Source organism: Streptomyces sp. NPDC004542 (assembly GCF_040610035.1).
Taxonomy (GTDB): domain Bacteria; phylum Actinomycetota; class Actinomycetes; order Streptomycetales; family Streptomycetaceae; genus Streptomyces.
This window is the reverse complement of record NZ_JBEXLP010000012.1, coordinates 1-57441: the sequence shown is the minus strand read 5'-3', so window position 1 is coordinate 57441 and position 57441 is coordinate 1. Positions and strand designations below refer to the sequence as shown.

Below are 57441 nucleotides of genomic sequence, written 5' to 3'. Positions count from 1 at the left end.
GGCTCGACAAGACCGGCGACCCGCGCGTGGGCATGGCCGGCGCCTCGTACGGCGGGGCGGTCTCCCTGCTCGCCGCCGGATACGACCACCGGGTCGACGCCATCGCCCCGTCGATCACCTACTGGAACCTCGCGGACGCCCTGTTCCCCGACGGCGTCTACAAGAAGCTGTGGGCCGGGGTCTTCTTCAACGAAGGCGGCGGCTGCGCCAGGTTCGAACCCGCGCTGTGCCGGATGTACGACCGGGTCGCCGAGTCGGGCAAGCCGGACGCCGCGGCGCGCGGACTCCTCGAGGAGCGCTCACCGTCCGCCGTGGCCGACCGCATCAAGGTGCCGACGCTGCTGACCCAGGGCCAGACCGACTCGCTGTTCACCCTCGCCCAGTCCGACGCGGCCCAGAAGGCGATCCGCGCCAACGGCGCCCCGGTGGACGTCGACTGGATCGCCGGCGGGCACGACGGCGGCGACCTGGAGACCAGCCGCGTCCAGGCCCGCGTGACGGCCTGGTTCGACCGCTACCTCAAGGGCGACAAGGGCGTCGGCACCGGCCCGGCCTTCCGGATCACCCGCACCGGGGGCATCGACTCCACCGACGGCGCCGCCCAGCTGCGGGGCGCGACCGCCGGTACCTACCCCGGGCTGGCGAGCGGCCGGCGGAAGGTCGCGCTCGACGGCGGCAAGCAGCGGTTCGAGAACCCGGCCGGAGCCAGCCCGCCCGGCGTCTCCGCCCTGCCCGGCCTGGGCGGCTCCGGCGGCCTCGCCCAGCTGTCCTCCCTCGGCCTCGGGGTGTCCCTCGACTTCCCCGGCCAGTACGCCGCCTTCACCTCCGCCCCGCTCCGCGGCGACCTGCAGATCACCGGATCGCCCACCGTGACCGTCCACGTCACCTCGACGAGCGACGACGCCGTGCTCTTCGGCAAGGTGTACGACGTCTCGCCCGACGGCACCCGGCAGGTGCTGCCCTCCCAGCTGGTCGCACCGTTCCGGGTCGAGGGCGCCAGGTCCGGCAAGGACGTCACCCTCACGCTCCCCGCGGTCGACCACCGGGTGCGCAAGGGCCACCGGCTGCGCCTGGTCCTCGCCTCCACCGACCTCGGCTACGCCTCCCCGACGGCCCCCGCCACGTACACCGTCTCCCTGAAGGGCGACCTGAGCGTGCCGACGGCCCCCGGCGTGACCACGGCCGCGGCGCCGCTGCCGGCCTGGGTGTGGTGGCTGCCCGTGGCGGGCGCGGCGGGCGCCCTGGCGCTGCTGGTCACCGGCCGCCGCCGCACGGCGACCCCCGGCCCGGACCCGGAGCTCGCCGAGGTCCCGCTGCGGATAACGGACCTGAGCAAGCGGTACGCGAAGTCCGCGGACCGGTACGCCGTGCGGGAGCTGTCCTTCCGGGTGGAGAAGGGCCAGGTCCTCGGCCTGCTCGGGCCGAACGGCGCGGGCAAGACGACGACCCTGCGCATGCTGATGGGCCTGATCCGGCCGGACGGCGGCGAGATCCGCGTCTTCGGGCACGCGATCCGCCCCGGCGCGCCGGTGCTGTCGAGGGTCGGCGCGTTCGTGGAGGGCGCGGGTTTCCTGCCGCACCTGTCCGGGCGGGAGAACCTCGAGCTGTACTGGCGGGCCACCGGCCGCCCGGCCGAGGACGCCCACCTGGAGGAGGCCCTCGAGATCGCGGGCCTGGGCGACGCGCTCGCCCGCGCGGTGCGCACCTACTCCCAGGGCATGCGCCAGCGCCTGGCCATCGCCCAGGCCATGCTCGGCCTGCCCGACCTGCTCATCCTCGACGAACCCACCAACGGCCTCGACCCGCCCCAGATCCGCGAGATGCGCGAGGTGATGATCCGGTACGCGGCGGCCGGCCGCACGGTGATCGTCTCCAGCCATCTGCTGGCCGAGGTTGAGCAGTCCTGCACGCACCTCGTGGTGATGGACCGGGGCCGGCTCGTCCAGGCCGGGCCGGTGGCGGAGATCGTCGGTTCCGGCGACACACTGCTGGTCGGCACCGCCGCGCCCGTGGACGAGCCGGTCGTGGAGAAGGTGGCCGCGCTGCCCCAGGTCGCCTCCGCCGTCGCCGCCGAGGGCGGGATCCTGGTCCGCCTCGACACCGGCGGGAGCGCCTCGCGCCTGGTCGCCGAACTGGTCCGGCTCGACGTCCCCGTGGAGTCCGTCGGCCCGCACCGCCGCCTGGAAGACGCCTTCCTCACCCTGATCGGAGGCACGGCATGAGCACGCTCGCCGAGCAGCAGGAGCCCGTCGCGCACACCGAGCCCGCCGAGCCCGCCTCCGGCTACCGGGCCGGCCGCACCCTGCCCCTGAGGGTGGAGCTGGTCCGCCAGCTCAAGCGGCGCCGCACGTTGGTCATGGGCGGCATCCTCGCCGCGCTGCCGTTCGTCCTGGTCGTCGCCTTCGCCGTCGGCGGTGACCCGGGAGGCCGCAACAACCAGGTCACGCTGATGGACACGGCCACCGCGTCCGGGGCCAACTTCGCCGCGGTGAACCTGTTCGTGTCGGCGGGTTTCCTGCTGGTGATCCCGGTCGCCCTGTTCTGCGGGGACACCGTGGCCTCGGAGGCGAGCTGGTCCTCACTGCGCTATCTCCTGGCCGCGCCCGTGCCCCGGGCCCGGCTGCTGTGGTCCAAGCTCGTCGTGGGGCTCGGGCTCAGCCTGGCCGCGATGCTGCTGCTGCCGCTCGTGGCGCTGGCCGTGGGCACGGCCGCCTACGGCTGGGGCCCGCTGCAGATCCCCACCGGCGGCGCGCTCGGCCCGGGCACGGCGGCCCAGCGGCTGCTGGTGGTCGTCGCGTACGTCTTCGTGTCCCAACTGGTCACCGCGGGGCTCGCGTTCTGGCTGTCGACGAGGACGGACGCCCCGCTGGGCGCGGTCGGCGGCGCGGTGGGCCTCACCATCGTGGGCAACGTCCTCGACGCCGTCACCGCCCTCGGGCACTGGCGCGACTTCCTGCCCGCGCACTGGCAGTTCGCCTGGGCCGACGCCGTCCAGCCGGATCCCGAGTGGTCCGGCATGATCCAGGGCACGGCGGTCTCGGTCACGTACGCCCTGCTGCTGTTCGCCCTGGCCTTCCGGGGATTCGCCCGCAAGGACGTGGTGTCCTAGCCGGGCCACCGTGGTCGTCGAACCACGACCGGAGGGTCACCCGCGGGACGTCGTCCCGCGGGTCTGCGCCACGCTGCGGACCGGTGACCGGGCCGGCGGATCCCGCATGCCCTGACCATGGGTCATCCCGCCCTGGAGCACGAAAGAGGCACATAGCTCGTTTAATTCCGCTCGGTCGGGTGTGTCCGGAATGAGGGGCTAAGGGGGGTGCGTGTTATCTTCTGTGACGAGTCGGACACGGTCCGTAAGGAAGGCCGTGTGCGTGAAGAAATCGGAGACACGATGCACAAGCTCAAGAAGGCCGCCGCGGTTGCGGTGATGGTCGGCGGTATCGGCCTCGCCGGCGGCGGAGTGGCCAGCGCCGGCGCCGGCCACGGTGTCGACCCGCTCCCGGTCGACATCGCCGTCAACAACCTGCAGCCCGTGCACTGCGACCAGTCGTTCAACGGTGGCGGGGCCTTCGCTCCCGCCGTGGGTGCGGTCACCGGTGACAACAGCGAGAACATCGGCAACTTCTGCCCGGTGATCGGCACCGTCGGTCGCTGATCCGAGCGCGTCGGGAGAGGTGGGTCAGGCACCTGAGGTGCGGCACCCGCCTTTCGCCCCTCCCCGTCGCCCGCCCGGACGAGGTGGGTCGGCAGATCAGCGAGTGGGAACAGGAAGTGCCTTCGACGGGCGGGAGCAAGGACATCCACGGTCCTTGCTCCCCCTGCCCGTCGGAGGCACTCCGCTTTTTCCGGGGCCGGGCCACCCGGATCCGTTGGGCCGAATGGAGGTGCCCGGTCATTCCGGCCATCACGTGTGGTTGTCGTAAAAGGAGCATTACTCACTAAGCATCACTCAATTGGTTGTGTCGGAAATGAAGCGTTAAGAGCGACACGTGTTATCGTCAGTGACGAGTTGGACACGGTCCGTAAGGAGGGTCGTGTGCGTGAAGAAATCGGAGACACGATGCACAAGCTCAAGAAGGCCGCGGCGGTTGCGGTGATGGTCGGCGGCCTCGGCCTCGTCGGTGGCGGAGTGGCCAGCGCCGGTACCGGCCACCACGGTGTCGACCCGGACCCGGGCGGCCTCTTCATCAACAACCTGCAGGCCGTGGAGTGCCACCAGTCGTTCGAGGGCGGCCTCGCCTTCGCCCCCATCACGGGTGCGGTCACCGGTGACAACAGCGAGAACATCGGCAACTTCTGCCCGGTGATCGGGTCCGTCGGTCGCTGACCCGAGCGCGTCGGGAGCGGCGGGTCACGCACCTGAGGTGCGGCGCCTGCTCTTCGCCTCTCGTCTGCCGGACGCCCCGACGAGGTGAGTCGGAAGGCCGGTGAGTGGGAACAGGGAATGCCTTCGGCGGGCGGGAGCAAGGACATCCACGGTCCTTGCTCCCGCTGCTTGTCGGAGGCATTCCGCTTTCCGGGTCCCGGCCGGACCGCCGGGCCGAGGTGGCCAGCCTTTCGGGTCGCCTGATGTGGTTGTCGTAAAAGGAACATAAATTTCTCGGGTGTCACTCAATTGGTTGTGTCGGAAATGAAGCGTTAAGGAGAGCGCATGTTATTGTCTGTGACGAGTCGGACACGGTCCGTAAGGAGGGTCGTGTGCGTGAAGAAATCGGAGACACGATGCACAAGCTCAAGAAGGCCGCGGCCGTTGCGGTGATGGTCGGCGGTATCGGCCTCGTCGGCGGTGGTGTGGCCAGCGCCAACGTGGGCCACGGTGCCGACCCGTTCCCGGTCGACGTCGCCGTCAACAACCTGCAGGCCGTGGACTGCGACCAGAGCTTCCAGGGGGGCGCCGCCTTCGCTCCCGCCGTCGTCGGCGACACCGGCGGCGGCAACAACGGCGAGAACATCGGCAACTTCTGCCCGGTCATCGGGTCCGTCCGCCGCTGATCCCGAGGCGCCAGTACAGCGGTGCCTCGGGCAGCGGCACGAGACCCCGCTCCCTCGGCCCTCGCCGCACCGGGCGCCCGTGCCGAACGGTCGGCCCGGGGCCGCGGGAAAGAGGTCGACACCAGCGGAACAGGGGACGTCGAGGCGTTGAGAGGCTCGGCGGCCCCTTTCTGTTCCGGCATGGCCCGACCATGCGTCGCGGCCACCAGTCAGAATTTCGGAGATACACATGCGCAGGTTCAAGAAGGTCATGCTGATGACCAGTGTCGTCAGCGGAATTGGCCTGACGGCTGCCGGGGCCGCCCAGGCTGAGGACTGCGGCGGCAAGCCGCCCCACCCCCCGGCGGGCAACGTGCAGTCCGTGGACTGCGACCAGGAGTTCCGGGCCGGCTTGATCACGGTCAACGTGCCTGTCACCGTCCTGGGTGACAGCGTCACCAACATCGGCAACTTCTGCCCGGTGATCGCACCGGGTCGCTGACCGGCCGGGCTCCCGTGCCCCGTCCGCGAGGCCCGGGAACAACTCAATAACATCATCAGCGGCCATCTCCCGATGGTCGCTGATTTTTTCTGCCGTCATGCCGATCTCCCGGATATCGTCCGATCAGTGCACTTCACATCAGCTTTTATCAAGGGGCCGCATGGGTGAAATGCCGCGGCTGGTCCCCTGAAAGAGTGTCGCCTGCTTGATGCGAGAATTCCCATTGATGCACCATCTATTCACCTTCTGCTGAAGAGATGTGAGTTCGGATCGCGCCTCGGAGGAGATGTGCGTGGATACAATCGTCCTACCGCGTTGTCCGGAAACGGGAAAAGCTTCGTTTCGCACTGAATCCGAGGCCAGGAACTGGCTCGTCAAGCAGCCACTGCTGGAGAAGATCCCGGACCGTATCTACCGGTGCTTCGAGTGTCGGTACTGGCACTTCACCGGGTCCCATCACTGGACCAGTCAGCAGATCAAGCGGCAGCGGAACCACGGCAGGCGCGAGGCCCCTTCCCGGCGCAACGGCAGGAAGGGGGGGAGGAACTGACGAGCCGCGACACCACGCGAGCCGGGCCGGCCTTTCCTACTTTTTTCGACCAGGAAGACGACGACATTGCGACAGAACCTGAGCAAGGGCATGGTCATGGCCGCCGCGGCGACCGGCATCCTGTCCCTGTGTGGTATCCCCGCTTTCGCGGACGCACATTCCGACGCCACCCAGGAGGGAGCAGTCGGTGCTCTGTTGGGCGTGGTCGACGCCTCGCCCGACGGCGGCGCCGCTCACCCCCGGACGGACACCCGTCCTTCCAGCGGCGCGACCGCTCAGCGCCGGGCCACAGCGCATGCCGACGCCGACGGATACGGCGACGACAGCGTGGGCACCGGTACGGGTGGCGGCAAGTCCGGCACCGGTGGCAAGCCGAGTACGGGTGGCGGCAAGTCCGGCACCGGTGGCGGCAAGTCCACCAGTGGCGACTCCAGCACGAGCGGCAGCCGGGACGCCGGCCACGGCCTCCCGGTCGGTGACGCCCCTGACGGCTACGGCGGCATCGGCGGCGGCATCCCCGGCGTGGGTGACCGCGGCGGCATCCCCGGCGTGGGTGACGGCAGCGGCATCCCCGGCGTGGGTGACGGCGGCGGCATCCCCGGCGTGGGTGACGGCGGCGGCCTCGGCATTCCCGGCTTCGACGACCCCGACGGCTACGGCTACGGACCCGGCAGCGGCACGGAGGTCGTCGGCGGCGGTGACCAGAGCGGCTACGGCGACGACTCACCCACGCCGCCCGCGACCCCTCCGGCCACCACCCCGCCGGTGAAGTCGCAGCCTCCGTCGGCGCCCCCGGTCACCCCGGCCACGCCGCCGGCGGCCCACGTCCCCTCCCTCGCGCACACCGGTGTCGGGGAGTCGACGTTCACCGCCGCGGGGGTCGCCGCGCTGCTGATGTCGGGCGGTGCCCTCCTGTACCACCGAGGCCGGGTCGTGTCCCGCCGAGGCCGGGCGGCGTCCCGCCCGTAGCGGTCCGGCCCGGGTGCCGGACCGCGTCCGGCACCCGGACCCACCGCGGTCCGTCAGCCGTGTGCCCGCAGCGCCTCCGCGCGCGCCCGGCTCGTCGCCGTGGGGATCGTGCCGACCGGCGGTGTGACCCGCAGCCGGTGGCACACCCCTCGGACGAGCGTCGTCGCAGTGAAGGTCGCCCCCTGCACGAACCGCATGGCGGGGCCGAACGCGGAGGCGGTCAACAGGCCCGCCAGGAACAGCCCGTGGTGCGAGGATTCGAACTGCCGCCCGACCGCGGGGGAGCCGTCGGCCGCCATCAGCAGGCTTCCGCGCAGCTCGCCCGAGAGCAGGTCGAGCCGGTCCAGGGTCGCCCGGAACCCCGTGGCCGCGATCACGTGTTCGGTCTCCAGTGAGTGCCGCTCCCCGTGCCGGCTCACCGTCTCCAGCTGTACACCGTTCGGCACCACCCGCGCCGCCGTGACCTCGCGGCCGAGCACCACCTCCACCGCCCGCTCCACCCGGTCCCGTACCCACCAGGCACCCGCCGGTCCCAGCGCGGTGGCCGAGACGCGCGCCCGGGTCTGCTCGGGGAGCCGGTGGAAGAGATTCGGACGCTCGGCGTAGAACCAGTTGCGCCAGCCGCAGCCGAGGCCGCTGTGCGGCGCGCGGGCCGACTGCCACCACGGGCGCTGCAACGCCGGTGGCACGCCGTTCCAGCACAGCCGGTCGGCCCGGGCCATCACCCTTACCCGTGTGCCCTGTTCGGCGAGGAGCGCCGCGGTCTCCAGGGCCGCCTGGCCGCCGCCGATCACCGTCACGTCCTTGTCCCGGAAACGTCCCAGGTCGCCGTGGTGACTGCTGTGCGAGATATAGGCGGGGTGCAGGCCGCGCAGCGGGGACGGCACCTCCACGAACGGCATGACACCGACCGCCAGCGCCACCGTTCTGGCGTGCAGCACCTCCCCGTCCTCCGTGACCGCCTCGAAGCCGGCCGGATGGGCCGTCACCCGGCTCACCATGCGCTCGTCCACCGGGGGGACGGCATGGTGCGCGAACCACAGGCCGTAGGCGGCGAACTCCTCCACGGGGATCGGCTCCGCGTGACGCGCGGCCAGTCCCCGGGTGGCGCAGTAGGCGTCCAGACGCCACCGTCCCTGGGGATCGGCGAGGTTGGAGGCCCACGGCTCCGACTTCAGGAACATGCCGCGGGGCATGTGGTCCCGCCAGGAGGCCATGGGCCGCCCGAGGACACGCAGATTCAGCCCCGCGGCCGCGGCATGGGACGCGATGGACAGGCCGTACGGGCCGGCACCCACCACCAGCAGGTCGTACATCAGCAGCTACTCGCTTTCTCGTCGTCGATCAGGGGCGGCGTGGCCGCTTGGCGGACCACGCGCGTCGGTAGGGGGGCCGCCGTGGCCGGACTCAGCCGCTCGCGCAGCCGGTGGGACACATGGCGGCACCACAGGGCCCACATCGCCCGGCCGGGAGCCGGGTCGTCCGAGGCGTGCCAGGCCAGTTCGCGGCCGTGGGGCGCCGGTCGCAGCGCGGCGAACGGCGCGTAGTTCTCCACCACGAACACCCGTCCGGGCCGCGGCGCGCCCTCCGGCACCGGGCGGTCCGTCAGGTCGAGGTGCAGGGCGCGCACGACGTCCGTTCCTGCGGCATCGGTGAACAACCGGAACTGGGCGCCGGGACGCGGGTTGAAGTCGAGCAGGTGATAGCGGCCCGTCGTGCCGCAGCGGCGGAAGTCGAGGTCGAGGACGCCGCGGTAGCCCAGCTCACCGACGAGCCGCTCGGCCAGCGCCCGGACCTGCGGGTTGTCCGTCCAGTGGCCGACCGCGGTCAGGCCCGCCCCGCGCGGCCAGGACAGCAGCTTGCGGCCGGCCCCGCCCGCCCGCACGGTGCACGAGCGGTCGGCGTAGCCGTGGAAGAACCAGTCGCGCTCCGGGCCCGGCGGCAGATACGCCTGGAGGAGCAGCGGGCTGCCGGCCTCCTCGGTGCGCAGGTGCAGCTCCGCCGCCTGCCGCGCCGAGTCGACCAGCACCGTGCTGCGCAGCCCGCTGCCGGCCGGCAGCAGCCAGGGCCGGCTCCACTTCGCCACCACCGGCAGCCCCAGCCGGCGGACGGCGTCGGCGGCCCGGGCCGGACTGTCCGGGACCACCGTCACCGGGTGCGGGATGCCGATGGACGCGCACACCGAGGCCAGCTCGGCCTTGTCGGCGACGCGTTCGGGCAGGGCGCCGGGTCCGGCGGGCAGCAGATAGCAGGAGGCGAGTTCCGCACGCCTGGTGCTCACGGCGATCGCGCTCGCGTCGTCCATCGGGACCAGGAGAGCGGGACGCCCGATCCGGCCGGCCACCCGGTGCAGCGCGGCGGTGATCTCGTCCGGTGAGGCCCCGGGCGGTGGCGGCGGGTGCAACTGCCGCACGAAACGTGATCTCCGTACGGGACTTCCGTCCGAGTCGGCGACGACATGCACCTCCACTCCCGCCCTGCCCAGCGAGCGCACGGCTCCGAGCGTTCCGTGGTGGAAGGGGTTCCGGTCGATCCGCAGTACGACGGCGGGGACGCGGGTGTCGAGCAGTGACACTGATGTCCTTTCCTCGGGGGGCGGCTCACCCGGATGGGCGACCGGTGTACTCAAAAGGTGGAGGAGTGGTGGCGCACCGTCATTTCATGTGACTGACTTCGTGTGACAGAGCGTCAGTACATGCTCGGAGCGGACGAAAGCGGAGAAGGGAGCAGGCATGGCCCGACAGCAGTCCCGTGCCCGTGCCGGACGGCCGGCGGTCATCGCGGCGCTGATCGCCGTCTCGGCCGCGCTGACGGCCGGACCCGGCTTCGCGGTGGGAACGGCGCGCGGGGCCGGCGCGACCTCGCCGGGCCCGTCCGCGGTGCCGGCACCGGCGCAGGCGGCCGCGGTCGCTCCCGGCCCGTCCGGCCCGCCCCGCTCGCTGCCCTCGACGCCCGCCGCGTCCGCGCCGACGGCTGCGGCACCCCGGGCGGAAAGGCCGGCCTTCGGTGCCTTCCTCGGCTCCGGAGCCGCCGGCGTGGCCCGGGTGGAGCGTTTCAGCCGCTGGCTGGGCGGCGCCGACGTGCGCGTCGGCCACACCTATCTGCCCGGTGACGCCTGGCGCAACATCGAGGGCGCCCCCGACGTCCTCGACCCGTGGGCGCGCTGGCGCCGGGAGCGGGACAACCGGATGCTCGTCCTCAACGTGCCCCTGCAGGAGCGCAACGAGGAGCCCGTCTCCGACGCCCAGGTCAGGCTGCTGCTGCGGCAGGGCGCGTCGGGCCAGTTCGACCAGCACTTCCGTGCCCTCGCAGCCCGGCTGGTCGCCCTGGGCGTGCCGGACACGATCCTGGTGCTCGGCTGGGAGATGAACGGCACGACGTACGCGCACCGCTGCGGGCCGGATCCGCAGGCCTGGAAGCAGTACTGGAACCGGATCGTCACCACGATGCGTTCGGTGCCGGGCCAGAGATTCCGGTTCGACTTCACCCCGAGCCGTGGCCTGGACGCCGTCCCGTGGACGTGGTGCTACCCGGGAGACGACACCGTCGACATCATCGGCATGGACGCCTACGACCAGCCGAAGGGTCTTTCGTTCGCCGAGCAGGTGACAGAGCCCTACGGACTCCAGGCGCACGTGGACTTCGCGAAATCCCACAACAAGCCCATCTCCTATCCCGAATGGGGGCTGTTCCGAAACGGTGACGACGCCGACTTCATGCGCGGCATGCTCACCTGGTTCGACACGCACAAGCCGCTGTACAACACGGTGACCGACTACTGTCCGCACGGTGTCTGGGAGTGCGCGGCCAACCCCGTGTCGGCTCGCATCTACCGGTACGCCTACTTCGGCCGCACCGCTGTGACGGCTTCGTCCGCCGCACCGATCCGGCCCACCACGACCGGGGTGCTGTTGCCCACCGCCGGCTGCCCGCCGCTGGACCTCGACTACTGGATCGAGTACTGGCTCGGCGGGGGGCCGTGCCTCGCACGGCGGACGCCCGCGTGACGGTCCCGGTCGGGTACGCCGCCGTCACGGCTGTCCGTGCGCGTCGGCGGCGACGGCCGGACCGGGCACCGGAGCGGAGCGGACGGTCCCGTCGTCCCCGGACCGTGCCCGCCTGGGCCGTACGAGCAGCGCCAGGCCACCGAGCAGACCGCCCGCGCTCGCGCCGACCAGGGTGGTCACCCGCGGCGACGCGGACGACGGCTCGATCGGCCGCACCGCCTTGGAGAACTGGACCAGTTCGACGTGGGTGCTGCGTTTGGTGGCGTTCGCGCGATCGGTCAGTGCCCGGGCGACCGCGTTCGCCATGCGGGCGGCGGCGAGGGGGCGCCGCGAGGTGGCCGAGACGGCGACCATCGGCGCGTCCGGGGAGGTCGCCGTGCGCACACTGCGCTCCAGCGTCCGCACCGGCACGCCCGCCGGCTTCTGCGCACCCCCGAGCACCGCGAGCTGCTTGGCGGCCCGGCCGTACGCCTGTGCGAAGCCGAGCGCGGAGGCCGGGTCGGACCGCGAGGTCGGCACGGCGACCACGTAGCTGGTGGCCGTGTACACCGGGTCCTTCAGCACACCGAAGGCACCGCCGGCCAGCCCGCCGCCGAGCGTGCCGGCCGCGACCAGCGCCCAGGGCAGCAGGGCCGCGGTACGGGACGCCGGCAGCAGGGTCGTGACACGGGTCCGGAAGCCGGACGTCCGGGACGGCGGGGTGGGGTTGTCGGTCATGACGAACTGGCTCCCTGGTAGGGGACGGAGAACGAAGAACGGGACATCGCCGCCGCGTACACGTCCATGAGCCGGGCGGCACTGCGGGAGATGCTGTAGCGCTGGACGGCGTCCGGGGCCGTTCGCGGACGCGGACCGGCCGCCCGGACCTCGGTGATGGCCCGGGCGTACGCCTCGGGGCCGCCGCGCACCCGCCGGGCACCGGCGGCCGCCTGCGGGGGCAGGTCCTCCACCGCCGGGCAGGAGGCGTAGAGCACGGGCAGGCCGGCCGCCAGCGCCTCCACCACGGCCAGCCCGAAGGACTCCTCGGGGGACGGTGAGACGAGCAGGTCCATCGCGGCGGTCAGCGCGGGCAGGTCGGGGCCGGGCGAGCCGTCGGGAACATTGGGGCGTTCGCCGGTGAACAGGACGCGTTCGGCCACGCCGGCCTCGTGGGCCGTGCGGCGCAGGACGCTCGACTCCGGGCCGGCGCCGACCAGCAGCAGCCAGTGGTCGTCGGGCAGCCGGGCGATCGCCCGGACGAGGACGTCGAAGCGCTTGCCCGCGGTGAGCCGGCCGATCCCGCCGACGACGTAGGCCTCCTCGGGCAGGCCGAGGCGCCGGCGGGTGTGCCCGCGCCGCGCCGGGTCGAAGCGGAACCGGGCCAGGTCCACGCCGTTGGGCACGACCTCGATCCGCGGGGCGGGCACGCCCCAGCGTCGCAGGCGGTCCGCGACCGTGCCGGAGACGGCGACCGTGGCGTGGCCGAGGCGCTCGCTGGCCAGGTACAGCGCGCGGACGCCCGCGGTCAGCGGCCTGCCCTCGATCTGGGAGTCGCCGAGGGAGTGCTCGGTGGCGACCACGGCCCTGACCCCCGCGAGCCGGGCGGCGAGCCGGCCGTAGACACAGGCGCGGTACAGGTGGGTGTGGACGAGGTCGTAGCGGCCCGCCCGGATCAGGCGTACCAGGCGGGGGAGCGCGGACAGGTCGCGGTTGCCGTCCATGCCGAGGTGGTGGACGTGGACGCCGTCGCGGACCAGCCCCTCGGCGACGGCACCGGGGTTGGTCAGGGCGACCACGTCGCAGTCCACCGGGAGGTGGCGCAGCAGCAGGCGCAGCTGCTCCTCGGCGCCGCCGACACCGAGACCGGTGATGATGTGCAGGACCCTCATGTCACACACCCGCCACGGGACGCCGGCGCAGCCGGTGCAGCCGGTACTTCAGGTGGAGCCGCCAGGCCGTGTCGTTCTGGCCGATGTGCAGCCGGGGAAGGGCGTGCGGGCCGGTCAGGGGGCCCGGGTCGATGGCGCAGGCGTAGGTGTATCCGGCTTCCCGCACGGCGTCGACGGCGCGCCGGTCGACCGTGCCGTAGGGGTAGCAGAAGCCGTCGACCGGAGTGCCGGTCAGCTCCGTCAGCAGGGCCCGGCTGTCGACGGCCTCGGCCCTGAGGACGTCGGCGTCGACCTGGGTGAGGTCCCGGTGCATCAGCCCGTGCGAGCCGATCTCGACGCCCTCGGCGGCCGCGCGCCGGACACCGTCGGCGGTCAGCAGCGGCTTGCGCGGGCCGAGCGGGTCCCAGGAGTTGACGCCGCCCAGGCGTCCGGCCAGGACGAAGAGGGTGGCGCCGCAGTTCCGGCGGCGCAGCGCCGGGAGGGCGTGCTCGAGGAAGTCGGCGTACCCGTCGTCGAAGGTGAGGCCGACCAGCCTCCGGCCCTGTCCCCGGTCGCGGGCGGCGAAGAACTCGCGCAGGGACACCCCGCGCAGCCCGCGCCGGTGCAGCCAGGCCAACTGCTGGTCCAGCCGCTGAGGGGAGACCGTGATGCGGTACGGGTCGTCGGAGCAGTCCCCCACCGAGTGGTACATCGCCACCCAGGGGACCGGACGGGAGCGCGCCGTGAGGACTGCGCCGGTGACGGATTCAACGGGAGCGGCCATGTGTGAGCCTCCGTGAGACGGTACGTACGGAATGGAGTGCGGCCGCGCAGCCCTCGGCGCCCAGGGCCCGGCTGAGCGGCAGGAACACCGCGGTCACGGTCACGCCGCCGACCAGCAGGCCCACCACCGGTGACCGGGCTTCGCTTCCGGCCAGCGCCCCCGCCACCGTCGCGACCACCGCGGCCCGCAGCGGCCGCGACAACTCGGCCAGCACCCGCCGGACCCGGACCGGGACCCCGCGCGGGGCACGGTCCCCGGGCTCACCCGCGAGACCGGCGAGCAGGGCCGCGGCCGTCACGGTGATGCCGACCGCGTTGGCGGCGGCGATCCCGGGCACGCCCCAGGGGCCGACGGCCACCGACCCGATCCAGGAGGTGGCGACGATGCCCGCGATCATGGCGCCGACCGGGTACCAGGTGGGCCGCCCCGTCGAGAAGTAGGAGCGGATCAGCACGCCGACCAGCGTCTGGCCGAGCAGACCGAGGGCGTACACGCGCAGGACACCCGCCGTCGCCGCCGTGTCCTGAGCCGTGAACGCGCCGCGCTGGAAGAGGAGTTCGGTGATCTGCGGGGCGCAGGCGACCACCGTCGACGCGCCGAGGAGCAGCAGCCAGCAGGCCAGGGCCAGATCCCGCTCCACCCGGGCGCGGGCCCGCTGGGTGTCGCCGTCCGCGAGCGCCCGTGCCACCACCGGGAAGGTGACGGTGCACAGCATCAGGGACAGCGTCATGGGGATCTGGGCGACCTTCTGCGCGTAGTTGAGGTGCGAGATGGCGCCGGCCGGGAGGGCGGAGGCGAGGAAGCGTTCGATCAGCACCTGGGACTGGCGGCACAGGGCGAAGAGCAGCACGGTGGCGAGCACGGACAGGCGCATCGGACGCGCCTCGGCCGCGGCGTCCCCGGGGGAGGCGGCCGAACGGCTCCTCAACTGGTCCCAGAGCGAGGGCACCTGGACCGCCACCATCAGGCAGCCGCCGACCGCGACCCCCGCTGCCGCCGCCTCCACGCCCCAGCCGCCGCCGAGCAGGCACATCGCGCCGATGATGCCGGTGTTGTAGGCGACGTAGATGGTGGCCGGAGCCAGGAAGCGGCGGTGCGCCCGCAGGGCGGCGCTGCAGTAACCGGCGAGCCCGAAACTCAGCACGCAGGTCGCCGTCAGCCGGGTGCAGTCGACCGCGAGACGCGGGTCGGGCAGGCCGGGGGCCAGCGCCGCGACCAGATAGGGGGCGCCGCCGGCGATCAGCGCGGACACGGCGGCGAAACCGAGGCACAGGCGGGGCAGCGTGGACACGACGAGGGAGCGCACCGGGTCACCGGCGGCGCCCCGGGCCCGCCGGGCCAGGGCCATGCTGAACGCCGGGATCAGTACGAAGGCCAGACCGTCCTCGATGAGCAGCGTGGAGGCGAACTCCGGCACGGTCCAGGCGACCAGGAAGGCGTCCGTCTCGCTGCCCGCCCCGAACAGCCGGGCCAGCGCCTGGTCGCGCACCAGCCCGAGCAGCGCCCCGGCGACCGACAGCGACGCCGTGATGAGGGTGGCCTTGGCGAGGAACCCCCGGGAGTCCTGGCCGGCGCCGGTCTCGGCCGGCGTCGCCTGCGGGGCCACCCGGGTGGTCCCGGAAGCGGGAGCCCAGGGAGTCCGCGTACCCCGGGGCGGTGTCACCGTCATCGCGTCAAGGCCTCCTCGATGTTCCGGGGCGCCGGAACCGACGGTGCGGACGCCCGCTCGCCGTGCCCGGTCAGCGCCCACCAGGCCGTCAGCCCGAAGCACACCGCGGCCAGCACGGTGGAGGGACCGCCGATGTCGGCGTACAGGAAGTCGGTCAGCTGGCGCAGGAGCAGTCCGCAGGCGACGAGCCCGCAGTCGTAGCCGGGTGCCGCGGCCGCCCGGGTCCGCACCAGGTTCCGCAGCCCGCACACCAGCAGCGCCAGCCAGCTCCCGGCGAGTGCCACCAGACCGGTCAGGCCCTGCTCGCTCAGCACCAGCAGATACATGTCGTGCGGCGACAGCAGCGGCTGCCGGCGGAACACCGATCCCGCCCCCTCCGTGTCGCTGCCCGCCGACAGCGCGGGCGAGGCGTAGCCGTCCCGGTGCTCGGGGAAGGCCTTCAGGCCGACGCCGGTCACCGGGTGGTCGAGCCACATCCCGGTCGCGGCCGACCACAGGGCGTACCGGTCGCGCACGGACTGGTCGGGGGCGTCGGCGACCCGCGTGATGCTGTCGACCCGTTCCTGGAGCATCGCCGTGCCGACGCCGAGGCCGCCCACCAGGACGACGCCCGCGGCGGCCACGGCCGCGGCCGTCTTCAGCGCGCGCCGCAGCCCGGCCAGCACCAGCTGCAGCGCACAGGTCACGGCCGTGGCGATCCACGCGCCCCGGCTGAAGGACAGGGCGAGCGGCGCCAGCAGGGCCAGCGCGCAACAGGCGGCGACCGACCGCTGCCGCCGGGACGGCCCGCCGAGCGCGAGACCGACCGCGCACACCAGGCCGACGGAGACCGCCGACGCCATGCCCATCACGTCCTGCGGGCCGAAGGTGCCGACGGCCCGGATGTCCGCGCCCTGGTAGGAGGCCCCGGTGCGGGTCACGTACTGGTGCACTCCGACGGCCCCCTGCCACAGCGCGAACCCCACCAGTGACCAGGTCAGCAGCCGGAAGTCGCCCCGGCCGCGGATCAGCAGCAGGACCGCGGCCGGGACGAGCACGAAGAGCTGGAGGTAGCGGCCCATGCCGGTGGCGCCGGCCCACGGCGAGGCCGCCCCCACGGCGGCCACGGCGAGCCCGGCGACCGGCAGCCCCAGCACCACGGCGGCCGTCCGGGACAGGGGGCGCCGCCGGTCCCGTACGAGGTGGACCGCGCAGAACAGCACCAGCAGGGCGGACACCGCGTCGGCGGGACCCGCGCCGCCCTCGCCGCCGGGGGTGACGGGCACCGCCAGCACGACGAGCACGGCGACCGCGGCCAGGACCGGTGGCAGGGCGGTACCCCGGCGCGCGAGCGGCGTCAGCGCGAGGCTCACGGCTCTCAGCTCCCCGTCGGACGTACGACCGTGGCCGCGGTGCGCAGCAGGATGCAGACGTCCTGCCACAGTGACCAGTCGTCGATGTAGGCGTTGTCGAACCGGCACCGGTCCTCGATCGAGGTGTCGCCGCGCAGCCCGTGGATCTGGGCGAGCCCGGTGATGCCGGTGCGCATCCGGTGACGTTCCGCGTAACCGGGGTGGGTCTGGCTGAACTGCGTGACGAAGTAGGGCCGTTCGGGGCGCGGGCCGACCAGGCTCATGTCTCCCCGGAGCACGTTCCACAACTGGAGCAGCTCGTCGAGCGAGGTGCGCCGCAGCATGCGGCAGAATCCGCGCATCTCGTTCTCGTCCGCCACGCTCCACCGGGTCGCCGACTCGTGGGCGTCGGCCGGGCGGTGCGTGCGGAACTTCAGCAGCGTGAACGGCTTTCCGCCCATGCCCACGCGCTCCTGCCGGAACACCACGCCCGGCCCGTCGGCGATCCGCAGCGCCAGCGCGCACGCCAGCAGCAGGGGGCAGGCCAGCAGCAGCAGGATCCCCGACACCAGGATGTCGAGCGCCCGCTTGCCCACGCTGCCGCGGCGCGTCGCGGACAGTTCCAGACGGCGGCAGGAGAACCCGGCCAGCCGTTCCCCCGTGGCGAACGACGGAGAGCCCGCGTCGACCTCCCACACCTCGCAGCCCGCCTCGGCCAGCTTGCGCAGCAGCGCTCCCTGCCGGGTCCGTACCCAGGGATGGACGGCCAGCACCGCCCCCACCCCGTTCTGGATGACCGCCCGTTCGACCTCCTCGCCGGTCGTCAGCACCGGCAGGCCCTCGGTGTCGTCCGGGTGCTCCGCCACGATGCCCACCGGCCGCACCCCGCACGCCGGATGCCGCAGCACGGCGGCGGCCACGTGCCGCGCGCTCTCGGCCGGGCCGACGACGAGCGCGGCGCACGGACGGCGCAGCAGCGCGGCACGCCACTTCGCGTACGCGGCGGCGCGCAGCGCGCAACTCGCCGCCGCGTGTGCGGCGAAGCCCGCCAGCAGGGCGCCGGCGGACAGCGCCCGGCCCGGCAGGTACGCCGCCACCACGGCCGCGAGCCCGAGCCAGGTCACCGCGATCCGGCAGCACAGGGACGGGAGTTCGCGCAGCACCTCGGGCACCGGGGCGTGTGTGCGGGGCGGGGCCAGCAGCAGCGACCCGGTGAGCAGCAGGGTGATGGGGAGGGGGAGCGGCTGGGTCCCGGTCAGTGTCAGGGCGCCCAGCAGGGCCGCCGTGCCGTCCAGGACGAGCAGCGGCACCGGCGGGCCCGGCCGCGGGGGCGGCCGGTGGGCGGGCGAGCGCACCCCGGGGGCGGTGCCCCGCGGTGGCAGGACCGAGACGGGCGAGGTTCTGTGCTCCCGGGACGGTGCGCCGGGGGAGGGGACAGTGCTTTCCGCGGTCACGAGTGGATGGACTCCCTGTACTCGGTGGGCGCGACGCGCCCTGCGGGCCACGCGCCGATCAGGTCGCGGTAGACGTTCGCGACCGCCTCGGCGGTGTGCCGCATGTCATGGGTGGACTGCACGTGCCGGTGTCCCAGGTGGCCGAGCGACTCGCCCAGCGGCGGGTCGAGCAGCAGTTCGGCCAGGGCTGCGGCCAGCACCGCCGGGTTCTCGGGCGGGACCAGGCACCGTGCGACGACGGAGGCCGGCAGGCTCTCGCGGGCACCGTCGACGTCCGTGATCACCACGGGCCGCCCGCAGGCCATCGCCTCCAGCGGGGCCAGCGCCATGCCCTCCCAGCGGGACGGCAGGACGACGACGTCCGCGGCCTGGTACCAGGGGACGGTGTCGGCGACGGCTCCCACGAACAGCACGGACTCCGGCGCCAGGGCCCGCAGCAGGTCCTCGTCCGGGCCGTCGCCGACCAGGACGAGACGGGCGTCGGGCACCTGGCGCGCGACGGCACTCCATGCCGTCAGCAGCACGTCCTGCCCCTTCTGCCGGCACAGCCGTCCCACGCAGACGGCCAGTGGCACGGTGGGACCGAGTCCGCGCAACGGCTCCAGGCCGGCCCGTACGGTGGCGGTCGGGGCGGGACAAAAGCGCCGGGTGTCCACACCGTTGGGGATGACGCTCCAGCACCCGTCGACGCCGGCGCGCACGCCGGTGGCGCGTTCCGCCTCGCTCACGCACACCACACGCGAGGCCCAGCGCGCCCCCCCTCGCTCCCACGCCCGGGCCAGCGCCGAGGTGGCGCCGCCGACGGCCTCGAACGACCAGGCGTGCGGCTGGAACACGGTGGGGATCCGGCCCCGCACGGCGAGCCGCCCGGCGAGCCCGGCCTTCGCGCTGTGGGCGTGCACCAGATCGGGGCGCACTTCGTCGATCAGACGAGCCAGGTGCCGCACCTCCCGGAGGAGGGACGGACCCGGCGACCGCGTGGCCTGCCAGTGCCGCACGTCGGCGCCGAGCGCCCGGAGATCCGTGGTGAGCGGGCCGTGGGGGCAGGCCGCCGTGACGGCGAGGCCGTCCGTGAGCTGCGCCCGTACCAGGTCCGTGACGACCCGGGCGACGCCGCCCGTCACGGGCTGGGTGAGGTGGAGGACCCGCGGCCGGGAGTGGGTGGGTGACACGTGCATGCGTGATGTCCTCGCTCGGGGAGGCGGGGAGGCGGAGTTGAGGCAGGCGGGGAGGCGGAGTTGAGCCAGGCGGGGAGGCGAGGCGGGAGGTGAAGGCGGGGAGGGGACCTCACCGTTTGGCGTCGACGGCGGCGAAGAGCGCGCCGGCCCACACCACGTCCCGCCGGGACGCCAGGCGGAAGGCGAGCCGGTCTCCGCCGTCGCGCAGCCCCCGGCGGAGGTCGAAGACGTCGGAGTCGTAGCCGAGGGTGTTGGTGTACGCGGGGACCCGGCGCGGCGCGGCCTTCCCCGGCTCGCTGATCGTGGAGTTCAGCACGTCGTCGCGGGGGTTGTACCGGTCGGAGAGCCGGGTGACCGTGGTGCGCGGGCGTTGGCCGGCCTTCTTCGTCCGGCTGGTCCGGAGGGTCAGCGTGTCGCCGGTGACACCGCGGTCACCGTCGTACGTGACCAGCCCCGCGCGGCCGCCCGCGCGGGCGGGGAAGCGCAGCCCCGGCAGCCGGAACTCCCGGCCCGCCGCGCCGATCGCCTCGAAGCCGTCCCAGACGGCGAGGTGCCGCAGCGGCTCGGCCTTGTTCTCGTAGGCCACCACCAGCGTCCAGCCGCCCCACGCGCCGGCCGCCGACCGGCCGCCGGCCACGTTGACCTGCGCCACCATGTACAGGCCCGGCCGGCTCCCGCGTACCAGTTCCGTGACGTCCGCCGAGGCCTGGAAGGCGTCCGCGCCGCTCGTGACCTGGTGGCCGACGACGGTGTCCGCGAGCACCTCCTTGTACTCCCCGCCGGGTTCGGCGATCAGCACCCGCCCGTCGTCCTTCGCCGGCTTCTGCTCACCGACGCGCAGATTGCCGCCCCAGTACAGCCGCGCGTAGCTGACCCGCGCGCCCTTGGGCAGACGGACCTCGGCCCGGGAGGAGTTGTAGGTGTTCGGGTCCCGGTCGACGTCGATGTACTCCGTGTCGAAGCGTCCGTTCACACCGGTCCCGCCCGAGCGGGCGGCCGAGCAGGCGTCCCGCGCCGCCCTGGATCCTCCGGCCGCCCCTGCCGCACGGCAGCTGATGGAGGCGTTGGCCGCGCGGACGATCCCGCCGTGCTGCAGCGCGTGGTACCGCTCGGTGAACGCGACACGGCTCGCCTCCGGTGCGGGCGGCGCGGCGGACGCGGCGGCCGGGCCGCCGGACGCGGTCCAGCTCCCGGCGAGGACAAGGGCGCCTGCCGTCACGCGGTGCAACAGTGGGACCAGAGGATGGCGCATGACCGGCGTTGCCCTTTCGGAAAAGGTTGCGGTGTCAAGGGAGGAGCGCGAAGGCGAAGTGCGTGCCAGAGGAGCACGTAGGACGCTTGTCACTCTAGCCGCAAAAATGCCTAATCATCTGAAACCGGACAAGTGTGTCGGAATGATGAATTGGACAGGGGAGCCCCGGTAGGGATCGGGTCCCTCTCAATCTCATATGAGGACTCGGTCATCCCCGTCCGCGGAGTTACCCGACCGGTCGGGGATCGTTGGGTACGGCGACAGACATTTCCGCCGGCTGCCCACGCGGCCGAAGAAAGGAACACGATGAAGTCTCTGAAGGCCGCCGCCGTCGTTGCCGGGTCCCTGGTCATCGCCGGCGCTGCCGCGCCCGCGTTCGCCCTGAACGCCGGCGACGTGACGGGCTCCGGGGTCAACGGCGTGGCGAACAGCCTTGCCAAGGGGCCCGTCCAGGTGGGCCAGCTGCAGAAGCTGGACGCCCTCGACGCCAAGAAGAAGGGCTCGGTGCTGAACTCGGTGCAGGGCTCGACCTCTCGGCTGGCCGGCGGCAAGGCGCTGCTGGGCGGTCTTCCGCTGCACGGCTGAGGGCTTTCCCGGCCGCGATGCCCACCGCTTCCCGGTGTTTCAGGGCATCGCTCCGAAGAGGCCGATTCCGCATCCCGCGGAGTCGGCCTTCGGTTTTGTCCGGGGGTCGTGAAAAACAGGCGGTGCAGTCCTGCGCCGAAAGAGCGAATCCCTCATCTGTGTGGCCTTATGAATACGAATACTCTGCTCGGGTGAATTCGCGGACAAGCGCGTTTTGGTGCGCCACTAGAATGCCGCGGTGAACTCAACCACTAACGGAATGTGCTCTCCGCGAGCTGACGGTCCGGGTACCCGGACCACAGGCCGTAGGCGGTTACTTCTGGGGCTGTTGACGTCGGGCGCCGGTGTGGCGCTCGCCCCCGTACTGGCGGCCTCCTGGCCGGCCGGACCGGTGGAGGAGAGGTTCGAGGAGACCTACCGCCGGCGCCGTCTCGTCGGTGTCCGGCATCGTGCGGGACGGCACGGAGACGACGGAGACGACGGAGACGACGGAGACGACGGGGTGGACGGGGACGACGGCTCGGGCGGGTGGCAGGTCACCGTGGACGGACAGCCGCTTCACCTCATGCGCCGGGCGGACGGCGGCTGGATGACCATGGTCGACCACTACCGGTCCTATCCGACGCCTCTGGCCGCCGCGCGTGCGGCCGTCGACGAACTCGGCCCCACCGAGCGGCTCGGCATGCCGGAGGGCAGCGGCGGTACGACCGGCAGCGGCGGTATGACCGACAGCGGTGCGGCGGGCGGCCGCGCGGGAGCCGAGGGGAACCACCACAGTGGTGTACACGCGTAAGGACGTCAGCACGCTCACCCGGTCCGAGCGGCGTCGGCTCGTCACCGCGTTCCTCGAGGTCAAACGCCGCGGCGAGTACGACGAGTTCGTGCGCACGCACATCGAGTACTACAAGCCCGACGGCGAACGAGGCCTGCGCGCCGCCCACATGGCACCCTCCTTCCTGCCCTGGCACCGCAGTTTCCTGCTGGACCTGGAGCAGGCGCTGCGCCGCGTGGACGATTCGGTGACCGTTCCGTACTGGGACTGGACGCGTGAGCGCAGCCGGACGGCCGCGCCGTGGACCGAGGACCTGCTCGGCGGCACCGGACGCGGCTCCGACCGGCAGGTCACGGCGGGTCCCTTCGCCTGGCGCAACGGCGGGTGGCCCATCAGGGTGGGGGTCACCGACACCCCGTTCCTCCAACGCGACCTGGGCCGCTCGGCGGACCCGATCGCACTGCCGACGGCCCGGGACGTCGAGGCGGCCCTCGCGGATCCGGTCTACGACACGGCGCCGTGGAACTCCACGTCCGCCAGGGGGTTCCGCAACAGACTGGAGGGATGGGGACCGGGGAAGGGCGCCGCCTCGTGGCGCAACCACAACCGGGTCCACCGGTGGGTCGGCGGCCACATGGTGGGCGGCGCCTCCGCCAACGACCCCGTCTTCTGGATGCACCACGCCTTCGTCGACCTCCTCTGGTCCCGCTGGCAGCGGCGCCACCCGAAAGCCCGCTACCTCCCCGCCGCCCCCCTCGCCAAGGGTGACGCCCAGCACGGCCGGGTCGTCGCACGGCGGGAGAAGATGCCGCCGTGGGACCTGACACCGGAGGAACTGCACGACCACAGCCGGATCTACCGGTACGCGTAGCCGACGGTGCGCGGGGACCGGCGACCGCCGACGGCAACTGGCGACCGTCGATACGCAAAACCGGCGACGGCGAAGCAACCGGCGACCGTCGATACGCAACCGGCGATCGACGAACGCCGACCGTCGGTCACGCTCGGCGGGAGCCGTACGTCAGGCGGGGTAGGCGTGGGTCTGGGCGGCCTTGAGCGTCGCCCAGACCGTGGCTCCCGGATGGAGACCGAGTTCGGCCGCGGCCATCGTCGTCAGGTCGGCCGCGAGGGAGAGTTCGCCGGTGAGGTCGGCGCGGATCCGGTCGCCGTGCGTCTCCAGGCCGGCGACCTCGCACCGCCAGAGGTTGCGGGCGCTGGAGGCGGCGGGGCGGTCGCGGTGCAGGGTGACCGCGCTCGGTGGGAAGGCGACGAAGACCGGCCCCGTGAGGCTCTCCGACGTGGTGATCACGCATCCCGTGTCGCTGTGGACGGTGTGCCCCTCCGCCCGCCCCCGGTAGAGGTTCAGGCCGACGAGGTGGGCGATGTAGTCGGTACGCGGGTGGCGGGCGATGCCGGACGGGGTGCCCTCCTGGACGACGCGGCCCCCCTCGACGACGACGAGGCGGTCGGCCAGCACCATGGCGTCCAGCGGATCGTGTGTCACGAGCAGGGCGACGCCCTCGAACTCGGCCAGGTGGCGGCGCAGCCGGGACCGTACCTCCAGGCGGGTGCGGGCGTCGAGCGCGGCGAGGGGCTCGTCGAGGAGCAGCAGCCGGGGGCGGACGGCCAGGGCGCGGGCCAGGGCGACCCGCTGGGCCTGGCCGCCGGAGAGACGGCGAGGCTTGGCACCGGCGTGGGCGGCGAGGCCCATCCGGTCCAGCCACTCGGCCGCCTCGGCGCGGGCCTCCGCCTTGCCCGCGCCGTGGCAGCGCGGCCCGAACGCGACGTTGTCCAGGGCGGAAAGGTGGGGGAAGAGCAGGTAGTCCTGGAAGACGACGCCGATCGGGCGGGACTCCGGGGGCGTACGGTCCAGCGGGGCGCCGTCCAGCCACAGGTGACCGTCGGTGAGCGGGACGAGACCGGCGAGGGCGCGCAGGGCGGTGGTCTTGCCGGCGCCGTTGGGGCCGAGCAGGGCGACGACGTCACCGGGGGCGGCCGTGAGCGCGACGTCGAGACGGAAGGCGCCGCGTTCCACGACCAGGCGGGCGTCCAGCCCCCCGGGAGCCGGGGCGCGACCGCCCGTCGCAGGAGGCGGCGCGGTCCCCTTCTCCGTGCCGGTCCTCTTCTCCGTGCCGGTCATGAGGCGGTCATCCAGCGGTCACGCAACCCCGCGAGCACCGCGACCGACACGGCCAGCAGCACCAGGCTGAGCGCGACAGCGGCCTCGGGGTCGCTCTGCAGGGCGAGGTAGACGGCGAGCGGCATGGTCTGCGTACGGCCGGGGAAGTTGCCGGCGAAGGTGATCGTCGCGCCGAACTCGCCCAGCGCGCGCGCCCAGGCGAGGACCGCGCCCGCCGCGACGCCCGGCGCGATCAGCGGCAGGGTGACCCGGCGGAACGCGGTGAAGCGGGAGGCGCCCAGGGTGGCCGCGGCCTCCTCGTACCGCGGGTCGGCCGCCCGTAGCGTGCCCTCCACACTGATGACGAGGAACGGCATCGCCACGAACGCCTCGGCCACCACGACGCCCGCCGTGGTGAACGGCAGCGTGACGCCGAACCAGGCGTCCAGCCACTTCCCCACGACCCCGTTGCGGCCCAGCGCCATCAGCAGCGCCACGCCCCCCACCACCGGGGGCAGGACCAGCGGCAGCGTGACCAGCGCCCGTACGAGCCCGCGTCCGCGGAACTCGACCCGGGCCAGCAGCCAGGCCAGCGGTACCCCGACCACCAGCGCCACGGCCGTCGCGGCCGTGGCGCACACCAGGGACAACTGGAGCGCCTGCCACACCTCCGTACTGGTCAGCAGGTCCGGCAGGCCCTGCCAGGGCGTACGGACCAGCAGGGCGGCCAGCGGCAGCACCAGGAACACCAGCCCCAGCAGCGCGGGCACGAGCAGCGGCAGCGGCACGCCCCCTCCGGCGTCCGCACGGCCCCGCCCGCGCCGTGGCCCGCGCCGTCGCCCGCGCGTCAAGGTGCCGGACTCGGCCACGTCACCGGACTCGGCCACGTCACCGGAATCGGCCACTGCGGCGGACTCGTCGTGCCGGGAGCTCACGGCTTCAGGAACCCGGCCCCGGTCAGGACCTTCTGGCCCTCGGCGGACCGCACGAACGCGATGAACGCCTTGGCGGCGCCGGCGCTGGGCGCGTTCTTCAGCAGGGCGATGGGATAGTCGTTGACGGCGTCGGCGGACTCGGGGAACTCCACGCCCTCCACCTTGCCACCCGCCGCGCGCACATCCGTCCGGTAGACGACCGCCGCGTCGGCCTCCTTCAGCACCACCTTGTTCAGGGCGGCCTTGACGTCCTCCTCGTAGGAGACCGGGGTGAGCTCGAGCCCGTCGGCCTCCAGGGCCTTCTGCGCGGCGGCGCCGCACGGCACCTCCTTGGCGCACAGCACGACCTTCAGACCGGACTTCGTGAGGTCTTTGAGGGAGGAGACCTTGTCCGGGTTGCCCGGCAGGGTGGCGATCTCCAGCTGGTTGCGTACGAAGGTGACCGGCTCGGTGGCGTTGTCCTTCTTGTCGGTCACGATCGCCATGGTCTTGGGGCTGGCGGAGGCGAACACGTCGGCCGGGGCGCCGCCGGTGATGCTAGCGGCCAGCGAGTCGCTGCCGCCGAAGCTGAAGGTCACCTCGGTACCCGGGTGTGCCTTCTCGAACTCCTTGCCCAGCGTCGTGAAGCTCTCCTTCAGCGAGGCGGCGGCGAACACGGTCACCTTGCCGGACAGCTCCTCCGACGAGGAGTCGTCGGAGGAGGAGGAGTCGTCGGAGGAGGAGCAGGCGCTCATGGCCAGCAGCGCGGCGGCCACCGCACCGGCCACCCGCAAGGTCCGGGTCCGGCGGGTCCGGCGGGTCCGGCGGGTCCGGCACGTGAAACGGGTCGTCACGGGTCCACTCCCTCTGTTCTCATCCCTGGCGAATGCCGATGATAGTGCCGCACATGCGAGGTGAGAAGCAGCTACCTCATTGCATAAGCAGCACCTACTGTCTGTGAGGTTGGCATGTGCGTTTATGTGGGACAGAGGCGCGGGTAGGGACATCCGGGAGGTGGTAGCCCGTGAGTCAGCCCCCCACTGCTGCCGCTACGGCCGCCGTTCCGGTGGCGGAAGTCGTCCTCACCGGTGACCTGGCCCGGCCGGCCCGCCTGACGGTGGCCGCCCTGCTCGCCTGGCCCCGGCACCGGGCGCGGGTCAGCTTCGAATGCGCCACCAGCGGCATCCAGCACCACGCCTTCACCGGCCCGCTCCTGCACGACGTCCTGTCGGCGGCCGGCCCGGTCTTCCACCCCGCCCGCCGCAAGGACCGGCTGCGCTTCCTGATCGCCGTGCGGGGCGCGGACGGCCACCACGCCCTGCTGTCCTGGGCGGAGATCGACCCCGACTTCGGCGGCGCGCCCGTCCTCCTCGCGGTCACCGTCGACGACACCCCGCTCGACCGCAGCGGCCCCCAGCTCGTCCTGCCCCAGGACCGTTGCGGGGCCAGGCACATCAGCGGCATCGAGGAGATACGGGTGGACGGCGGCTACCCCGCGACGAGCGGAGCGTGGTGAACCCGCCGACCGGCCCACCGGGGCGTTCACCTGAGTTCTCCGGTGAACCGTCGTGAACGACGAGGACGGTCCACACCGGGCCCGCTCTTCCGGAGAACTCCCGAACGTGCCCTGAACCGGTGAGTGATCATGTTCGAATGACTCAGCCTTCTTCCGCACGTCGGCCGCTCCAGCCCGATCCCGAGCTCTATCCCGAGGTGGCGGACGCCAGCAGCCTCGCTGCCGCGCTTGCCCGGTGCGCCACCGACAACTGCCTGGACCTCGGTGAGGTCCGGTCGTCGCGTGACGGATCGACGCTCATCCATGCGCGGGTGGGGAGCCGCAACCCACGGCTGGACGACTTCAACGTGAACCTCGGATCCACGGAGCGGGTATTCCTCATCGCCGCGTGGGGCCAAGGTGTGAATCTCACCAACGGCTCCACACCCGACCTCACCGCACTCGCGGTGGCGGCCGCGGCCTGGCACGAGGGCGTCACCTTGGCCGAGCTGCGCACAGCCGCCCCCTTCATGGATTTCGGCGCCCTGGCCCTGGCCCACGAACGAGGCCCTGAGTACGCCGTGGCGGAGAAGTGGCGCCGCTGCCTGGAACCGCACCCGTACAGGGACTTGGACATGATTCGAGCGGCCCACGCCGAGCCCCGGCTGCGTGCGCTGTTCCCCTTCACCAGCCACGGCACCCTGATGTTCAGCAGGTGCACCGGGTTTCCGTTCTCGCGGGACGTTTCCGCGATCTACCCGCTCGGTGGTGGTCGTTATGCGGTGCATCGCCACGGAGAGAAGTTCTCCAAGGAGCCCTCTTACACGGCTCAGGAAGCCGCCGCGGTCGTGGTCGCCCGCATGCCGGACAGCTGGGGGCCGGCGGTCGCCGGGACCGAGCACGACCTGCGCGACCGTGAGAGTCGGTGACCGGCTCTTGCCGCCGGTCACCCGCGGTTGCGGTGGTTGCTGTACTTCCGGGCCGGCCTCACGTACCCCGGCACCTCGCACCAGAAGCGAGCGAGCCGTTCAGGTTCTGCGCAGTCGAAGGTGACTTGGAACCTCTTGATCGGCGTCATCGGGTGACCGTATGGGCGCGTGCCGGCACCGAGACTCCCGTCGCCGGCTCCGTGCAGATCCAGGTCTCGCGCGGCACGAGCCGATGACGGGCGGTGGGGGTCCGCGACCGGGAGAGGAACCCCCTCGGCCTTCGGCGCAGGCCAGCGCGGACAGGGCTCTACCGGTCGTGCAGGATTTCGGGCCGGGTGACGGGCACGATGGTGACCAGATCGTCGAGGCCCTTGAAGTCGCCGGGGTTGGTGGTGAAGAGGGGAAGCTGCTCCGCGGCCGCGGTGGCGGCGATCATCAGGTCGGCCACGCGTCGACGGGGCTTGCGTCCTGCGGAGACAACGGCGGCGCAGATTCTTCCGTAGAGGCGGGCGGCCTCCACGTCGAACGGGATGGGGTCGAATTCGTTCTCGGCGCGCTGCAGGACGTCCATGCGGCGGGCCCGCTCGGCATGTTCGTCGTAGTCGCTCTGCTCGCCGGTGCCGCGCACCTGGTGGGGCCCGGCGGAGAGTTCCGCCAGGGTAATGGCGCTGATGGCCATCTCGGCGGGCAGTTCGTCGGCGTCGATCCACTTGCGCAGGATCATGATGTTGGTGTCGAGCAGTCCCTGCTCGTGCTCAACGGGCATACGGGTCGTCCAACTCCTGCTCGACGGCGGCGTCCTGGTCGTCGCGGAAGGCGCCCAGTGAGATGTCGGGGGCGGTGCGTGACATGGCCGCGAACTCGGCACGGGGAACGAAGCGGCGACGGCGGCGGAGCGGGATCAGCTCGCCGACACGGTGGCCGTCGCGAGTGACGGTGAACGCCTGTCCTCCCTGGACGGCATCCATGATCTCCTTGGAGCGGGTGCGCAGATCGCGCTGAGTGATCTCCGGCTGCGCTGTCATGTGTCCACGATAACGAAGTGTGCTACCCGGTGCTACATCGTTACCCGCGATGGCGGGCAGGCGAGGCGCCTGCCCATCGAGCGATGTGCATCCGGACGCGAAAGAGCCCCTCACGCGTTTCTGCGGGTGAGAGGCTGTATGCGCCCCCGGCAGGACTCGAACCTGCGGCCAAGCGCTTAGAAGGCGCCTGCTCTATCCACTGAGCTACGGGGGCCGGGGACAAGGATAGGGCTCCTGCTTCCTTGTCCCTGTTGCTTCGCCTCCGTGGCTCGATGTGGAGGTTCGGTGAAGCGGTCCTGATAATCGCAGGCAGGTGCGAATCGTGCACCGCTTTTGGCCTCCGGCGCCATCGGGTGTTGTGCACTCGTTATGCCCGGACTGCGCCCGCGTCCCAGTCGTCCTCTGTGCCCGTTCTGTCCCTTCGGCGCGCAGACATGTCTATATGCTTTAGAATTCCCCCAAAATTGGGCATTCTTCGCATGTGGTGACCTTGGACGTACGGCCTCAGCTGCTCGACGCACTCTCCGCCCTGCGCGACCGTGTCGCTGCCGCACGCTTCCCGCTGCCCTTGGCGGGGGCCCCACGCGCGCGTGCCAACCGCGACGAACTACTGGCGCAGCTCGACGACTACTTGGTGCCCCGCCTGCGGGAGCCCGAGGCGCCGTTGCTGGCGGTCGTAGGAGGTTCGACCGGGGCGGGCAAGTCGACGCTGGTCAACTCCCTCGTGGGGCGACGGGTCAGCGAGGCGGGCGTGCTGCGGCCGACGACCCGGACGCCGGTGCTGGTCTGCAACCCGCAGGACCATCACTGGTTCAGCGGGATGCGGGTGCTGCCCCACCTCAACCGCGTATGGGAGCCCCAACGGGACCCGGCGGACGACTTCCCGCTCCCCACCGAGGATCCCGGGCGCGTGCTGCGGATCGAGACCGCCGAAAGCCTCCCGTGCGGGCTCGCCCTGCTCGACGCGCCGGACATCGACTCCCTGGTCGCCGAGAACCGTGTGCTCGCCGCCGAACTCATCTGCGCTGCCGACATCTGGGTGATGGTGACCACGGCCGCCCGATACGCCGACGCGGTCCCCTGGCACCTGCTGCGCACCGCGAAGGAGTACGACGTCACTCTGGTGACCGTGCTCGACCGGGTGCCCCACCAGGTGGTCTCCGAGGTCTCGCGGCAGTACGGCGCGCTGCTGACCAAGGCCGGGCTCGGCGACGTACCCCGGTTCACCGTGCCCGAGCTGCCCGAGTCGGCCTGGGGAGGCGGCTTGCTGCCGGCCACCGCCGTCGCCCCGCTGCGCAGCTGGTTCCTGCAGCAGGCGCACGATCCAGCGTCCCGGCAGCACGTCATGGGACGCACCGCGTACGGCCTCCTCGACTCGCTCAACGCGCGGTTGCCCGAGCTGGCCGCCGCGACCTCCGCCCAGTACGCGGCCGCCCTGCGGCTTACGGCCGCCGTCGACTCGGCGTACGACAGCGAGCACGCACGCCTGCGGGGACGGCTGCAGGCCGGGGCCGTACTCGCCGGGGACGCGCTCAAGCGCTGGCGCGCCTTCCCGCTGGACTGCACCGCCGGGGAACTCCTCGACGCCCTGGCGGAGAGCCTGGCCGCACTGCTGCTGTGCGCCGTCACGGCCGCCGATGAGCGTGTGGACGACGCCTGGCGGCGCGAGCCGGCCGCGGAAGCCCCCGGCCTCACCGCACGGGATCCGTCCCTGGGCAGCGCCGAACACCGCATCGGGCTCGCCGTACGGCGCTGGCGGCGCGAACTCGAGGAGTACGCCGAGGACGAGGTGCGCGAACTCGACCGCAGCGTCGCCCCGGACCCGGAGGTCGTCGCCGCTCTGGTCGCCACCGCGCTGCTCGGCGGCCGCCGGGCGCGCTCCGCGGGCGAGGCGCTCGGCGAGCGGATCGGCGCCCACGGCGCGCTGCGGCTGCGCGACCGGGCCGGACGGCTGCTCGCCGACTACGTGGACCGGGTGATCCACGGCGAACGCGAACGCCGTCTCGCCCCGCTCGACGCCCTGGAGGTCCATCCCGAACCGCAGGCCGAACTCATCGCCGCGCTGTCCGTACTGCAGAAGGAGAGGTGACCGGTGACCGCCGTCACTGACCAGGACCACACCGGCCACATGGAGACCACGCGTCACATGGACGATCAACTCGGCCGCATCGACCACGTAGGCCGCATGGGTCAGGCCGACCCCAGCGAACGCGGTACGGATCGCGGGGCGGACCGCGGTCAGACTGATCGCGCCGCGGACCGCGGTCAGGAGGACGGCGGCGCGGGCCCCGGCACGGACGGCGGCACCGGCGGCACCAGTGGCACCGGCGGCGCCAGTGGCACTGGCAGCCCCGGCAGCGCCGTGCGCACCGACCACTCCGACCGCCGCCCCACCGGCGAAGCGGCCCCCGCAGAGCCGGCCCCGGCTCCCAGGCGCGAGGGCGACGGCCGCCCCGGTCAGGATCCGTCACCGGCCGCCCCCCGCCCGGCCCGGCCCGAGAAGGCCGGCGCGACGGGCGTGAACGGAGGCGGGGACACGGACAAGGACAACGACAGGGGCAACGACAGGGGCAAGAACAAGGAGAGGGACGAGGACAGCGGCGAGCAGGCGAGGATCGCGCAGCACGCGCGCGTGCGGGACACCGCCGCCCCCGAACCGGCGGCCGACTCCACCGACGTCTGGGACGACGGCCTCATCGCCCGGCGGGTGACCGAGACCGCCGCCGCCGACCAGGTCTCCGCCTTCGAAACCAGGAAGCCCGGCTCCCAGCAGGTCACCCCGCTCGCCTACGACGGTCCACTGCGTTCCCGCCTCGACGCCCTGCGCGAACTGGTCGGGCTCTCCCGCACCCGGCTCGACAGCCGCACGCTCGCCGAGGCGGGCCGGGTCCTCGACGAGGCGGCGGCCCGCCGCAAGCTCTCCGGCCAGCACACCGTCGTAGCCATCGCCGGCGCCACCGGCAGTGGCAAGTCGCAGTTGTTCAACGCCCTGGCCGGGGTCGCCATCTCGGAGACCGGCGTACGGCGGCCGACCACCGCCGCGCCCATCGCGTGCAGCTGGAGCGACGGCGCGGCGACCCTGATCGACCGGCTGTGCATCCCCGGACGGCTGCGCCGCCGGCCGATGCACAGCGCGGAGAACGACCAGCTGCGCGGGCTGGTCCTGATCGACCTGCCCGACCACGACTCCGCGGCCGTCGAGCACCGGGAGCACGTGGACCGCATCCTGCGGCTGGTCGACGCGGTCATCTGGGTCGTCGACCCGGAGAAGTACGCCGACGCGATGCTCCACGAGCGCTATCTGCGGCCCCTGGCGGGCCACGCCGAGGTCATGTTCGTCGTCCTGAACCAGGTCGACCGGCTCCCCGGCGACGCCGCCCACCAGGTCCTGGACGACCTGCGGCGGCTGCTCGACGAGGACGGTGTCGCCCTGGGGGAGTACGGCGAACCGGGCGCCGTCGTGCTGGCCGTGTCCGCGCTCACCGGGGACGGCATGGGTGATCTGCGGGAGGCGCTCGGGCAGTTCGTGGCCGAGCGCGGGGCGGCGGCCCGCCGCATCTCGGCCGACGTGGACTCCGCCGCCGCCCGGTTGCGGCCCGTGTACGCCACCGGGCGGCGCATCGGGCTGAGCGAGGAGGCGCGGGAGGAGTTCGCCGCCCGGCTCGCGGACGCCGTGGGCGCCACCGCCGCGGGCGAGGCCGCCGAACGCGCCTGGCTGCGCAATGCCAACCGGGCCTGCGGCACGCCCTGGATGCGGCTGTGGCGGTGGTGCCAGGGCCGGCGTGAACCCACGACGGGCCGGCTCACCGTGGGGGCCCCGGTGGACGAGGAGGCCACCGCCCGCCAGCGCGTCGAGCAGGCGGTCCGCACGGTGGCCGACCGGGCCTCCGCGGGGCTGCCCACGCCCTGGGCGCAGGCGGTGCGCGAGGCGGCCGTACGCGGCTCCCAGGGACTGTCCGAGACGCTGGACGAGCTGGCGGCGCGGGCCGGGATGCCGCCCGGGCGCCCGCCGCGGCCGGGCTGGTGGCCGGTGGCCGTACTGGCCCAGGCGGCGATGACCCTGCTGCAGATCGTGGGTGGTCTGTGGCTGCTGGGGCAGATCGTCGGCGTCATGGCGCCCAATCTGGGCGTGCCGGTGCTGCTGATGATGTCCGGCATCGTCGGCGGGCCGCTCATCGAATGGGGCTGCCGGATGGCGGCGCGAGGCCCGGCACGGCGCCACGGCCTGGAGGCGGAACGCCGGCTAAGGGAGGCCGCGGCGGGCTGTGGCCGGGCCCGGGTGCTCGATCCGGTGGCCGCGGAGCTGCTGCGGTACCGCGAGGTGCGGGAGCAGTACGGGCGGGTGACGAGGGCGGGGGCCACAGTGGGGCGACCCCTGCCCCAGGGAAGGGGTGGATCCCTGCCTTCGGGCAGATGAACCACTCGTCCGGGTGAGGGAGTTCTCCACAGCCGGACGGTGGTCCACAGCGCTCGGCGGGCCCGTCCCGACGGCGGCAGTCTGGTCCCACGGCGATCGCGACGCACGACACGGCAGTGCGCGACGCGACCGACGTACCGGACGCAGCCGTACGGGACGGGCCCGTACGCGTGAGGGAGGGATCCGCGATGAACGAGACGATGGTGTGCGTGGTGGGCAACGTGGCGACGAAGCTGACGTACCGCGATCTGGCCTCGGGCCCGTCGGTGCGCTTCCGGCTGGCGGCGACGCCGCGCTACTGGGACCGCGACAGGAACGTCTGGACGGACGGCAGCACGAACTACTTCACCGTGTGGGCCAACCGTCAGCTCGCCGCCAACACGGCGGCCTCGCTGAACCTCGGCGATCCTGTCGTCGTCCACGGCCGGCTGAAGGTGCGCGAGGAGACGCGCGACGGGCAGAAGTGGGTCTCCGCGGACATCGACGCCGTGGCGATCGGCCACGACTTGGCCCGCGGCACCTCGGCCTTCCTGCGCACGCCCAAGCCCGAGGCGGCCCTCCCGCGCAGGCCGGAACCCGCCTGGGAGACACCGCCCGGCGAACAGCATCCGGAACCGGCCACGGTGACGTGACGTCAGCCATGGCTGCGATAACGATTCCGAGTCGGATCGCTCATCCGACGATATGACCGCCGAGCGGCGTGTGCTTGATCCATAGGATGCCGGGCGTAGCCCTCGGGGCTGCCTTCTGCCTTCCTGATTCTGCTGGTGGGACCGTTCCCCCCACACCAACGGGTCCTGCTCGAAGGGGAATTTAGTGCTTTCTGCGTTCTCTGGGTCCTCGGAGGTCGCCCTGACGTCCGCGTGTTCCGCGCGCGGACGCGGGCCGGCCCGTGCTGCCGCCGCGGCCCTGGTCACCGGGCTGGTGGCCGCCGGCCTGCTGGCCGGAGCCGGTGCGGCAGCCGCCGACGGGACGCCGCAGCACCGGGGCGGCGCGACCGCCACCATCGGCGGCCTGAAGACGTACGGCGAGGCCGTGATCCACGAGGACGGCGGCGACCAGCGGGTGTCCGCCGGGCTGTTCGAGATGTCCGTCGAGGGCGGCGGCACCCTGCAGACGTACTGCGTCGACCTGCGCAACCCCACGCAGAAGGATGCCAAGTACCAGGAGACCTCCTGGAGCGAGACCTCGCTCGGCACCAACAAGAACGCCGGCCGGATCCGCTGGATCCTGCAGAACTCCTACCCCCAGGTCAACGATCTCGCGTCGCTGGCCGGCCGGGCGGGTGTCCGCGGGCTCACCGAGCAGGACGCCGCGGCGGGCACACAGGTCGCCATCTGGCGCTGGTCCGACGGCGCCGACGTCGACGCGGTGGACCCGCAGGCCGAGAAGCTCGCGGACTACCTGGAGAAGAGCGCCCGCGCCGTGGCGGAGCCCGCCGCCTCCCTCACCCTCGACCCGCCCGCGGTCTCCGGCCGGCCCGGCGGACTGCTCGGCCCGGTGACCGTGCACACCAACGCGCGCAGCGTGACGGTGACACCGCCGGCGGACGCGGCGATCACCGGCGTCCGCGTCGTCGACAAGAACGGCAAGCCGGTCACCTCCGCCTCGGACGGCAGCCGCCTCTTCTTCGACGTCCCCGAAGACCCGGACGGGGGCACCGCCCACGCGTCGGACAGCGGGGGAGGCTCGGCCGAACTGACGGTGCAGGCCTCGACCAGCGTCCCGGTCGGCCGCGCCTTCACCTCCGACAGCCGCAGCCAGACCCAGATCCTGGCCGGCTCCAGCGAGTCGACGGTCTCCGCCACCGCGAGCGCCCGCTGGGCGGCCGCGGGCGCGATACCGGCGCTGTCGGCCACCGAGAACTGCGCCAAGGGCACCCTGGACATCACCGGCACCAACACGGGCGACAAGCCGTTCACCTTCTCGCTGATGGAAACCGAGTACACCATTCCCGCGGGCGCCACCCGCACGGTGACGGTCCCCCTCCAGGAGGACCAGGCCTACGACTTCACGATCACCGGCCCGAACGGCTTCCAGCAGCGCTTCACCGGCGTCCTGGACTGCCACACCCAGACCGACGCGACGGGCGACACCATCCAGACCCTCAGCGGACCGAGCCCCGCGTCGGTGGGCGGCACGGCCGTTGACCCGAACCTCGCCGCGACCGGCGGCTCCGCCATCACCCCACTGATCGCGGGCGTGGCGATCGGGCTCGTGGTCATCGGGGGCGGAGTACTGGTACTGCTCCGGCGACGGGAGGCCCAGTGAGCCGGCCCTGAGGCCCCGCTCCGCCACGTGGGCCCGAGCTCGCCGGCGAGCGCGGGAGTCGCCCGTCGGCTCGTAGGGTGCCGAACTGGCCGGCGAGGTGGGAGAGGGCGCCGTTCCCGGCCGCGGGCACATTGCGGCGAGCGTGGTGAGCTCCCGTCCCGTCCACCGTCGCCCCAGGCAGAGCCGAGCAGACGCGGCCCATGGCGTCCAGGTCCTTCGTACAGTGGCGCGCTCCACCCGGACGCCATGAACCACGCCCGCTCCCCTGTGTGTGGGTCGACGGCGGACGGGATGGCAGCTGGGGACAGTGGTGGGCCGGGAGAAGGAGTCGGCCGCGCCATCTATCCTTTGGAGCAGGGGTGCCATGACCGATCGAGATGGGTACGACGACAGCGACTACGAGAGCGCAGTCGAGCGGTCCGAGCGGGTAACCCGGGTGGGACGGACCGCGATTCTCGGCGTGACGGCAGTGGTCTGCGTTGCCGCGATCGCTGCCGTTGTGGTCTGCCTGGTCGCGGTCGTCGGCATGGTCTATGTCGTCATGGTCGTCAACCGGTAGCACGTCACTCAGCTTGCCAAGAGAGCCTTGCCGGTCTGACTCCGACGGACATCGTGTCCAGTGTCCTCTTCGGCGCCATCGCGGTAGGGGCCGGAGCGCTCAGGGATCGACGTGCTGCGCGACGTACTGAGAACGGCTGAGGTGCGTGCCACACCCGTGCCAGGTCTGACGGGGAGCCACGGGGAACCGCAGTCGCCGGCGGGTGCCTGCCCCTCGACCCACCCAAACTGGTGACGGTCCGGCGGAGACTCTGGGCCGTCTCTGGGCCGTGCGAGGGTGCCCGAGGGTGCTCACCAGCGACCGACAGTGACAGGTGAGCCTCCGCTACCGGCAGCAAAATGCCAGGTCAGGGGATCGTGGCCAGATGGGTTTCCGCCCAGGGGTGGCGGTCGGGCAAGATGGGCTGTATCTGCCCACTGCCAGATTTCAAGCTGCCGGACGGTTTCTCTTGGCTGAGTTCATTTACACCATGCGCAAGGCGCGCAAAGCGCACGGCGACAAGGTGATCCTCGACGACGTCACCCTGAACTTCCTGCCGGGGGCGAAGATCGGCGTCGTCGGCCCGAACGGTGCCGGTAAGTCGACCGTGCTGAAGATCATGGCGGGGCTGGAGCAGCCGTCGAACGGCGACGCGTTCATCTCCCCCGGGTACAGCGTCGGCATCCTGCTCCAGGAGCCCCCGCTGAACGAGGAGAAGACCGTCCTGGAGAACGTCCAGGAGGGTGTCTCCGAGATCAAGGGCAAGCTCGACCGGTTCAACGAGATCGCCGAGCTCATGGCGACCGACTACTCCGACGCGCTGCTCGACGAGATGGGCAAGCTCCAGGAGCAGCTCGACCACGCCAACGCCTGGGACCTCGACGCCCAGCTCGAGCAGGCCATGGACGCGCTGGGCTGCCCGCCCGGGGACTGGCCGGTCACCAACCTCTCCGGTGGTGAGCGCCGCCGCGTCGCGCTGTGCAAGCTGCTGCTGGAGCAGCCCGACCTGCTGCTGCTCGATGAGCCCACCAACCACCTCGACGCCGAGTCGGTGAACTGGCTGGAGCAGCACCTCGCCAAGTACGAGGGCACCGTCGTGGCCATCACCCACGACCGGTACTTCCTCGACAACGTCGCCGAGTGGATCCTCGAGCTCGACCGCGGCCGCGCCTACCCGTACGAGGGCAACTACTCCACGTACCTGGAGACCAAGGCGACCCGCCTCAAGGTCGAGGGCCAGAAGGACGCCAAGCGGCAGAAGCGGCTCAAGGAAGAGCTGGAGTGGGTGCGGTCCAACGCCAAGGGGCGGCAGGCCAAGTCCAAGGCGCGTCTGGCGCGCTACGAGGAGATGGCCGCCGAGGCCGAGAAGATGCGGAAGCTGGACTTCGAGGAGATCCAGATCCCGCCGGGCCCGCGGCTGGGCAACGTGGTCGTCGAGGTCAACAACCTCAACAAGGCCTTCGGCGAGAAGGTGCTGATCGACGACCTGTCCTTCACGCTGCCGCGCAACGGCATCGTCGGGGTCATCGGTCCGAACGGCGCCGGCAAGACCACCCTCTTCAAGATGATCCAGGGGCTGGAGACGCCCGACTCCGGCAGCATCAAGGTCGGCGACACGGTCAAGATCTCGTACGTCGACCAGAGCCGCGAGAACATCGACCCGAAGAAGACGCTGTGGGCCGTCGTCTCCGACGAGCTGGACTACATCAACGTCGGACAGGTCGAGATGCCGAGCCGCGCGTACGTCTCCGCGTTCGGCTTCAAGGGCCCGGACCAGCAGAAGCCCGCCGGGGTCCTCTCCGGAGGTGAGCGCAACCGGCTCAACCTCGCGCTCACCCTCAAGCAGGGCGGCAACCTGCTGCTCCTCGACGAGCCGACCAACGACCTGGACGTCGAGACCCTCAGCAGCCTGGAGAACGCGCTGCTCGAGTTCCCCGGGTGCGCGGTGGTCGTCTCCCACGACCGATGGTTCCTCGACCGCGTCGCCACGCACATCCTCGCCTACGAGGGTGACTCCAAGTGGTTCTGGTTCGAGGGCAACTTCGAGTCGTACGAGAAGAACAAGATCGAGCGGCTGGGCCCGGACGCCGCGCGTCCGCACCGCGCCACCTACAAGAAGCTGACCCGGGGCTGATCGGTCTTGCGCCACATCTACCGCTGCCCGCTGCGCTGGTCGGACATGGACGCGTACGGCCACGTCAACAACGCGGTCTTCATCCGTTACCTGGAGGAGGCCCGGATCAACTTCTTGCACCGTCCGGAGAAGGAGTTCAAGCAGGGGTCGGTGGTGGCGCGCCACGAGATCGACTACAAGCGGCAGCTCGTCCACCGGCACCACCCGGTGGACATCGAGCTGTGGGTCAGTGAGATCAAGGCCGCGTCCTTCACCATCACCTACGAGGTGAAGGACGACGACCTGGTCTACGTACGGGCCTCGACGGTGGTCGTGCCGTTCGACTTCGAGACCCAGCGGCCGCGCCGGATCACCGCGGAGGAGCGGGAGTTCCTCCAGGAGTACCGGGACGACGAGGAGGAGGCCGTCGCCGCATGACGGTGCTCCCTCTCGCCGACGAGGGGGAGGCGGCCGACCTCACCGCCTTCCTCGCCCGGCTGCTCCACTACGACCGGGGGGCCGCCGTGCGCCTCCAGGCCGCGGGGACCGCGCTCGCCGTGTTCGGGCGGCCGCCGTCGTTCGAGGTGCTGGCGATCCGCGCGGTGCGGCTGGAGAAGCCGTACGAGGACGGGCTGGACGCCACGCTGGACGTGACCGTGTCCGCGGGTGAGCTCCTCGAGTCCGTCGACGAGACGGCGGCCACGGCCGTCGTCCCCGGCGCGGTGACCGGGCCGCCGTGGGCGGGGGTCCTCCCGCCGCGCGGCGGGTGGCGGGCCGAGCCGGGACTTCCGGCGCCCGACGCCCTGCGGACCACGGTCGCCGCCGCCGTCGCCGAATTCCGCTCCCGCACGCAGGAGTTGGCGCCCGAGCTGCGGACCCGCGCCGAGCTCGACCGGATCGGGCGGCAGATCTGGTCCCGGACGGTCGCGGACACCGCCCTTCCGGTGCGGGCCGTGCACGCGGCCCAGTCGCTGGGGTTCCTGCGCCCCGGTGGCGCGGGCGGCCTGGGACTGTTCTCGTCGGGCGCGTGGCTCAGGCTGCGCACGCCGTACGGGTCCGTCGCCGTGCGCACGGCGGGACTCGGGACACTGGGCTTCAGCGTCCGCTGACCCGCCGGGCGCCTTGATCACCCGGCGGCGACCGGCGGCCACCGGCGGTCAGTCGACGGTCACCCGGCGGTCAGCCGGCGGTGTTGATCATCGAGGCGGCCGCGTACGTCAGGTAGTTCCACAGCTGGCGCTCGTGCTCCTCGGACAGGCCGAGCTCGTCGACGGCCTCCCGCATGTGCCGCAGCCAGGCGTCGTGGGCCGCCCGGTCGACGGCGAAGGGGGCGTGGCGCATGCGCAGGCGGGGGTGGCCGCGGTTGTCGCTGTACGTCGTGGGGCCGCCCCAGTACTGGATGAGGAAGAGCCTCAGCCGCTCCTCGGCCGGCCCCAGGTCCTCCTCCGGGTACATCGGCCTGAGCAGCGGGTCCTCGGCGACCCCCTGGTAGAAGCGGTGGACCAGGCGGCGGAAGGTCTCCTCCCCGCCGACCTGCTCGTAAAAGGTCTTCTCCTGAAGCGTGCCGCGCCGGATCTCGTTCACGTACCCATGGTCTCAGACGCCCCGGCCGGGGACCGAGGCCCCGGGACCACTCGCCCCCGGCCGCTCGGCGCCGCACAGTGGACGCATGGGGTCGTACGCGCTCGACGACGAGGAGTTCGCCGAACTCGCCGCCTCCGCGCGGGCCGCGCTGGTGCGGGAGATCGACGCGAGCGGGGCCTGGGACGCCGATCCGGTGTGGCGTGCGGTGTTCGCCCAGGTGCCGCGGCACCTGTTCGTGCCGTACTACTACGTCGCCGCCGCGCGCGGCTACGAGTGCAGATGGGGCGAGAGCCCGGACGCCGGGGCGCGGCGGCGCTGGCTGGGCGGCGCCTACGCCGACGCCCCGCTGGCCACCCGGCTGCGGGACGGGGAACTGCTCTCCTCCAGCAGCCAGCCCTCGCTGATGGCCCAGATGCTCGCCGAACTGCGGGTGCGGGACGGCGACCGGGTGCTGGAGGTCGGCGCGGGCACCGGTTACAACGCGGCCCTGCTCGCCCAGCGGCTCGGCGACGACGACCTGGTCACCACCGTCGACCTGGAGCCGGAGATCACCGAGTCGGCCCGGCGGCACCTGGCCGCCGCCGGGTACCACCCGGCCGTCGTCACCGGCGACGGAGCGCGCGGCGTCCCCGAACGCGCCCCCTTCGACCGGATCATCGCGACCTGCGCCCTGCCGTCGGTGCCGCGCGCCTGGCTCGCCCAGTGCCGTCCCGGCGCGCGCGTCCTGACGCCGCTCGCCACCGGCCTGGTGGCGCTGACCGTGCGGGACGCCGGGCACGCCGAGGGCCGCTTCCTCGCCACTCCGGCGTTCTTCGTGCCGCTCCGCGGCGAGCACCGGCCGGAGCCGGAGCCGGTGTCCCTGGAGGGGCTGCCCCCGCGGGCCCGCGGGCAGGAGCTGTTCCGCTTCCTGCTGGCGCTCACCCGGGGTACGCCCGCTCCCCGGGAGGCGTACGCCCTCTGGAAGCGCCAGGGCATGCCCCCGCGCGAGCGGTACGGCGTCACGGTCAGCGGCGACCACGAGTGGGCCTGGCTGGACGACCCGGAGGGGCCGCACACCTGGCCCCTCCCGTGAACGTGCCCCTCCCGTGAGCCTGCCCCGGCCGGCCGCCGGCCGCGGCGGCTAACCGCGCCGGACGGTGATCGTCGTCCAGGCGCCCACGTGCACCCGGTCGCCGTCCCGCAGCGGTACCGGCACGAAGGGCTGGATCGGTTCCTCGCCGCCGTTGACCGTGGTGCCGTTGGTCGAGTTCTGGTCGACGACCGCCCAGCTGCCGTCCGGCTGCTGCACCAGCACCGCGTGCTGGTGCGAGACGCCCGGGTCCTCCGGCGGCACCGACAGGTCGATGTCCGGGGTGTCGCCGGTGGAGTGGCGGCGGCGGCCGATGGTGACCTGGTTGCCGGTGAGCGTGCGCTGCTGCTCGGGCGAGTACGCGGGCAGGTTCAGGCCCGCGGCCTCGGGGCCGGAGCGCTGCATCATCGCCATGAAGTACTCGCGGTCCGGGCCGATCGTCGCCGTCCAGGTGGCCGGGCCCTGCGGAGCCTGCGGGTAGCCGGGGCCGGGCGGGGCCTGGGTGGCGCCGGGCTGCGGGTAGCCGTAGCCGCCGCCGGGAGCGCCGGCCGGATTCGCGGACGAGGGCGGGGGGATCACCCAGTCGTCGTCACCGCCGCCGAAGGACGGACCGCCCGGCTGGGGGCGGCGGGTCTCCTGCGGGAAGGCCGGCGGGGCGGGCGGGCCGGACTGCTGGAAGGCGGACGGCGGACCACCGGCCGTGGTACCGGGGCCGGGGGGCGGCGGAACCTGCCGCGACGGGGCGCCACCGAAGCCGCCGGGTCCGGGCGCACCGGGATGACCGCCGTGGCCGGACGGGTCACGGCCGAACGGCGGGGGACCGGCCGGATTCTGACCGCCGCCGAAGCCGCCCTGGCCGGGACCACCCGGACCGCGCTGACCGGGACCGCCCTGGCCGCGCTCGCCGCCGAAACCCTGGGGACCGCCCTGGCCGGGACCGCCCTGTCCGGGACCGCCCTGGCCGGGACCGCCCTGACCGGGACCGCGCTGGCCGCGCTCGCCGCCGAACGGCGTCGGGCCGGACGGCTCGCTGCCGAAGGGGTTCGGCGGGATCGGCTCGGCGGGCCGGTTCATCTGCGACGGGCGCGAGCCCTGGTACTCGTACGAGTCACCGCCGCCGTAGGACGGGCCGGGCGGCTGGAAGCGGGGGGAGGCCGGGCCCGGCGCGGGCGTGCGCGGGGCGGCCGGGGTGTAGGAGGTGGCCGTGTTGGTCAGGAAGTTCCAGCGGCACTCCTCGCAGAACGGCGCACCGCCCTCGCGGGGCGTGCGGCACTGCGGGCAGAGTTCCGGTTCCGTGTTCGGCACGGAGGACAGGTGGCGTCCGCCGGGCTGGCCGCCGTGGCCGGGGGGCGGCGGCGGGAACCCGTACCCACCGCCGGGGGGCGGCGGAGGGGGCGGAGGCACGGCACCGGCCATGCGGTGACCGCAGACCTCGCACCAGTCGTCGGAACCCGACTGGTGTCCGTTCGGGCAGGTCGGCATGTCGGCGCTTCCCCCTCTCTCGCAGGGTCCTGCTAGTCGTTCCGGCTCGTCCCGGCTTGTTCTACGTCACTACTTCTTTACACGAACAGTCTTTGTGGACCGTGTCTCGAGAGTCATCTCGTCGGCCTCCGCGACCTTCGCCTTCAGTCGCACAGTACCTGTCGTGGCGTCGACCACGTCCACCACCTTCGCAAGCAGTTTCGCAGTATCCGCGTTGCCGGAGGCACTGGCGAGCTGGACGGCCCGGCCCAGTTTGGCCGTCGCACCGTCGAAATCGCCCGCTTTGCGCAGGTCGAGGCCCTGTTGGATGGCCTGTGCCAGTTCGGCCTGGCCGGTGTAGTGGGCGACCTGGGGGTTGATCGAGGTCGAGGCGGTCATGTCGTCGGTCCACACCGCCCGTACGAGGCCCTGGGCGCCGAGGTTCCGCACCGTGCCCCCGGCCTCCGGAACGACCAGCGAGACCCGCGCGGCCAGCATCTCCTGGCCGATGCCGGCCGCGGGGACCTCGACGCACACGTGGTAGTCGCGCGACTCGTCGCCCCAGGAGCCGGTGGGGTAGTCCCCGGCGCGCGGGCCCGCCTCGGTGCGGCGGTCGGTCAGCTCCGCCACCGTCGGGGCCACCTGCTTGACGAACCGGACGGTGGTGCCGACCGGCGTCCACAACCTGAGGGCGACGTCCGCGACCTCCTTGCCCATCGCGGTCTCCATCATCCGCGTGAAGTCGGCGGCGAGACCGGCCGGGTCGGCGACGATGTCGGCCGTGCCGAGCAGCGCGGAGGCGATCTCTGTGACTTCTTTCACTTCCCAGTCGGTGCCCACGCCCCGCGCGTCACAGGTGAAGCGTCCGGCGCACTCGTCCAGGGCGGCCCTCAGGTTCCCGGGCGACTCGTGCTCGTTGCGGCCGTCGGTGAGCAGGATGCCGTGCCGGATGGCGACGTCCGCCGTGGACAGCAGGCGGTCGGCGAGCCGCAGCCAGGTGCCGATGGCCGTACCGCCGCCCGCGCCGAGCCGGCGCAGCGCCTGCTTGGCCTGCTCCCGGGTGGTGGCGTCGGCCACGGCCAGCCCGCCGCCGCCCGGATAGACCTCCTTGGCCACGTGGGTGCCGCCGATCACCGCGAAGTGCACGCCGTCGCGCAGGGTGTCGATCGCCGCGGCCGTGGCGTCGCGGGCGTTGCGCATCTTGGTCGGCGGGTAGTCCATCGAGCCCGAACAGTCGACCATGACCGCCACGGCGGCGGAGGGGCCCTGGCCGGCGGTGTAGAGGTGGGGAGCCGTCACCGCGCTGCCCACGGTCCCCCCGCCGGTCGCGGTCACCGTGACGATCGCGTTGACCTCGCGGCCGCCCTCCGGCAGGTACTCGTTCTGGTACACGTCCACCGAGAACTGCGGCACGTTCGACTTGGAGAAATTGGCCATGACCGTTCCGTATCCCCCTCCGGACCCACGGCGCCGTGGGCGATGACTGTGTGCGGACCGGTCCCCTCCGGTCCGCCGGGGCCTCCCCGTGCGCGGCCCCTCAGGCCGATCCTGCCCCCTGCGGCGGAGCCGGGAACGGCAGGACGGCCACTGTTACGTTGTCGTGGCCCCCGCCGTCCAGGGCGTGGCCGACCAGGACCCGGGCGGCGTGCAGCGGGCGGACGGCCGCGTCGAGCGGGACGGCCTCGGCCATCTCCCCGGCCGTCTCCGCGTAGTTCCACAGCCCGTCCGTGCACACCACCACGACACCCGGCCGGTCCGGCTTGAAGGACGCGGTGTGCGGCTCCAGTTCGTAGGCGTCGGCGCCGAGCCAGCCGGTGATGGCGTGGGCCCGCTCGTCGGCGTACGCCTCCGCCTCGTTCATCAGGCCCGCGGCGACCATCTGCGCGGCCCAGGAGTCGTCCTCGGTGAGCCGGGCCGGGGGCGCGGCGCGGTCCAGCGGCACCCAGTAGGCGCGGCTGTCGCCGACCCAGCCGACGACCAGCAGGTCCGAGGTGACCACGGCACCGACGATCGTGCAGGCGGGGGCGTTCTGGTGCACCGCGTGCTCGCGGGCGGTGGGCTCGTCCGCGAGGGCGTTGACCGCGTGCGAGGCGGCCACGATCGCGTCGTGCATGGCCTGCTGCGGGTGGGTGCCGTGCGGCAGGGCGGCCAGCAGCGCCCCGCCCGCCGCCCGGGACGCGGCCAGCGAGGCGTCGTCGGGGCGGGTCGCGGAGGAGACGCCGTCGCAGACGACCGCCAGGACCGCGGGCGAGCCGTCGGGCAGCGCGGCCCGGGCGACGGCGAAGGCGTCCTCGTTGCGGTGGTGACGCAGACCGCGGTCGCTGACGGCGGCGACGGGCCCCGACTCCTGCTCCACGTGGTCGCGTTCGCGGGGCTGGGCGTGCCCGCAGTTCTCGCAGTAGCCGTCGCTGTCCACCCGCCCCGCCCGGCACGCCACGCACACCTTGGCCTCCTCCGCCGCGTTCGCGGCATCCGCGGCCACCCGTGGGTCGGGTGCCTGCAGCGGGTAGTCGTCGGGCTGCGCAGGCCGGTCGAAGCGGACGCCGGAGACCGGGGACGCGGGGGAGCCCGGGGCCTGCGCGGGCACCGGTGGAGGCGGGGACGTGGCCGGTGACAGCGGGGAGCCGCCGGAGTCGGTGCCCGGGAGATCCCCCGGCCGGTGCGCCGCCGGGGTGCCGGGGCCGCCGTCCGGGGCCGGCACCCCGGGCCAGGGGGCGCCCTGGCCGGGGATCCCGCCGGGACCGTCCGCGCCGTTCATGGTGAGCGTCGGGTGGTCCCGCGGCGGCGCGGGCACCGCCGACAGGTCGTACCCGCACACACCGCAGAAACGGTCGTCCGACTCGAGTGGCTCCGCGCAGTTCGGGCACTGCGACAACGCGGCCTGCTGGGGCATCTGCGACATCAACTACACCCACGTCCGGGGGCGGTAACGGTTGGCCCGTTCCACCAGGTCGATCCTCTCCTCACCGCCGGGCGCCAGCCGGGCCAGCGTGCGGTAGGCGCGCTCCAGGCCGAAGCGGAGGCCCCGCTCGTCCAGACCGCTGCCGAGCAGCACCCGGCCGCTCACCGCGGGCCGGGCACCCTCGCCCCCGGAGAGTATCCAGTCGAGCGCGCTGCCGAGCACTTCCGCCGACAACCGCTCGCGGCGCGCCGGGTCCAGACCGTACGCCTGCAACGCCTCGACCTGGGCTGCGGCGGCGGTCAGGTCCTCCAGGAACGGCGTGTCGGCGGCGGTCGCCGTGCGCTGTCTCAGCCGGGCCCGCACGGCGGCCACGCGCGCCGCCGTGTAGTGGATGGAGGACTCCGGCACCGACTCCAGCGTCCCCACCCCGTCCCGCCGGTCCCCGGCCGCGAGCTGCACGCGGGCCAGGCCGAACGCGGCGCTGACATGGCTCGGGTCGGTCGACCACACCAGGCGGTAGTACTCGGCGGCGTTGTCGAGCTGGCCGAGCACCTCCGCGCACAGGCCGAGCGCCAGCTTCGGGGCGCTCTCGCCGGGGAAGGCGTCGTAGATGGCGTCGAAGGAGAGCGCGGCGCCCTCGAAGTCCCCGGTCGCCAGCGCGGCCACGCCCCAGTACCACACCACCCGCCAGTCGTCGGGCCGTTCCTCCTCCAGGCGCGCCAGGGAGGTCAGCGCCGCCTCGGCGTCGCCCTGTTCCAACCGGGCGCGGATCTGCCGCAGCCGCGTCTCCACCGTCTGCTGCGGCGCCGCCGCCAGCGCGCCGATCAGCTCGCCCGGCGCGGAGGCCATCAGGCCCGCCAGGAAGCCCGCGTTGGGGTCGGCCGGGTCGACGTGCGGCACGGGCAGCGCGAGGGCGGCGGCGGGCGTGTGGACGGGCTTGACGAGGCCGGGGGAGCCGGGCGGGGCGGCGGGCGTCGCCGCGCCCTTCACCCGAGCCGCTCTGGCTCCCAGCAGCGACACGTCCCCGGCCGGCTCGGGGAACAACTCCGTGTCCGTGACCTTCACCTCGGGCCCGAACAGCGTCGACAGCGCGGGCCGGGCCCGTCCCGTCTGCAGGGACACGACCTCCCGCAGGACGCCCGTCAGCTGCTCGGACATCTCCTGCGCGGAGGCGAACCGGCGGGCCGGGTCGGGGTCGGTGGCGCGGACCAGCAGCCGGTAGAAGGACTCGTACCGGTGGAAGACCTCGATGGTGTCCGGGTCGGGCAGGGAGTCCACGAAGACGTTCGTGTAGCCCTGGAAGTCGAAGGTGAGGACCGCGAGCGTACGGCCCACCGTGTACAGGTCGGAGGCCACCGACGGGCCGGCCTCGGCGACCTCCGGCGCCTGGTAGCCCACCGTGCCGTAGATCGCCGACTCGTCGTCGTCCATGCGGCGCACCGCGCCCATGTCGATCAGCTTGAGCTGGTCCTCGGTCTGGATGGCGTTGTCGACCTTGAAGTCGCAGTACAGCAGGTTGCGGCTGTGCAGGTGGCCGAGCGCCTCGAGCGCCTCGATGCCGTACGCGCAGGCCTGCTCCACCGGCAGCGGGTCCCGTCGGCCGCCCGGGGTGCGGCGGGCGTTGGCGATCTCCTTCAGCGACTTGCCGCCGACGTACTCCATGACGATGTAGCCGTCGAGGGAGCCCGTGCGCTGGTCGAGGTGCTCCACGAAGTTGTAGATCCGCACGATGTTGGCGTGCTCGATCTCCGCGAGGAAGCGCCGCTCGGAGATCGCGGCCGCCATCGCGTCCTGGTCGCCGGTGTCCAGCAGGCCCTTGAGCACCACCCACCGGTCGGAGACCGCGCGGTCCACCGCCAGGTATATCCAGCCCAGGCCGCCGTGCGCCAGGCAGCCCACGACCTCGTACTGGCCGTGCACGATGTCCCCGGCCTTCAGCTTCGGCACGAACGAGTACGGGTGGCCGCACTTGGTGCAGAAGCCCTCCGTGCGCCCGGGGCTCTCCCCGCGTGCCCGGCCGACCGGCGCACCGCAGTCCGAGCGCGAGCAGAACCGCTTCCGCTCGGGCACCTCCGGGTGGTCCAGCACCATCACGCGCGGGTCGGGACGCGGCACCTGCGGCACCGTCACCAGCCCGGCGCCCAGCCTGCTGCGCGCCGACGACCCGGCGGCCGAACCGGAGCTGCGCACCGACACCGAGCGGCCCGTCGAGGTGCCCGGGGACCGGGAGAGCCGCCCCGACACCGAACGGCGGGACTTCGACGAGTGCGACGAGTGCGTCGTCGTCCGTGCGCTGCGGCTGCTGGAGGGCGCGCCGGGACCGTCCGAGGAGCCGTTGCCGCCGCCGGCGATCCCGGTGGGCGGCGAGCCCACCATGCCGCTCGCGCTGACGACCGGGGCGAGACCGCAGGTGTCGCAGTACAGCTCGCCGCCGCCCACGTCCTCGTAACGGCCCCCGCAGTCCGGCCGCTGGCACGTCCGCTGTGCCTGACTCACGTCTGTTCCCCCCTACGGTCCTCGGGCCCGCCCTGCTGCGGCACGCGCGGCGCGCCGATCTGTTCGGCCGCCGCCCGCTGGTAGCGCAGCACCGCCTCTTCGGCGACCCGCAGGTCGCAGGGCGCGCTCCACAGCATGCGGCGCGCGGCGTCGTAGCGCTCGACGAGGAACGGGTCCTCGGCGAGACCGTGCCGGGCCACCTTCGCCTTGTACGCGTCGAGCCGGCCGCGCAGTTCGGCGCGGACCGCCAGCGGCGCGGTGACCGCGGTCAGCGACTCGCGGGCGCGCAGCAGTTCGTCCTCCGCCTTCTGCTCCAGCGACTCCAGGAGCGGGGAGAGCCGGTGCCACTGGGCCTGCCTGCGGTACTCGGCGGCCGCCGCCAGCTGTTCCTGCAGCGCGGTCGGCGGGCCGCTGACCACCGGCACCTCCGTCGCGGCGATCTTCGCCAGCACCTCGCCGCGCGCGGTGCGGGCCTCGGCGAGGGTGCGGTCCGCGCGCGAGAGCAGGTCCCGCAGCCGCACCAACCGCTGCTCGGCGTCCTGGCGGACCGTCAGCACCGCGTCGATCTCCCGCCGCACGTCCTCGAGGGCGCGCGCCTCACGGTCGTACACGGTGGTGTCCGGCCTGCCGCCGCCCGGCGCCGAGCTGCCCTCGGCCGGCACCCAGAAGGCGAGCGGGTCGGAGACCACCTGTTCGCGCAGCCTGGTCAGCGTGCGTGTGATGCGGTCCAGGTCGTCGCCCGCCGGATGCTCGCCGGGGCGCACGCCGACCGAGTGCGCCAGCTTGCGCGTGCGCTGGAGCTCCGCGGCCAGTAGATCGATCCGGGCGGGCAGTGCCGACCACACCGCGTCGGCGGCGACGACCATGTCCAGCGAGCGTGCGTACAGCTCGTTCATCCGGTCCACCAGGGCGGCCAGCGAGAACCGCTCGCTGAGCCGGCCGGCGGCGGACAGCAGCGTCGGCGCGTTCGCGGCGGCGGCCGCGCTGCCCGCGACCGTGACGGACTCGCCGCGCAGCAGCTCGGTCAGCTCCACCAGGTCCTCGCGGCTGGACCAGCGGCGCCGGGCGCGGATCTCCCGGGCGGTGCGCAGTGCCGCCGTGTACGCGTCGAAGTACGCCCACAGCAGCGTGATCGACGCCTCCGTGGCCGTCCAGCGCTCCTGGGTGGTGCCGGTGAGTTCGGCGCCTTCGAGGAGTCTGCGGCCCGCGTGGTCCTGCAGGGCGAGCAACGAGGTCTCGATCGCCTCGTGCTCCGCGCCGAGCCGCGCCAGCGCACGGTCCACCTCGTCCCGGTCCATCACCGGCCCGGCGGGGTCCGTGACGCCCATCGATCACCTCTCGCTCTCGTCGCCTCAACTCTGCTGGAGTTCATGCCCGAAGATCGCCCGCGCGACGCCCCCGGTCAGCTCTTGAGCAGATACTCCGGGGCGGGTGGCTTCGACGGGCCCGCGTCCTCCCCCAGTGTGGCCGAAAGCCATCTGTCGTACGACGCCTGCCAGCCGCTCGCGCGGTACTGCACCAGGATCTGGTTGACCCGGCGTATCAGATCCTTCGCGTCCTTGTTCATCGCCACGCCGTAGTAGTCGACGGTGAAGGGGTCGCCCTTCAGTTCGACCGTCGGGTCCTGGGCGGCCTGGCTGGCGGCGAGGGCGGCGTCGGTGACGACGGCGTCGACCTCGCCGAGCTGGAGCCGCACCAGGCAGTCGAGCTGGTTGGGGACGGCGACCAGCTTGCCGGCCGGCTTGTCCTCGGCCAGCCGGGTGGAGGCGGTCGAACCGTCGGCCGCGCACACCCGCCGGTGCGCCAGCGTGGAGCCGTACCCCTTGATGGGCGACGACTTGGGTGCCAGTACCTGCTGGCCGGTCTTGAAGTACGGTGCGGAGAAGGTGACGTCGTCCAGGCGTTCGCAGGTGATGGTCATCGTGCGGACGACCATGTCGACGCGGCCGTTCTTGACGGCCTCGGTGCGCTGGCTGGTGGGGATGGCCTTGAACTGGACCGCCTTGGAGTCGCCGAGGATGTCCTGGGCGATCCGGTGGGCGAGGTCGATGTCGAAGCCCTCGAGCTCCGCGCCCTTGGTGTTGGGGTTGCGGTAACCCCAGCGGTAACTGTTCTGGTCGACGCCCACGATGATCTTGCGTTTGTCGCCCTGGCGGGCCTTGATCCTGGCGATCGTGGGACCGTCCGCGCCCGACGGCGACAGCGTCTGGTTCTCCGGATGCGTGCACGTCCCGGCCCGCGCCTGGCGCCCCTCGGCGACCCGCTGCCCGCCGCGGCCCGGCCCGTCGCCCCCGTGCGACTGGCTCAGCGGCAGCAACAGCACGAAGGCCAGCGCCAACGCGCACAGCACCGCCATCGCCCCCACCCCGCCCCAGCCCCGCAGCGCGGCCCGTGCTCGTCGTGTGTGCATGGTCGTGCCCCCTGTCACCGGTACTCCGAAAGCCTGCGGCCGATGCCCAGCACGGCGCCCGCCGCGCCCAGGACGGCGAGGGCGGCGGCGCCGGCCGGGAGGCCGGTCATCGCGTCGCGGCCGTCGCCGGCGGACTTCTGGAACTCGGCCTGTTCGTGGGCGAGCGCCTGCTCCAGGTTGTCGTCCACGGCGTCGAAGCACTCGCCGGTCGCGCCCTTCGCGCCGATCACCAGGTCGAGGGCCTGCTCGTAGTTGCCGTACTCGTCCTGGCGACGGGCCGACGCGTGGCGCTCGTTCCACTCGGTCATGTTGCCCTCGGCCGCCCGGACCGGCTTGCTGCCCGCCCGGTCGTCGGCGAGACCGGCCGCCTCGGACAGGCGCTCGCCGAGGTCCTTGATGTCCTTGTCGAAGTCGTAGTAGTAGGCGTCGTAGATCTTGCCGCCGACCTTGGTGGTCTCGGCGCCGCGTGACACCAGGCCGAGGTTCTCGTTGCCGCGCGCCTTCAGGGAGGCGATGCGCGCGTCGTGCAGCACGTTCAGCGAACGCACGCCGTGCCGGTAGGAGCCGTCGAGGCCCGCGCGGGCGACGGAGTGGCCGACGACCAGCCAGAGCAGGACCACCGTGGCGGCGGCCGTCGCCGCGACCAGGCCGTGGCTGAGGACCCGGTTGGTGCGCCGGTACTCGCGGTGCTGGGCCCAGGCGAGCGCGGCCAGCGCGAGGACCCCGAGCGCTATCGCGGCCCACGGATAGGGCGTGGCGTCCGCGTAGTCCGCGCTCAGCCGCTGGTTCTCCTTCGTGTAGAGATCCTGGGCCGCCGGGAGCATGTCGTTCTGCATCTTCTCGTTGGCGTACCGCAGATACGCGCCGCCCACCGGATAGCCCTGCCGGTTGTACGTGCGGGCACGCTCGATCAGGCCCTTGTACTCCGGGAGCAGCTTGTTGAGCCGGGTGACGCTCCTCTCCGAGGGGGAGCCCGGGTCGGCGGCCGCGGCGGCCTTGACGAGCCCCGCCGCGGCGTTGCGGATGTCCTTCTCGTACCGGTCGCGGGTGGCCGAGGTCTCCTGACCGCCCGCCAGGAACCCGCTGGACGCGGCCGTGTTGGCGTCCGCCAGGGAACGGTAGATGTCGGCCGCGCCCGAGCTGAGCGGCTGGCTGCTGTGCAGCACGTCGTCGGCGGCGGCCGCCCGCTCGCTCTCCTGCCAGGCGGTGACCGCGCCGAACGCGACGACCAGCAGGGCCAGCACGGCACCGATGACACGCAGCCGGCCCGGTTCCGTCGTCGCCGCGGCGCGCAGCCGCTCGGCGCCCTCGGCGAACGCGGTGCGGCGGGGTGGCGCCGGAACGGGTGCAGGTGTCCCGGCCGGAACCGGTACGGGTACCGGTGGCCGTGCCGGTGGCGCCGGGCTGCTCGTCGGCGGGTGTGTCACCTTGACCTCCCCCATGGTCATCTGCCTGCCGACCAGTATCACCGCAGGGTCCGACATCGGGCAGCGGGGGGCGGTTCCGTCACCTCCCCGTGCCCATGAACACGCGTCGGGATCCTCCTCGGTTCCACGGGAGGGGCCCGGCCGGAGCGATCAGACCTCCCAGTGGCTCCGCGCCCGTTCCCCCGCCTCGGCCGCCGCCCCCAGCCGGTCCAGCCCCAGCAGCGCGGCCCCCAGGACCGGGCTCGCCGTCACCACCCGGGCCACCGCCTTCGGTGCCCGCACGGCCAGCAGCTCCGCGATCCGGTCGTCGAGCTGGGCGTGCCCGGCCGTGAGCACACCGCCCCCGAGCAGCACCGGCGTCTCCTGGTCCAGCAGGTCCAGGCGGGACAGCGCCACCGAGGCCATGGTCACCACCTCCTCGGCCAGCCGGTCCACCACGGCCCGTGCCACCGCGTCGCCGTCCGCCGCGGTCGCGAACAGCACCGGCGTCAGCTCGTGCCGCCGCGGGTGCTCGAGGCGTTCCAGGTGCAGGGCCTCGATGAGGGCGTACATGGAATCCAGCCCGAAGTGGGCCGGCAGCGTACGGGCCAGCTCGGTGGGCTCGCCCCGGCCGTCCTCCGCGCGGGCGGCGAACCACAGGGCCTCCTCCGCCAGGCCCCAGCCGCCGCCCCAGTCCCCGGAGATGCGGCCCAGGGCGGGGAAGCGGGCGGTGCGGCCGTCGGGGCGCATGCCCACGCAGTTGATGCCCGCGCCGCAGACCACCGCGACCCCCCGGGGCTCGGCCGCGCCCGCCCGCAGGATCGCGAAGGTGTCGTTGCGGACCTCCACCGTCGCACCCCACGCGCGCGCGTGCAGGGCGGCCGCCAGCCGCTCCTCCTCCACCGGCAGGTCGGCGTTGGCGAGGCAGGCGGAGACGTGCGAGACGGAGTCCACGCCGGCGGCCGAGCAGGCCAGGGCCACGGCCCGCGCCAGCTCGTCCACCGCCGCGGGCACGCCCACCGTCGGCGGACGGAACCCGCCGCCGCGGGCCGTGGCCAGGACGCGGCCGTCCGCCGCCAGGACCGCGACGTCGGTCTTGCTGTTGCCCGCGTCGATGGCGAGGACGCTTGCGGTCAGGCCCACGCGAGGTACTCCCGGTTGTGCGCGACCAGTTGGTCGGTGAGGGCCTCGGCGTACTCGTACTGGCCGATCAGCGGATGGGACAGCAGCGCCCGGAACACCCGCTCCCGTCCGCCGCGCAGTGCCGCCTCCAGCGCCAGCTCCTCGTAGGCCGTCACGTTCGCCACCAGCCCCGCGTACAGCGGGTCGAGCCGCGGCGCGGGCAGCGGGACCGGCCCCGTCGGACCGACCGCCGCCTGCACCTCGATCACCGCGTCGTCGGGCAGGAACGGCAGGGTGCCCCGGTTGAGGGTGTTCACCACCTGGTAGGGGCTGCCGGCCCCGCGCAGCAGCGCCGCCGCCAGGTCCACCGCCGCCTCCGAGTAGTGGGCGCCGCCGCGCCGGGCGAGCAGCTCCGGCTTCTCGTCCAGGGCCGGATCGCCGTACATCGCCAGCAACTCCTTCTCCATCCGGGCCACTTCGGCCGCCCGGGACGGCGTGGTGCGCAGCTCCCGCACCACCGCGTCGTGCGCGTAGTAGTACCGCAGGTAGTACGACGGGACCACCCCCAGCCGGTCCAGGAGCGAGCGGGGCAGACGCAGGTCGGCGGCGACGGCCTCGCCGTGTCCGGCCAGCAGCCCGGGCAGGACGTCCTCGCCCTCGGGGCCGCCGAGGCGGACGCCCGTCTCCCAGGTGAGGTGGTTGAGGCCGACGTGGTCGAGGTGGAGGTCGGCGGGTGCCACGCCGAGCAGGCCGGCGAACTTCCGCTGGAGGCCGATCGCCACGTTGCACAGTCCGACCGCCCTGTGTCCGGCCTGGAGCAGGGCACGGGTGACGATGCCCACGGGGTTGGTGAAGTCGATGATCCACGCGCGCGGGTTGGCCCGGCGGACCCGCTCGGCGATGCCGAGCACCACCGGGACCGTCCGCAGCGCCTTGGCCAGGCCGCCCGCGCCGGTCGTCTCCTGCCCGACGCAGCCGCACTCCAGCGGCCAGGTCTCGTCCCTCTCACGGGCCGCCTGCCCGCCGACCCGGAGCTGGAGCAGCACCGCGTCCGCGCCCTCGACGGCCGCGTCCAGGTCGCCGGTCGTGACGATCCGGCCGGCGTGGCCCTGCTTGGCGAAGATCCGGCGGGCCAGGCCGCCCACCGGCTCCAGGCGGTCGGCGGCCGGATCGACGAGCACCAGCTCCTCGACGGGCAGGGTGTCCCTGAGGCGGGCGAACCCGTCGACGAGTTCGGGCGTGTAGGTCGACCCTCCGCCGACCACGGTGAGTTTCATACGGGATCAACCCTTCACTCCGGTGAGCGTGACGCCCTCGACGCATGCTTTCTGGGCGAAGAAGAACACGAGGATCACGGGGGCCATGACCAGCCCGGTGGCGGCCATGGTGAGGTTCCGGTCCGTGTGGTGCGCGCCTTCGAAGGACTCCAGGCCGTGGCTCGGGGTCCAGGGGCCCGGATTTTCGGAGGCGTAGATCCGGGGCCCGGAGTAGTCGTTCCAGGCGTGGAAGAACGGGAAGAGCGCGACGGCCGCGATCCCGGGCTTCGTCATCGGCAGGACGACCCTCGGCAGGGTCTGGCTTCGGGCATGACGGATCTCCCTGGGACGGGGCGGTGAGGGAAAGGGGCCTTGCGAGGGGGCCGTGCGGGAAGGGGGACGTGCCGGAAGAGGCCGGGCGGGAGGTTCAGCGGGAGGTGTCGAAGACCTCGTCGCGGGTGGTCGCCAGCGCGCTCTCCAGCGCGCCGCGCAGGACGGGGTGTTCCCGGACGTCGCCGACGACCAGGCGCGGGCGCGGTGCCGCCAGTTCCTCCAGTTCGGCCTGGACGAGTGCGCGCAGCACCTCGCCGCCGGCGGTGAGGGAGGCGCCGCTGAGGACGACGAGCTCGGGGTCGAGGACGGAGACGAGGGAGGCGAGACCGGTGGCGAGCCGGGTCGCGTAGGTCTGGAGCAGCCGCCGGTGCGGTCCGCCCGCGTGATCGGCGGCGCGGGCCACCAGTTCGGCGGCGACCTCGGCGTAGGGGCCGGCCGGCACCTCGTCGACGCCGAGTTCACGGGCCAGTTCCGGCAGGGCCTGCGAACCCGCCAGTTCCTGGTAACCGCCGCTGTTGGCCCTGGTCACCCGGCGGACCAGGGGGGCGCCCGGCACCGGCAGGAAGCCGACCTCGCCCGCGCCGCCGGTCCAGCCGCGGTGCAGCCGCCCGCCGAGGACCAGGGCGGCGCCCAGACCCTCCTGGTTCCACAGCAGGACGAAGTCCGTGTGGCCCCGGGCCGCGCCGAGCCGCTGCTCCGCTGTCGCGACCAGGTTGACGTCGTTCTCGTACTCGACCGGCATCGGCAGCGCGGCGGCGAGTTCGTCGAGCAGTGCCGGGGAGTGCCAGCCGGGCAGGTGGGAGGCGTAGCGGAGCCGGCCGGTGCCCGGGTCGAAGGCGCCCGGGGTGCCGATGACCAGCCGGCGGACGTCGTCCCGGGTCAGGCCCGCGGCCTTCACCGCGCCGTCGAGGGCGTCGGTGACCTGCCGGACGACGGGCTGCTCCGGGCGCCTGCCGGGGGTGGGCAGTTCGTACTCGCCCACCGTGCGGCCGGTGATGTCGGCGACGGCGGCGCGGATCCGGCCCGGGGTGACGTCGAGCCCGGCGGCGTGCGCGGCGGTGGGGTTGACCGCGTAGAGCTGTGCGCTGGGTCCCGGGCGGCCCTCGCTGGTGCCGGTGGCCCGGACCAGGCCCGCCGCCTCCAGACGGGCCAGGAGCTGGGAGGCGGTCGGCTTGGACAGGCCGGTGAGCTTGCCGATCCGCGTGCGCGACAGCGGCCCGTGCTCCAGGAGGAGGTCGAGGGCGGCGCGGTCGTTCATGGCGCGCAGGACGCGCGGGGTGCCCGGCGTACCGGCGGATCCTGCCATGGGTTTCGACACCTGCCCTTCCGACTGCCCAGCTTCCCAGTGACCTGGGACCACGTCCACCCGGTGATCACTGGCCGATCACTGTTAGGAAAGTTTCCTGTTGAGTGGGAGGACGGTAAGCCCAGGACGAAGAGGGCGTCAATAGACACCGCCCCCGGGGCGACGGAGCCGTTGCCGGGGGCGGGCGGTCCCGGACCGGTTCAGCCGGCGAGGAACGGGGCCGTGTCGAGGGTCGGGGTACGGCTCCGGGAGAGGGAGCGGGTCGCTCCATGATCGGCTCCGCGCTCAACACCGGGTCTCCTGGTCGGATCAATGCCAGGCCAAGCCCGCGCCGGGCGCCCCGGCAGAACGATCGGGCACCCGACGGCCGCCCGTGCCGGATGCCCCACCCCTTCACTCGAACGAGCGTGCCGAACCGTTCCCCCCCTACTTCCCCGGAGGCGTCGCCCGCTGCGGAGTGACCGGCGCCGTGGCCGCCACCTGGGGGGAGTCCGCGTCGGAGTACACCGCGGGCGCGGCCACCGCGGCCGTCGGGTCGGGGGTCTCGGACTCCTCCTGGACGGCCGTCGCCCCGCCCACGATGCGGATGCTCGCCGCGTCGAAGGCGCGCTTGACGCGCCAGCGCAGCTCGCGCTCGACCGCCAGGGACTTGCCGGGCATCGTCCGGGCGGATATCCGCACCACCATCGAGTCCAGCAGCACGCTGTCCAGGCCGAGCACCTCGATCGGGCTCCACAGGAGCTCGTTCCAGGGCTCCTCCTTGCTCATCTTCTCGGCCACCTCGTCGAGGGTGGCCTTCAGCCGGTCCAGGTCCTCGTCCGCCTTGACCGTGACGTCCACGCCCGCCGTCGCCCAGCCCTGCGAGAGGTTGCCGATGCGCTTGACCTCGCCGTTGCGGACGTACCAGATCGCCCCGTTGTCGCCGCGCAGCTTGGTCACGCGCAGCCCGACCTCGATCACCTCGCCGGAGGCGACACCCGCGTCGATCACGTCGCCCACGCCGTACTGGTCCTCGAGGATCATGAACACGCCGGAGAGGAAGTCGGTGACCAGGTTGCGGGCACCGAAACCGATCGCCACGCCGGCCACACCGGCGGACGCCAGCAGCGGGGCCAGGTTGATCTTGAAGGTGGACAGGATCATCAGCGCGGCCGTGCCGAGGATCAGGAAACTCGCCACCGACCGCAGCACCGAGCCGATCGCCGCCGCCCGCTGCCGTCGCCGCTCGGCGTTGACCAGCAGTCCGCCCAGCGAGGAGCCGTCACCCGTCGGCACGGTCCGGGTCATCCGGTCGATGAGCTGGGTGATCGCCCGCCGCACCACCGCTCTGAGGGTCACCGCCACGACCAGGACCAGCAGGATCTGCAGACCCATCGCGAGCCAGGTCGACCAGTTCTGCTCCACCCAGCTGGCGGCGTTCGTCGCGCTCTCCTGGGCGTCCTGGAACGACGGCACGGTGGCCGTCGACCCCGAGGGGGACGGCGACGGCGACGGTGACGTTCCGGCGGCCGGCAGGACGGCGGGCAAGGACACGGCAGGTACCTCCAGGCGCGGTACCCATCCGGTGCGACGGTCGATGTCGCTGAGGTCACGGAAAGGTCACCGGACGGGCAGAACCACCACACTAACGGGGCATTGTGTGTGCCAACGCCGGATCCGTGCAGGAGAGACCGTGCTCACCTGCGCTTGAACAGGCCGTGATCCGGGGGATGAATGCGATGTGGTCGAAAACACTCCCAGCCCGTTACCAGGAGATGGTGGCGCTTCCACCAGCCCTGAGGGGAGACTGACTACAGATCGTCCCGGCGCGAGCCACGCGCCGCCGACGCCCAAGGAGGCACCCGTGCCGCACGTCCTGGTCCTCAACGCGTCGTACGAGCCGCTCGGCGTCGTACCGCTCCGCCGCGCGCTCGTCCTCGTACTGGAGAACAAGGCCGTCTCCCTCGAGGAATCCGGCGCCTACATGCACAGCGCGACCGTCACAGTCCCCGCACCCAGCGTGGTCCGGCTCAAGCGATTCGTACGGGTTCCCTACCGGGGGCCCGTTCCTCTGACCAGGCGCGCGCTCTTCGCGCGCGACGGGGGCCGGTGCATGTACTGCGGTGGTGTCGCAACCAGCGTCGACCACGTCATCCCGCGCAGCCGCGGGGGCAAGCACGTCTGGGACAACGTGGTGGCGTCCTGCCGCCGCTGCAACCACGTGAAGGCCGACCGACACCTGGTCGAGATCGGCTGGCGGCTGCGCCACAAACCCGCCCCGCCCACCGGCCTGGCCTGGCGCATCATCGGGACCGGACATAGGGACCCGCGGAGGAGACCGACCCCGGGCTGTCCGCGCTCGCCGCGGACCGCCGCGCCCTCGTCGAGCAGACCGACCACGCCGAGTGGGTCGACCAGCAGCGCG

At 73.0% G+C, this 57441-nt stretch carries 50 protein-coding genes, 1 tRNA gene and 2 pseudogenes (1 of these 53 only partly in view); 23 read left to right on the top strand and 30 right to left on the bottom strand.

Annotated elements, in window-relative coordinates; genetic code table 11:
* The 7 genes from ABZX30_RS10060 to ABZX30_RS10030 all read left to right on the top strand — a co-directional run.
* Window positions 1–2222: the 3' portion of a CocE/NonD family hydrolase gene (locus ABZX30_RS10060; protein WP_355931171.1), read on the top strand. It extends 430 nt beyond the left edge of the window; 2222 of the gene's 2652 nt are visible here — the last part of the coding sequence; the start codon falls outside the window, past its left edge; its stop codon occupies window positions 2220–2222.
* The gene (locus ABZX30_RS10055; protein WP_355931169.1) at window positions 2219–3109 is read left to right on the top strand and encodes an ABC transporter permease; all 891 of its coding nucleotides are present in this window, start codon (window positions 2219–2221) and stop codon (window positions 3107–3109) included. Before ABZX30_RS10060 ends, ABZX30_RS10055 begins: the two co-directional genes overlap by 4 nt.
* A gap of 258 nt (window positions 3110–3367) precedes the next feature.
* Window positions 3368–3655 (top strand): hypothetical protein, encoded by a 288-nt coding sequence (locus tag ABZX30_RS10050; protein WP_355931166.1) that lies wholly within the window; start codon window positions 3368–3370, stop codon window positions 3653–3655.
* 381 nt (window positions 3656–4036) lie between these two features.
* On the top strand, window positions 4037–4327 hold the full coding sequence (locus ABZX30_RS10045; RefSeq protein WP_355931164.1) for a hypothetical protein: 291 nt from the start codon (window positions 4037–4039) through the stop codon (window positions 4325–4327).
* 371 nt (window positions 4328–4698) lie between these two features.
* The gene (locus ABZX30_RS10040) at window positions 4699–4992 is read left to right on the top strand and encodes a hypothetical protein (protein WP_355931162.1); all 294 of its coding nucleotides are present in this window, start codon (window positions 4699–4701) and stop codon (window positions 4990–4992) included.
* 229 nt (window positions 4993–5221) lie between these two features.
* A complete protein-coding gene (locus ABZX30_RS10035; RefSeq protein WP_355931160.1) occupies window positions 5222–5473 on the top strand; it encodes a hypothetical protein in 252 nt (83 codons plus the stop codon).
* 616 nt (window positions 5474–6089) lie between these two features.
* Window positions 6090–6992, top strand: a complete 903-nt coding sequence (locus ABZX30_RS10030; protein WP_355931158.1) for a hypothetical protein — start codon at window positions 6090–6092, stop codon at window positions 6990–6992.
* Window positions 6993–7045: 53 nt separating this feature from the next.
* Here ABZX30_RS10030 and ABZX30_RS10025 read toward each other — a convergent pair whose 3' ends face one another.
* Window positions 7046–8308, bottom strand: a complete 1263-nt coding sequence (locus ABZX30_RS10025) for an NAD(P)-binding domain-containing protein (protein WP_355931157.1) — start codon at window positions 8306–8308, stop codon at window positions 7046–7048.
* Complete coding sequence (locus ABZX30_RS10020; RefSeq protein ID WP_355931155.1) at window positions 8308–9567, bottom strand: ATP-grasp domain-containing protein; 1260 nt, start codon at window positions 9565–9567, stop codon at window positions 8308–8310. Before ABZX30_RS10020 ends, ABZX30_RS10025 begins: the two co-directional genes overlap by 1 nt.
* 157 nt (window positions 9568–9724) lie before the next feature.
* Here ABZX30_RS10020 and ABZX30_RS10015 point away from each other — a divergent pair, with 157 nt between their 5' ends.
* Window positions 9725–10999, top strand: a complete 1275-nt coding sequence (locus ABZX30_RS10015; protein WP_355931153.1) for a glycosyl hydrolase — start codon at window positions 9725–9727, stop codon at window positions 10997–10999.
* A 24-nt stretch (window positions 11000–11023) separates the two neighbouring features.
* On the opposite strand, the gene ABZX30_RS10010 is transcribed toward ABZX30_RS10015, so the two are convergent.
* The 8 genes from ABZX30_RS10010 to ABZX30_RS09975 all read right to left on the bottom strand — a co-directional run bounded on the left by ABZX30_RS10010 (window position 11024) and on the right by ABZX30_RS09975 (window position 20514).
* Window positions 11024–11716, bottom strand: coding sequence for a lipopolysaccharide biosynthesis protein (locus tag ABZX30_RS10010; RefSeq protein WP_355931151.1), 693 nt, complete (start codon window positions 11714–11716; stop codon window positions 11024–11026).
* Complete coding sequence (locus ABZX30_RS10005) at window positions 11713–12867, bottom strand: glycosyltransferase (protein ID WP_355931149.1); 1155 nt, start codon at window positions 12865–12867, stop codon at window positions 11713–11715. The genes ABZX30_RS10010 and ABZX30_RS10005 overlap by 4 nt, the downstream gene beginning before the upstream one ends.
* A 1-nt stretch (window position 12868) precedes the next feature.
* Window positions 12869–13630 carry a polysaccharide deacetylase family protein gene (locus tag ABZX30_RS10000; RefSeq protein WP_355931147.1) on the bottom strand — a complete coding sequence of 254 codons (762 nt, stop codon included), beginning with the start codon at window positions 13628–13630 and terminating at the stop codon, window positions 12869–12871.
* Window positions 13614–15299, bottom strand: a complete 1686-nt coding sequence (locus ABZX30_RS09995) for a lipid II flippase MurJ (protein ID WP_355931144.1) — start codon at window positions 15297–15299, stop codon at window positions 13614–13616. Before ABZX30_RS09995 ends, ABZX30_RS10000 begins: the two co-directional genes overlap by 17 nt.
* Window positions 15296–16651, bottom strand: a complete 1356-nt coding sequence (locus tag ABZX30_RS09990; RefSeq protein ID WP_355931142.1) for an O-antigen ligase family protein — start codon at window positions 16649–16651, stop codon at window positions 15296–15298. The genes ABZX30_RS09995 and ABZX30_RS09990 overlap by 4 nt, the downstream gene beginning before the upstream one ends.
* A 5-nt stretch (window positions 16652–16656) precedes the next feature.
* Entirely contained in the window at window positions 16657–18084 is a 1428-nt protein-coding gene (locus ABZX30_RS09985; protein WP_355931140.1) for an exopolysaccharide biosynthesis polyprenyl glycosylphosphotransferase, read from the bottom strand.
* Window positions 18081–19262 carry a glycosyltransferase gene (locus ABZX30_RS09980; RefSeq protein WP_355931138.1) on the bottom strand — a complete coding sequence of 394 codons (1182 nt, stop codon included), beginning with the start codon at window positions 19260–19262 and terminating at the stop codon, window positions 18081–18083. The genes ABZX30_RS09985 and ABZX30_RS09980 overlap by 4 nt, the downstream gene beginning before the upstream one ends.
* Window positions 19263–19371: 109 nt before the next feature.
* Complete coding sequence (locus ABZX30_RS09975; protein WP_355931136.1) at window positions 19372–20514, bottom strand: DUF3344 domain-containing protein; 1143 nt, start codon at window positions 20512–20514, stop codon at window positions 19372–19374.
* Window positions 20515–20820: 306 nt separating this feature from the next.
* On the opposite strand from ABZX30_RS09975, the gene ABZX30_RS09970 reads away from it, so the two are divergent.
* From ABZX30_RS09970 to ABZX30_RS09960, 3 genes are all read left to right on the top strand, one after another.
* Entirely contained in the window at window positions 20821–21099 is a 279-nt protein-coding gene (locus tag ABZX30_RS09970; RefSeq protein WP_355931134.1) for a hypothetical protein, read from the top strand.
* A gap of 259 nt (window positions 21100–21358) precedes the next feature.
* Complete coding sequence (locus ABZX30_RS09965; RefSeq protein WP_355931313.1) at window positions 21359–21892, top strand: tyrosinase family oxidase copper chaperone; 534 nt, start codon at window positions 21359–21361, stop codon at window positions 21890–21892.
* Window positions 21876–22742: a tyrosinase family protein gene (locus tag ABZX30_RS09960; protein ID WP_355931131.1), complete on the top strand. Its 867-nt coding sequence runs from the start codon at window positions 21876–21878 to the stop codon at window positions 22740–22742. Before ABZX30_RS09965 ends, ABZX30_RS09960 begins: the two co-directional genes overlap by 17 nt.
* A 150-nt stretch (window positions 22743–22892) precedes the next feature.
* Here ABZX30_RS09960 and ABZX30_RS09955 read toward each other — a convergent pair whose 3' ends face one another.
* The 3 genes from ABZX30_RS09955 to modA all read right to left on the bottom strand — a co-directional run bounded on the left by ABZX30_RS09955 (window position 22893) and on the right by modA (window position 25758).
* A complete protein-coding gene (locus tag ABZX30_RS09955) occupies window positions 22893–24011 on the bottom strand; it encodes an ABC transporter ATP-binding protein (RefSeq protein WP_355931128.1) in 1119 nt (372 codons plus the stop codon).
* Window positions 24008–24841: a molybdate ABC transporter permease subunit gene (gene modB, locus ABZX30_RS09950; RefSeq protein ID WP_355931310.1), complete on the bottom strand. Its 834-nt coding sequence runs from the start codon at window positions 24839–24841 to the stop codon at window positions 24008–24010. Before modB ends, ABZX30_RS09955 begins: the two co-directional genes overlap by 4 nt.
* Before the next feature lie 80 nt (window positions 24842–24921).
* Window positions 24922–25758, bottom strand: a complete 837-nt coding sequence (gene modA, locus ABZX30_RS09945; protein ID WP_355931125.1) for a molybdate ABC transporter substrate-binding protein — start codon at window positions 25756–25758, stop codon at window positions 24922–24924.
* A gap of 170 nt (window positions 25759–25928) precedes the next feature.
* On the opposite strand from modA, the gene ABZX30_RS09940 reads away from it, so the two are divergent.
* Both ABZX30_RS09940 and ABZX30_RS09935 read left to right on the top strand, forming a co-directional pair.
* Entirely contained in the window at window positions 25929–26420 is a 492-nt protein-coding gene (locus tag ABZX30_RS09940) for a molybdopterin-dependent oxidoreductase (RefSeq protein ID WP_355931123.1), read from the top strand.
* 137 nt (window positions 26421–26557) lie between these two features.
* Window positions 26558–27328, top strand: a complete 771-nt coding sequence (locus ABZX30_RS09935) for a DUF6193 family natural product biosynthesis protein (RefSeq protein ID WP_355931120.1) — start codon at window positions 26558–26560, stop codon at window positions 27326–27328.
* Between the two features lie 53 nt (window positions 27329–27381).
* Here the strand turns inward: ABZX30_RS09935 and ABZX30_RS09930 are convergent.
* The 4 genes and pseudogenes from ABZX30_RS09930 to ABZX30_RS09915 all read right to left on the bottom strand — a co-directional run.
* Window positions 27382–27477: pseudogene (locus tag ABZX30_RS09930) on the bottom strand (VOC family protein); the annotation flags it as partial.
* A 158-nt stretch (window positions 27478–27635) separates the two neighbouring features.
* Window positions 27636–28094: a type II toxin-antitoxin system VapC family toxin gene (locus ABZX30_RS09925; protein ID WP_355931117.1), complete on the bottom strand. Its 459-nt coding sequence runs from the start codon at window positions 28092–28094 to the stop codon at window positions 27636–27638.
* Complete coding sequence (locus ABZX30_RS09920) at window positions 28084–28353, bottom strand: type II toxin-antitoxin system prevent-host-death family antitoxin (RefSeq protein WP_355931115.1); 270 nt, start codon at window positions 28351–28353, stop codon at window positions 28084–28086. The genes ABZX30_RS09925 and ABZX30_RS09920 overlap by 11 nt, the downstream gene beginning before the upstream one ends.
* Before the next feature lie 141 nt (window positions 28354–28494).
* Window positions 28495–28567, bottom strand: a tRNA-Arg gene (locus ABZX30_RS09915).
* Window positions 28568–28834: 267 nt separating this feature from the next.
* Between ABZX30_RS09915 and ABZX30_RS09910 the strand changes: the two genes are divergently transcribed.
* From ABZX30_RS09910 to ABZX30_RS09875, 8 genes are all read left to right on the top strand, one after another.
* Window positions 28835–30442: a dynamin family protein gene (locus tag ABZX30_RS09910; protein ID WP_355931113.1), complete on the top strand. Its 1608-nt coding sequence runs from the start codon at window positions 28835–28837 to the stop codon at window positions 30440–30442.
* A 3-nt stretch (window positions 30443–30445) separates the two neighbouring features.
* On the top strand, window positions 30446–32770 hold the full coding sequence (locus ABZX30_RS09905; RefSeq protein ID WP_355931111.1) for a YfjP family GTPase: 2325 nt from the start codon (window positions 30446–30448) through the stop codon (window positions 32768–32770).
* A gap of 188 nt (window positions 32771–32958) precedes the next feature.
* Window positions 32959–33402 carry a single-stranded DNA-binding protein gene (locus tag ABZX30_RS09900; RefSeq protein ID WP_355931108.1) on the top strand — a complete coding sequence of 148 codons (444 nt, stop codon included), beginning with the start codon at window positions 32959–32961 and terminating at the stop codon, window positions 33400–33402.
* Between the two features lie 220 nt (window positions 33403–33622).
* Window positions 33623–35041 (top strand): Cys-Gln thioester bond-forming surface protein, encoded by a 1419-nt coding sequence (locus ABZX30_RS09895; protein WP_355931308.1) that lies wholly within the window; start codon window positions 33623–33625, stop codon window positions 35039–35041.
* A gap of 364 nt (window positions 35042–35405) precedes the next feature.
* Window positions 35406–35600 carry a hypothetical protein gene (locus ABZX30_RS09890; RefSeq protein WP_355931106.1) on the top strand — a complete coding sequence of 65 codons (195 nt, stop codon included), beginning with the start codon at window positions 35406–35408 and terminating at the stop codon, window positions 35598–35600.
* Window positions 35601–36048: 448 nt separating this feature from the next.
* Window positions 36049–37713: an energy-dependent translational throttle protein EttA gene (gene ettA / locus ABZX30_RS09885; RefSeq protein WP_355931103.1), complete on the top strand. Its 1665-nt coding sequence runs from the start codon at window positions 36049–36051 to the stop codon at window positions 37711–37713.
* 6 nt (window positions 37714–37719) lie between these two features.
* Window positions 37720–38130, top strand: coding sequence for a thioesterase family protein (locus tag ABZX30_RS09880; protein ID WP_355931101.1), 411 nt, complete (start codon window positions 37720–37722; stop codon window positions 38128–38130).
* Entirely contained in the window at window positions 38127–38801 is a 675-nt protein-coding gene (locus ABZX30_RS09875) for a hypothetical protein (protein WP_355931098.1), read from the top strand. Before ABZX30_RS09880 ends, ABZX30_RS09875 begins: the two co-directional genes overlap by 4 nt.
* 70 nt (window positions 38802–38871) lie before the next feature.
* Here the strand turns inward: ABZX30_RS09875 and ABZX30_RS09870 are convergent, their stop codons facing one another.
* On the bottom strand, window positions 38872–39276 hold the full coding sequence (locus ABZX30_RS09870) for a globin (protein ID WP_355931096.1): 405 nt from the start codon (window positions 39274–39276) through the stop codon (window positions 38872–38874).
* An 85-nt stretch (window positions 39277–39361) separates the two neighbouring features.
* On the opposite strand from ABZX30_RS09870, the gene ABZX30_RS09865 reads away from it, so the two are divergent.
* A complete protein-coding gene (locus tag ABZX30_RS09865; protein ID WP_355931094.1) occupies window positions 39362–40348 on the top strand; it encodes a methyltransferase domain-containing protein in 987 nt (328 codons plus the stop codon).
* 48 nt (window positions 40349–40396) lie between these two features.
* Here the strand turns inward: ABZX30_RS09865 and ABZX30_RS09860 are convergent, their stop codons facing one another.
* The 12 genes and pseudogenes from ABZX30_RS09860 to ABZX30_RS09805 form a co-directional block, all read right to left on the bottom strand.
* Window positions 40397–41827 carry an FHA domain-containing protein gene (locus ABZX30_RS09860; protein ID WP_355931092.1) on the bottom strand — a complete coding sequence of 477 codons (1431 nt, stop codon included), beginning with the start codon at window positions 41825–41827 and terminating at the stop codon, window positions 40397–40399.
* 69 nt (window positions 41828–41896) lie between these two features.
* Entirely contained in the window at window positions 41897–43243 is a 1347-nt protein-coding gene (locus tag ABZX30_RS09855; protein ID WP_355931090.1) for a VWA domain-containing protein, read from the bottom strand.
* A gap of 100 nt (window positions 43244–43343) precedes the next feature.
* Window positions 43344–44708 carry a PP2C family serine/threonine-protein phosphatase gene (locus ABZX30_RS09850; protein WP_355931087.1) on the bottom strand — a complete coding sequence of 455 codons (1365 nt, stop codon included), beginning with the start codon at window positions 44706–44708 and terminating at the stop codon, window positions 43344–43346.
* A gap of 3 nt (window positions 44709–44711) precedes the next feature.
* Complete coding sequence (locus ABZX30_RS09845) at window positions 44712–47204, bottom strand: tetratricopeptide repeat protein (RefSeq protein ID WP_355931085.1); 2493 nt, start codon at window positions 47202–47204, stop codon at window positions 44712–44714.
* A complete protein-coding gene (locus ABZX30_RS09840; RefSeq protein WP_355931082.1) occupies window positions 47201–48532 on the bottom strand; it encodes a hypothetical protein in 1332 nt (443 codons plus the stop codon). Before ABZX30_RS09840 ends, ABZX30_RS09845 begins: the two co-directional genes overlap by 4 nt.
* A gap of 74 nt (window positions 48533–48606) precedes the next feature.
* The gene (locus tag ABZX30_RS09835; protein ID WP_355931079.1) at window positions 48607–49614 is read right to left on the bottom strand and encodes a glutamate ABC transporter substrate-binding protein; all 1008 of its coding nucleotides are present in this window, start codon (window positions 49612–49614) and stop codon (window positions 48607–48609) included.
* A gap of 14 nt (window positions 49615–49628) precedes the next feature.
* Entirely contained in the window at window positions 49629–51056 is a 1428-nt protein-coding gene (locus ABZX30_RS09830) for a hypothetical protein (protein WP_355931305.1), read from the bottom strand.
* A 135-nt stretch (window positions 51057–51191) separates the two neighbouring features.
* Complete coding sequence (locus ABZX30_RS09825) at window positions 51192–52163, bottom strand: BadF/BadG/BcrA/BcrD ATPase family protein (RefSeq protein WP_355931076.1); 972 nt, start codon at window positions 52161–52163, stop codon at window positions 51192–51194.
* Window positions 52154–53419, bottom strand: coding sequence for a 6-phospho-beta-glucosidase (locus ABZX30_RS09820; protein ID WP_355931074.1), 1266 nt, complete (start codon window positions 53417–53419; stop codon window positions 52154–52156). Before ABZX30_RS09820 ends, ABZX30_RS09825 begins: the two co-directional genes overlap by 10 nt.
* Before the next feature lie 6 nt (window positions 53420–53425).
* A pseudogene (locus ABZX30_RS09815) lies at window positions 53426–53716 on the bottom strand (carbohydrate ABC transporter permease); the annotation flags it as partial.
* A 109-nt stretch (window positions 53717–53825) separates the two neighbouring features.
* Window positions 53826–55037, bottom strand: a complete 1212-nt coding sequence (locus ABZX30_RS09810) for an ROK family transcriptional regulator (RefSeq protein ID WP_355931071.1) — start codon at window positions 55035–55037, stop codon at window positions 53826–53828.
* Window positions 55038–55463: 426 nt separating this feature from the next.
* Window positions 55464–56570, bottom strand: coding sequence for a mechanosensitive ion channel family protein (locus ABZX30_RS09805; protein ID WP_355931068.1), 1107 nt, complete (start codon window positions 56568–56570; stop codon window positions 55464–55466).
* A 310-nt stretch (window positions 56571–56880) separates the two neighbouring features.
* Between ABZX30_RS09805 and ABZX30_RS09800 the strand changes: the two genes are divergently transcribed.
* The coding region (locus ABZX30_RS09800) for an HNH endonuclease (protein WP_355931066.1) at window positions 56881–57441 on the top strand (561 nt) is incomplete at its 3' end.

Excerpts from the sequence above, each read along its gene's own strand:
- ABZX30_RS10055 (WP_355931169.1), top strand. The coding sequence starts at position 2,219 with ATGAGCACGCTCGCCGAGCAGCAGGAGCCCGTCGCGCACACCGAGCCC.
- ABZX30_RS10035 (WP_355931160.1), top strand. The coding sequence starts at position 5,222 with ATGCGCAGGTTCAAGAAGGTCATGCTGATGACCAGTGTCGTCAGCGGA.
- ABZX30_RS10025 (WP_355931157.1), bottom strand. The coding sequence starts at position 8,308 with ATGTACGACCTGCTGGTGGTGGGTGCCGGCCCGTACGGCCTGTCCATC.
- ABZX30_RS10015 (WP_355931153.1), top strand. The coding sequence starts at position 9,725 with ATGGCCCGACAGCAGTCCCGTGCCCGTGCCGGACGGCCGGCGGTCATC.
- ABZX30_RS10010 (WP_355931151.1), bottom strand. The coding sequence starts at position 11,716 with ATGACCGACAACCCCACCCCGCCGTCCCGGACGTCCGGCTTCCGGACC.
- ABZX30_RS10005 (WP_355931149.1), bottom strand. The coding sequence starts at position 12,867 with ATGAGGGTCCTGCACATCATCACCGGTCTCGGTGTCGGCGGCGCCGAG.
- ABZX30_RS10000 (WP_355931147.1), bottom strand. The coding sequence starts at position 13,630 with ATGGCCGCTCCCGTTGAATCCGTCACCGGCGCAGTCCTCACGGCGCGC.
- ABZX30_RS09995 (WP_355931144.1), bottom strand. The coding sequence starts at position 15,299 with ATGACGGTGACACCGCCCCGGGGTACGCGGACTCCCTGGGCTCCCGCT.
- ABZX30_RS09980 (WP_355931138.1), bottom strand. The coding sequence starts at position 19,262 with ATGCACGTGTCACCCACCCACTCCCGGCCGCGGGTCCTCCACCTCACC.
- ABZX30_RS09975 (WP_355931136.1), bottom strand. The coding sequence starts at position 20,514 with ATGCGCCATCCTCTGGTCCCACTGTTGCACCGCGTGACGGCAGGCGCC.
- ABZX30_RS09970 (WP_355931134.1), top strand. The coding sequence starts at position 20,821 with ATGAAGTCTCTGAAGGCCGCCGCCGTCGTTGCCGGGTCCCTGGTCATC.
- ABZX30_RS09965 (WP_355931313.1), top strand. The coding sequence starts at position 21,359 with ATGTGCTCTCCGCGAGCTGACGGTCCGGGTACCCGGACCACAGGCCGT.
- ABZX30_RS09955 (WP_355931128.1), bottom strand. The coding sequence starts at position 24,011 with ATGACCGGCACGGAGAAGAGGACCGGCACGGAGAAGGGGACCGCGCCG.
- ABZX30_RS09935 (WP_355931120.1), top strand. The coding sequence starts at position 26,558 with ATGACTCAGCCTTCTTCCGCACGTCGGCCGCTCCAGCCCGATCCCGAG.
- ABZX30_RS09925 (WP_355931117.1), bottom strand. The coding sequence starts at position 28,094 with ATGCCCGTTGAGCACGAGCAGGGACTGCTCGACACCAACATCATGATC.
- ABZX30_RS09920 (WP_355931115.1), bottom strand. The coding sequence starts at position 28,353 with ATGACAGCGCAGCCGGAGATCACTCAGCGCGATCTGCGCACCCGCTCC.
- ABZX30_RS09900 (WP_355931108.1), top strand. The coding sequence starts at position 32,959 with ATGAACGAGACGATGGTGTGCGTGGTGGGCAACGTGGCGACGAAGCTG.
- ABZX30_RS09890 (WP_355931106.1), top strand. The coding sequence starts at position 35,406 with ATGACCGATCGAGATGGGTACGACGACAGCGACTACGAGAGCGCAGTC.
- ABZX30_RS09875 (WP_355931098.1), top strand. The coding sequence starts at position 38,127 with ATGACGGTGCTCCCTCTCGCCGACGAGGGGGAGGCGGCCGACCTCACC.
- ABZX30_RS09865 (WP_355931094.1), top strand. The coding sequence starts at position 39,362 with ATGGGGTCGTACGCGCTCGACGACGAGGAGTTCGCCGAACTCGCCGCC.
- ABZX30_RS09860 (WP_355931092.1), bottom strand. The coding sequence starts at position 41,827 with ATGCCGACCTGCCCGAACGGACACCAGTCGGGTTCCGACGACTGGTGC.
- ABZX30_RS09855 (WP_355931090.1), bottom strand. The coding sequence starts at position 43,243 with ATGGCCAATTTCTCCAAGTCGAACGTGCCGCAGTTCTCGGTGGACGTG.
- ABZX30_RS09850 (WP_355931087.1), bottom strand. The coding sequence starts at position 44,708 with ATGTCGCAGATGCCCCAGCAGGCCGCGTTGTCGCAGTGCCCGAACTGC.
- ABZX30_RS09840 (WP_355931082.1), bottom strand. The coding sequence starts at position 48,532 with ATGGGCGTCACGGACCCCGCCGGGCCGGTGATGGACCGGGACGAGGTG.
- ABZX30_RS09835 (WP_355931079.1), bottom strand. The coding sequence starts at position 49,614 with ATGCACACACGACGAGCACGGGCCGCGCTGCGGGGCTGGGGCGGGGTG.
- ABZX30_RS09830 (WP_355931305.1), bottom strand. The coding sequence starts at position 51,056 with ATGGGGGAGGTCAAGGTGACACACCCGCCGACGAGCAGCCCGGCGCCA.
- ABZX30_RS09820 (WP_355931074.1), bottom strand. The coding sequence starts at position 53,419 with ATGAAACTCACCGTGGTCGGCGGAGGGTCGACCTACACGCCCGAACTC.
- ABZX30_RS09810 (WP_355931071.1), bottom strand. The coding sequence starts at position 55,037 with ATGGCAGGATCCGCCGGTACGCCGGGCACCCCGCGCGTCCTGCGCGCC.